The organism is Ruminiclostridium josui JCM 17888 (genome assembly GCF_000526495.1).
In the GTDB taxonomy this organism is placed as follows: Bacteria; Bacillota; Clostridia; order Acetivibrionales; family DSM-1351; genus Ruminiclostridium; species Ruminiclostridium josui.
Genome location: NZ_JAGE01000002.1, coordinates 230,687 through 288,357, shown reverse-complemented (window position 1 = coordinate 288,357; position 57,671 = coordinate 230,687). Strand labels below are relative to the sequence as shown.

Sequence of the window (57,671 nt, the reverse complement as noted above, 5' to 3'; positions counted from 1 at the left end):
ATCAACGCTGTCCATATTAACTCTTTCAATTTTCTGCAATATCTCCTCAGGAGTGTTTATTTTACCAAGCATCAATTCAGATTTTCCTATGCTATTCATCCTGCTGCTGGTACTCTCTAGCCCCAGAATATAATTGCCCTTTAGCTGTTCTTTTGCCTTATTCAGTTCATCCTTTGTTATACCTTTCTTAATAATAAGGTTCAATTCCTCTTTTGTCAGATCAATAACTGTTTGAAGATATTCAGGATTCATCCCAGCGTATATTACAAAAAGACCTGAGCCCTGATAAGTTGATGGGTATGAATAAATGGAATAAACAAGTCCTCTTTTTTCTCTTATATTCTGAAACAAGCGAGAACTCATTCCGCCTCCCAATATGTTATTTAGAGCTAGTAATGAATATAACTTTTCGTTCCCGTGTTCAATACCTTCAAAACCCATACATAAGTGAACCTGTTCCGTATCCTTTTCACGTACAATTTTATTAACCTTGTACTGTGCAGGAGTAAATTTATTACTGAAGGTTTTATCAAATTTCCAATACTGAAAGTACTTATTAATAAGTTCAATAAGCTTTACTTCATCAAAATTACCTGCAACTGATATTACTGTATTGTAAGGTGTATAAAATTCATCCATGTACTTTAATATCATATTTCTGTCAAATTTGTTAATACACATTTCAGTACCGAGAATAGGATATCCTAATGGATTTCCATCCCATACCATTTCAGAAAAAATATCATGTACCAGTTCCTCAGGGGTATCCTCGTACATACCTATTTCTTCAATTACAACACGCTTTTCTACGTTAATATCATCACTGGCAAATGATGAGTTAAAAAACATGTCAGCCAGCACATCCACGGCAATATCAAGATGAGTATCCAGTGTTTTTGTATAATAACATGTACATTCTTTACCGGTAAACGCGTTTATCTGTCCACCGATAGCGTCTATACACTCAGCAACATCCTTTGCGGACCTTTTAGAAGTTCCTTTAAAAAGCATATGCTCAATAAAATGGGATATGCCGTTATTTTCTGACGTTTCATTTCTGGAACCAGTACCAACCCAGATGCCAACTGAAACTGACCTAACATATGGAATTCTTTCATATACAAGTCTTAATCCATTACTTAATTGTACTTTTTTGAACATCTAGTCCTCCGATGTAAATTTTAAATACATAATTGGGCGTAAACCAAAAGTCTACGCCCCCAAAAATCAATTCACAATAAACTAAGGATTTATTTTTCTTTTGTTGTATTTTCCTCAGCCATAGCATCTTTTCTTGACAAATTGATTCTTCCCTGCTTATCAATCTCAGTAACTTTTACAAGAATTTCATCGCCGATATTAACAACATCTTCGACTTTTTCAACTCTCTTTTTATCAAGTTTTGAAATATGAACCAAACCTTCCTTACCAGGTAGTATTTCAACAAAAGCACCGAAAGTTGTTATTCTTACAACTTTACCAAGGTATACCTCACCTGGTTCAATATCCTTTGCTATTCCCTGTATTATCCTAAGAGCCTTTTGTGCAGCTGCACTGTCAGGTGTTAAAATATATACTCTGCCATCTTCCTCAATGTCTATTTTTACACCTGTTTCAGCTATTATCTTGTTTATCATCTTTCCACCAGGTCCAATGACATCGCGGATTTTTTCTGGATCTATATTAGTAGTTATTATTTTGGGCGCATATTCCGAAAGTTCTTTTCTAGGTTCAGGTATAGTCTTCAAAATTACATCGTTAATAATCTGTAAACGACCTTTTCTTGTTAACTCAAATGCCTGACGAATAATTTCATAATTAAGACCGTCAACCTTTATATCCATCTGAATAGCAGTTATACCTTCTGTTGTTCCTGCAACCTTAAAGTCCATATCTCCGAAGAAGTCTTCTATACCCTGAATATCCATAAAGGTTATAAAATTGTCTGGGTTCTCTTCGTCAATAACCAATCCTGCTGATATACCAGCTACAGGTGCTTTTATAGGAACTCCTGCGTCCATAAGTGCCAAAGTACTACCGCATACGCTACCCTGTGAGGTTGAACCATTTGACATCAATACTTCTGATACAAGCCTGAATGCATATGGGAATTCGGTTTCTGATGGAATAACAGGTACAAGTGACCTTTCAGCTAAAGCACCATGTCCGATTTCCCTTCTTCCGGGGCCTCTTGAAGTCTTTGCTTCACCTACACTGTAGCCAGGGAAATTGTAGTGATGCATGTATCTCTTAGTTTCTTCGGTATCAATACCGTCCAGCATTTGAACATCTCCCATTGCACCTAATGTTACAGTAGTAAGTACTTGAGTTTGTCCTCTCTGGAAAAGACCTGAGCCATGCGTTCTTGGCAATATGCCAACTTCTGCGGAAAGTGGTCTTATCTCGTCTAAACGTCTGCCGTCAACACGCTTTCCTTCCTTTAATATATATTCACGAACTACTTTCTTTTCAAGCTTATATATAGCATCATTTATCTTGCTTTCCATTTCAGGGAATTGTTCAGCCAAAGCTGCCTGAGTTTCTTCTGTTAATTCTGAAACCTTGGTATCTCTGTCCTGCTTATCTGTTGCCAGAACTGCAATACGCATTTTATCATATGCAAATTCTTTTACTGCAGCAAATATTTCTGCAGGAACATCTGCTGATTCATAGGTAAATTTAGGTTTACCTACCTCTTTTACTATTCCATCAATAAAGTCACAAATCTTTTTTATCTCTTCGTGACCCTTTTTAATGGCATCCAACATAACATCCTCAGGAACTATGTCAGCTCCTGCTTCAATCATTGTTATCTTTTCCTTTGTTCCGGCAAGTGTAACATACATCTTGCTTTTTGCACGCTGTTCTTCATTTGGGTTAATGATTACTTCACCGTCTATTAAACCAAGAACAACTCCACCAATAGGTCCGTTAAAGGGTATATCTGAAATACTTATTGCAACGGAAGCTCCTATCATTGCAGCTATTTCAGGAGAATTATCCTGTTCAACTGACATTACTGTATTTACAACAGCTACATCATTTCTCAAATCCTTTGGGAAAAGAGGTCTGATTGGTCTGTCTATAACTCTTGAAGTCAATATTGCTTTTTCAGAAGGCTTTCCTTCTCTCTTAATAAATCCACCGGGAATCTTTCCTACTGCATATAGTCTTTCTTCATAATCAACGCTGAGCGGGAAAAAATCAATTCCATCTCTTGGTGCAGCCGAAGCTGTTGCTGAAGACATTACTACGGTATCTCCGTATCTGATTAATGCTGAGCCATTTGCCAATTGGGCAAGCTTCCCTGTTTCAACTGTTAGTGTTCTACCTGCAAGTTCCATGCTAAATGTTTTAAACATATAAGTCCTCCTAAGTTTTTAATAGTTTTACATATGCTATTAAAACTATAGACTGTAGCATGTAGATTCTACGCCAAATTGATTTTTGACGCACAATCTACCTTCTACCGTCTATAGTCATATGTGCTTTATTAGTATTATTTCATATTTAACACAACTTATTTCCATAAATTATACTTAAATATTTCCACAATACGTATGTATTCTGAATGCATATAAAAGCAGGCAGGCGGTTAGCCTGCCTGCTTTTATATGATTATTTTCTTAGACCAAGTTTTTCAATAATTGCACGGTATCTTTCGATATCATTCTTTTTAAGATAATTTAATAAGCTTCTTCTTGCACCAACCATTTTAAGAAGTCCTCTTCCTGAATGGTAGTCCTTTTTATGAATCTTTAAGTGTTCATTAAGGTGGTTGATTCTCTCTGTAAGAATAGCAACCTGAACTTCTGGTGAACCAGTATCACCTTCATGCAACTGATACTTAGCAATTATTTCCTGCTTTAAATCTTTAACCATTTTAAAATACCTCCAAGATTTTGTTGAATCGCCATAAACCGGGTAATTGGATGGAGTAACCCAAAAACCTAGTTAATGGTTATAAATTTCATACTTATGTATTTTAGCACAATTAATAAATATTTACAATGATAAATTTATGTATATCATAAAGTTAAAAACCTTATATTACTATATTTTTAACTTGTATTATTTTTTACTAAGAACATATTAAAATCAAACAACTATTTCCTATATTTCAATTAAATTATTAGAATTTATGGATTAAATTGTCTTAATCTTATATACTTAATATAGTATATTTTATCGCAAGGAGATGGTTTATATTAATAATAATTCTGCTCTTTTAAAAAGAATTGCCGATAATGTTGAAAATGTAATTGTCGGAAAAAGAAATGCTATTGAATTAGCAATAATTGCCCTTATCAGTAATGGACACGTTCTTTTGGAGGATGTTCCCGGCGTAGGTAAAACGAGCCTTGTTTCAGCTTTGGCCAAATCCATTTCTGCATCCTTTAAAAGAATTCAGTTTACCCCAGATGTTCTTCCCTCTGATATAACCGGTTTTTCAATATTCAATCAAAAAACGGGAGAGTTCGAATTCAGGCCGGGAACAGCTATGTGTCAAATTCTTCTTGCCGATGAAATTAATAGAACCTCTCCTAAAACCCAGTCCAGTTTGCTGGAAATAATGGAAGAAAACCAAGTCACAGTTGACGGTACTACATATAAGCTTCCAAAACCATTCATGGTTCTGGCAACCCAAAATCCAATTGAATATATTGGTACATATCCTCTTCCTGAGGCACAGATGGACAGGTTCTTCATAAAAATATCTCTTGGATACCCTCAACAAGGTGAAGAAGTTTATATCTTATCAAGATTTCTGGAAGATAATCCATTAGAAACTCTTGAAGCAGTTGCAACTAGTGACGATATTCTTCAAATTCAAAAAGATGTAAAACAGATTTACATAGATAAGACCTTAAAAAACTATGTTATTGATATTGTAAGTATGACAAGAAAGAACCAGTATATTGCCCTTGGGGCAAGTCCGAGAGGTTCAATTGCAGTTTGTCGTGCTGCGCAGGCATGGGCGTATTTCAACGGCAGAGATTATGTAATTCCTGAAGACATAAAAAAGATGCTTCTGCCTACCCTTTCACACAGACTTGTTTTAAAGCAGGAGGCTAAGCTCAAAAAAATGTCCTCCTCTGACATACTAACTTCAATAATTGACAAGGTATACATACCTATGGTAGATAACTATGAGAAAAAGTAGAATTACCTTTATCTTTTTATTTGTATTGTCAATAATATTTATATATAATTTCGGCGGCTTTGTATCCTTCTTCTTTTTTAACACCCTTGTTGCCTTATTTATATTATCTCTTGCATATACCATATTTGTATTTGTAAGAATTAAATTTATACAGGAAATAGACAAAAGGACTATTGTAAAAGGAGAGAATGTAAGGCTTGTTGTAAAGATTTCAAACGAGGATATTTTAGTATACCCTTATGTTTTTGCAACCTTTTTTAGTTCCCATTCCTCCTTTAAAGGTAAAAATTCTTCACAAAGCTTAGCCATCAGCCCCAAATCCGGTAAGGAATTTATCTTTGATATGGAATGTAAATTCAGAGGTGAGTATGATGTAGGGCTAAGTGAAATCTATATTGAAGATTTTCTTGGGTTAATAAAGTTAAAGTATAAAATACCTGAACCCAAAAAAATCATTGTTTATCCTAAAATTGAGCATCTTTCAAATTTCAGTATCATGTCTTCGGGAAGTTCCGATTCTCAAGCTACTCAAAACGGTTTACAGGATAATATAAATAACATTAAAGATATCCGTGAATACATGGCCGGAGACAGCTTCAGAAAGATACACTGGAAGCTTACTGCCAGAAATGACAAACTTATGGTTAAAAACTATGAGGGTGTTACAGAAGCAAATATAAATATTCTTCTTGACCTAAGAAAAAATGTCTATAGTGATGAAGAAAACATAATTATAGAAGATAAGCTAATTGAAGCGGTTGTTGCTGTATTGTATTATTATTTATCCAAGGATGTTTCTGTTAATTATGTATATTTTAATGGTAAGCTAGAGGTGTTCAAAGCTTCCAATATGATGGATTTCGAGCAAATCTACAAATCATTATCATGTGTAAACTTCGATGAGCAAGTACCCATGCCTGACATTCTGAGGTTTCATTCAGAATCCTGTACTAATCCATCGGATATGATTATTTTTACCAGTATACTGGATATTGATTTGTATAATGAAATGTACAAAGCACAGATGGCAAACCATACTGTCAATCTAATTTATGTATCACCGGACAGTTCCCAAAATGTAAAATCTGACATCATTGAAGATATAATGGAAAATCTTCCAGAAATAGGTATTAAGGCATATTCCATACATCCAGACGATGATATAAAAATCTTACTTGGAGGTTCGGACTGATGGGACGCGAAAATAAATACAGTGTATTTGTTAATTTAATATTAGTAATGCTTTTATCCTTGTCTGTTTGTCAGACCCTGTATACCTCTCTTTTTATGACATACAGATGGAGCATAAACATTTTTCTTTACGTAGTACCACTAACTTTTATTTTTTATCTGATGCTAAAAAATAAAGTTACCTGTATTGTATCAGGTATTACATTGTTTTTGCTTGCAGGCTGTTCTTTTGTTATAGTATATAATTCAAATAGCTTTAGTTCCTACTCTATTTGGCTGATTGATACAATGCAAGGATACATTGGCGAGCCAAACTTGCGTTACCAAACAATAACAGTGTTTCTTATAACCTTTATTGTTACGCTGATGGTATATATCTTCGCCATTAAACTGTATAATATCTACTTAGTTAGCTTTATAACCTTCAGTTTGTTCTTTGGCCAAGCTTATGCAAACATTTTTGTAAGTAAACCAGCATTTGTTCTTTTTCTTTTTTCATTTCTGCTCTATTACTTTTTTTACATATTAAAAGTAAGAACCGAAGGAAAATCTTACGATCCCGGCAACAGACTTAAGTACCTGCTGTACATAATCCCTGTCTGTATAGCTGTACTAATTCTCAGTTTTAACTTTCCAATAGGTAATAAAAGAATATCTTGGCCCTGGTTGGATAGTAAGTTGGACAAAGCAATTGAAAGCTTTTCACACAAAAATACCTCCTCTTTTGACTTCTTTTCTTTAAACGCAACAGGTTTTGGAGACAATGATATTCTGGGAGGTAATATTAGTCCTGACAAAACCCATGTTATGGATGTAAAATCAGAGTACTATAATCTTTACTTAAAAGCATCTTCAAAGGCATATTATAACGGTCATGGTTGGTATGACGATGATCCTACTTATAACCCTGTCTATGGGAACGCAGTTCAATCACCTTTTAGCAATATAAGTGTGGATGCTAATCAGTTTGAAGCAGGAAGCCTGATTAACAGTTCAAGTAATAAAAATGAACTATATAAAAGTTCAAAAATCGAAGTCAAATTTAAAAATCTGAAGACAAAGTCACTTTTTATACCTGCCAAGACATATCAGATTACACCTAAAAAACTGCTGAAATTATTTATAGATAATTCCGGAATGATTTCTGCCGAAAAAACCCAAGGCAGCAATTTTGAATATATTGTCAATTTCGATTATATGTTTCTTAACAGTGACGAATTCAAAAACAGTATCCGGCAGAGCTACAAAGGGTATTTAATGGATAATCTATACACTTATGAAAAAAATCAATTCAAGCTTTTATTTAATATTGACATAGACAACTTATCTGACGAAGACAGAAATGTCATTGCTAGTGTAAATGTATTTCGTACCCTTCAGGATCAATTACGTGAAATTTATACAAAATATGTTTCATTACCAAGTACAGTAACTCAAAGAGTTCGGGATCTGGCCGAGAATATAACTATAAATCAAAGCAATAACTATGATAAAGCAAAAGCTATAGAAACTTATTTGGCCACAAACTATCCGTACACCCTTAAGCCGGGTAAACCACCTTTGAGTAAAGATTTTGTTGATTATTTCCTTTTTGAGGGCAAAAAAGGATACTGTACGTATTATGCAACTGCTATGACTGTATTATTAAGGTGCATTGGGATACCTGCCCGTTATGTTGAAGGATATATCTTGCCTCCCGACAACAGGAATGGAATTTTTAAAGTTACAAACCAGCAGGCTCATGCATGGGTTGAAGCATATTTCGAGGGATTTGGATGGATTCCCTTTGAGCCTACCTCTCCTTTTGTAGCAGCAATGTACCAGGATAACCATATAAGGCCTGTTATTGCAACTAATATGACCGGTCAATATTATGATGAATATCGTAGAATGATGGAGAAATATCAAAGGGGAAATAACAATCAAACTATAGATCTTTCCGGTAATTTGCCTGCTGATAATGAAGATAGCAATACTATCCGAGTAGCTTTTATTACAGCTATTTCATTGATTTCATTGATTCTGCTGGCTATATTAATCATTGTATCATTCAACAGAATAAAATTTTACTATTTACTAAGCAAAATAAGAAAGCAAAACCCAAATGATGCAGTTTTGACTGCCTACAGTTATATTATAAAGCTATTCAAATTACAAAATGTAACTATCTCAGCTGGAGAAACTCCCTTTCAATTTGGAACAAGGGTTGAAAAAATAATGGACTTTAAAGGATACAGTTTTAACAAATACGATTTTAATATAATAACCGAATATTATGTCAAGGCTAGATACAGCAGGGATACCCTTCCTGACAAAGCAAAACAAGATATGATTGATTTTATTGAAACTGTTTTAAAACTTACTTCCGAAAAAGTAAACAGAGTCAAATTCAACTTTTATAAATATTTTCTTGGTAAAGTATAAAAATTTATTAACAGGCTGAAATCACTGATTTTCAGCCTGTTTTTGACTTCTTAATAAAAGACAGCTTTGTTTCAGAAATTATAACTGCAATAAATATAAGTAAAAAGCCCCAGGCAAGTCTGACTGTCAACTTCTCACCATAAAAAATAATAGAAAACATAACACCGAATACTGATTCAAGGCTCAATATGATTGCAGCAGCAGAAGGATGTGTGTACTTTTGTCCTATATTCTGGAATAGCAGGGCTACTGCCGTGGCAAAAACAGCCAAATACAGAATTCCTGCAACATTTTGAATACTCACTTCTTTAGGGATATACTCTACAGTAAGACCAATTATCCAAGAAAAAACAGCAGCAAACCCGAATTGGACTATAGTAAGTATTATTGGGTCCTTTCCTTTCCCCAATTTTGCAACAGCCACAAGGTGAGCAGCATATATAAAACCGCCCAGTAAAGTAAAAGCGTCGCCAATTCCTACGGTAAAGCTTCCAGTAAGAGAAACCAAGCCTATCCCCGTAATACAAATAACTGCTGCTGAGTAGTTGTATATGTCCGGTTTTGACTTATCAACAAGCCAGAATAAGAACGGTACGATTACACAATAAATTGCCGTTAAAAATGCGTTTTTTCCAGGTGTAGTATTTGTTATACCAATAGTTTGAGTACTATATCCCAAAAACAAAAAAAGCCCAATAACTCCGCCTTTCCATAGGTATTCAAAAGTTATATTTTTAAGCCTTTTGTAAAATATCACACCAAGCATAATACAAGCTATGGTAAAACGGAATCCCAAAAGAATATGCGGTGGAAATATGTCAACAGTATCCTTCATTATAAAAAATGAACTACCCCAAATAAAAGCAGCACAAAAAAGTGCTAGCTTTGGCATAAATGATTTCATATGTAAGCTGCTAATTTTAAATCAATCCTTTCAGACAACTGTTATGTAAAGTTTTTAATTTGAATATTAATGTATACAAAAGATACCCTCATATTCTATCATTATAATGTTCAAAATAGAAGGGATTTTATATTTTAGGAATGGTAAATGTAAATTTCGTACCTTTACCATAAGTACTCTGTACATAAATACTTCCTCCGTGAGCAGCAACAATGGATTGGCAAATAGTAAGACCTATTCCGGAACCGCCTGTCAGCTTATTTCGTGACTTATCAGCCCTATAGAACCTCTCAAAAATATAAGGCAAATCTTCATGAGGTATACCCGGTCCATTATCCGTCACAGTTATTTCCGTATTTGCTACATTATCCTGTATATTTATTACCACCTCTCCACCTTCAGGAGTGTATTTTAAAGCATTTGAGAGTAAATTCACAAATACCTGACTTATTTTATCTTTATCAGCATACACAATACAATCTGTACCTGTAAGTTTTAATTCAAGACCTTTACTTAAAAATTCCCTTTCAAAATTGTGAATTTGTCTTTTTGCCAGCTCAGTAATATCAAATGTATCCATATTCAATACAAGATTTTCACTTTCATATCTTGCTAGCTTTTCAAGGTCACCTACCATTTTGCTAATCCTTACAATCTCTTCATGACAGCTTTTTAGTCTTTCCGAATCAGCTGGCCATATTCCGTCTATCATAGCTTCCAAATGACTCTGAAGAGTTGCCAGGGGAGTTCTGAGTTCATGTGCTACATCTCCCGTAAGCCTTTTTCTTAATATTTCCTGCTTTTGCATGTTTTCTGCGAGCTCATTTATGGTAACAGTAAGCTGATTGATTTCTCGGGTATTTGACTTATCTGTAATTCTGTCTGAATAAAAGCCTCTTGATATGGCTTTTGCTGTATCTATGGCCCTTGCTATGGGTGAAACCAGTCTTTTTGACATAACATTTCCGAATAACAAGGAAAGAATTAAAGAAAAAATCCCTACAGCCCAAAGTAAATTGTATAAATCATTTATAAATGCAATATCGCGTTCATTAAGATAATTATCTCCATAGGTTCCTATCTCTACAGTTCCTACCTTGTTAAGGTTATGGTTTATAGAATATGGAACCTCTGTATAGCCTGACTTACCACCGCCAGGCATCCTGCTTGCATTCTTTGACATATGCTCTATTATTCTTTGACACATACCATTGTTATGAGCTTTTGCATCCCATATAACATTACCATTAATATCTTTGACTATTAGAATAATTCCATTCTCCATAGAACTTATGCCAATTGATTCAATTACTTTTGTATTCCATTTACCGTTTCCCAAGTATTGACCAGAAAGGGTAGTAACGATTTCTCGGTTTTTTTGCTCAGTATTTTGTTTTACATATTCTTCAAAGTGCTTATATATAAAAAGGGTTGTAAAAACACTTATAAGCATGATACAAATAAGAGCAATGGCAACATATGAAATTGAAAGCTTTGTTCTTAAACTGGAATTCATGTCCGCTACCTCAATTTATTCAAATTAATTAAAATTCTCCCGCAAATCTGTAGCCTACTCCGTGAACAGTCACCAGATACTTTGGAGTTTTGGGGTCATCCTCTATTTTTTGTCTAATATTTTTTATGTGAGTATCAACGGTTCTGTCGAAACCCTCAAAATCGTCACCAAGAGCCATACTTATAAGTTCTTCACGAGTAAAGGCTTTTTTAGGGTATCTTGCCATAGTAACCAATATCCTGTATTCATTAGGAGTAAGATTTATTATATTGCCTGCTTTTCTTATTTCATGAACAAAGGTATCTATTGCAAGGTCTCCATTGTCAAAAATAACTTTTCTGTTGTCTTCAACAGGTTCTCTCACAGTTCTTCTGAGCACTGCTGCAACTCTTGCAAGAAGCTGCCTTGGACTAAATGGTTTTAAAACATAGTCATCTGCACCAATATCCAAGCCTGTTATTACTTCATCATCAGCTACTTTAGCCGTTAACATTATTATTGGAACGGAAGAATTTTTTCTAATTCTTTTACATATTTCTTCCCCTGAAATATCAGGCAGCATCAAATCAAGTATTATTAAATCAGGATTAAAATCATTGTAACCCTCCATAGCTTCTTTACCGTTTACTGCTGTAAATACCTTGTAACCAGCATGTTCAAGATATGATTTTACAACATCTGATATTTTTGCTTCATCATCAACAACCAGTATTTTTTTTGCAAAATCCGTCAATCCAAAATCCTCCATCAATATTTATTATATATAAATATACCCCGTTCCACACATATAAACAGTGAAACGAGGCTTACTTTTTACACGAAATTATGATGTTACATGGTAACATCATAACCCTGATCCTCAATTGCTTCTTTAATTTGGTTTCCTTTAACAATCTCAGGGTCAAACTCAACTGTTACCTTCTTAGTAGCCAGGTCAACGTCAACCTTTTCTACTCCTTTTAAGGAGCCTACAGCATTCTTAATACTGTTTACACAGTGATTACAGCTCATTCCTTCAACAACAATATCTGTTATTTCTTTGGCCATAAAAGTCCCTCCCTTTTTACGATTCCACAATGTTATTATTTTTTAGTTTCAAATCTTTATGTATTCAACTTTCGCAAGTATATACCAATCCTTGGTTTTATGCAAGCTGCAAAAGTTGATTTATAACTAATTTTACTTGGTTTTCCAATTAGCAGTAAACAGTCCCTTATTATTTTCAATAAGCTCTTTTGATATGATGATATTTTCAGCATCTTCATTTCTGTTTTCCCTATAAATAGGAATTGGATTACATCCTCCTCTTTGCTGCTCTATCATATCCAAGGAAAATCTGTTTCCACAGTTCTGACACACAATTGTGTCCCCTTCCTGTTTATAATAAGCTCTTGGTGAGCCATTGCACACCTGACATGTATTAAATGCTGTCCTTATAGTACCATCACTTGCTTTCACTGCAAGGACTTCCATATTGGTTTTTCCTACTTTTACAGGATAAAATGTTACTTTATCTGTAATCTGACTCTTAGATATTACAATATCTGCCAACTCTACACTATTTTTCGAATCATTTATTGCAAATTTAAATATAAAAATTCCTGTTAATACTACTATTATTGCTGCAATTATGGTAAAGTTTAACTTACGTGATTTTTTCAATTTGAACCTCCTTGTATTTAATTGTATTAATTTTGAAGCTACAGCTAAATACTATCAATAAGATGTGTAGATTTTATGAAGGTTACAAATTTGAAATAATTGCTTACAAAATTTGCTGAACTAATATATATTTAATTTACCGAACAAAAAAGTTTAGGAGTGTGACAAATGAAATCTGCAAAGTTATCTTTTTTAGCATGCCTTTTCAGTGGAATTATTTTATTTATAATAGGTTCTGCATTATTAGTAAATATTCGTACATCGCCTCCCCCTAAACCAAACAATGATGCAGTCTTACCTTCCGGAGATTCTAAAAAAACTATAGATGTAACTGATACATACAAAAATATCAGTGATCCTCTAAATTTTCTTGTTCTTATTAAAGAAGCATCTGGCCTGCACACAGATACCATTATAATTGGTAATTACGAGCCTGTGACTAATCAAATTAGTCTACTGACAGTACCCAGGGACACAAAGCCATTCGGAAAATCATCTTTAAAAATTAACAACGTCTTTTCAATGGGTTTAAATAAGTATGCAGATTTACCAAAAAGCCAACAAAAAAGTAAAGCTATCGAATATGCAACACAGTCCATAAGCAACCTTACCAATATTCCAATTGATTACTATGTTTACCTTGAAATAGATACAATCAAGGAAATCGTGGACATGCTTGGCGGAGTTTATTTTGATGTACCTGCCGATTTAAGATATGTAGACCCGTCTCAAGGCCTGAATATTAACCTAAAAAAAGGATATCAACTCCTTGATGGTGACAAAGCAGAACAATTGCTGAGATTCAGGAAACCCCCATACAGTCTCAGAAAAGCATCTGAAGACCTTCGGAAATATTACGACGGTTCAGACCTCAAAAGAACGGAAATGCAGATAAAATTCGTTAATGAACTTATTAAACAGAAAGTAACTCTTTTAAATATGCCTAAGCTGGTTCCTGTCATAAATTATGCTTTCAGCAATGTAATTACTAACATTACTCTTTCGGACACACTTAACTTAGCCAGCGGACTTACAAAAGCCAACAAACAGGAAATGAACACTTTTAAACTATGTGGATTAGATAGAACCATAAATGAAATCTACTATTTCATTTACAACCAAAAAGTTGAAGATACCAAAACAAGAGAGCAATATGATACTCAGGAGATAATTGACAAGTACTTTAAAACAAAAACAGGCAAGTTTTTGCCTGACCCTGATAAAAAATACAATTATCGCTCATTACTATTGGATAATCCATCAAACAGTAATACTGAGTCAAAAAGTAACGGTAAAGATAGACCTTAAAGAAAGGGACTGTAGCAAAACAGAAATACTTAACTGTTTTGCTACAGTCCCTTTAAATTTACAGATTTAAAATGGCCGTATAAAATTTCTTACCACGAAATATACAGAAGAAATGGCACCCAATACCCACCAGAAGATACGATTTCTTGGAAATATCTTTTTATGTCGGTGGAATACATAAGTTATCAACTCAATATATGCCAGTATAGCCAGAATAATACCCAGTAATGGTATTGGATTAAACCTTATGGATTCTGTAATATCACCTTTTAGTAAATGCTGAACACTTCTTGTATTTCCGCATCCGGGACAATATATGTTGAGATAAGTATAGCTTGGACATGAAGGAAAAAGTGTTCCTAAATAGATTATCTGATTTTTTAGGAAATAAACTGAAACAATCAGCACAAAAGGAAAAATACAGACTGCGGCCTTTATCCATTTTAGATTATTTTTCAAAATCTGCTCACCTTTCACCTATTCTAATCTATAATCTTATTAACCGGAATTTGACTGCGTACACTATTTACCATCTTAAGGTCAATATCAGCAATCATTATTCCCTCTTTTTCATCCGCCCTTGAAATAATACTCCCCCAAGGATCACATACCATGGAATTTCCATAAGACACATAATCAGCCTTTGAATTCCTTGCAGAAGAAACCGCTGCATGAAAAACCTGATTATCGAGTGCTCTTGCCCTCACAAGCAAATCCCAGTGTGCAGGGCCTGTTGTCATATTGAATGAAGCCGGTGTAATAATAATTTTTGCTCCTGCTTCAGTCATTTTTGAGTAAAGCTCGGTAAAACGCATATCAAAACAAATCCCAATGCCTACACGTCCAAATTCAGTTTCAGCAACAGTAACCGACTTTCCCGCTGTTAAAACATCCGATTCCCTAAATACAATGCCACCCTTAATATTTATATCAAAAAGATGTACTTTTCTATGTATTGCAATTATGTTACCCTCTCTGTCAAACATAACAGATGTGTTATATATACACCCATCGGAACTCTCAGGAATAGTGCCCGCCACTATGTACATATTATTATACTTAGCCGAATCTGAAATAACTGATAGAGTTTTACTATTTTCTAGATTTTCAGTATATAAAGGAAACATCTTTGTGTCATAGGGACAATTAAACATTTCAGGAAGTATTGCTATATCTGCGCCAAGTTTACAACATTCATCAAGCATGGACGCTGCTTTTTTCAAGTTATCATCCTTATTATCCGAAACAGTCATTTGACATAACCCAAGTTTAATATTAGTTTTCATATGACACCTCCTAGTAATATGATTCATACATATTTTAAGGGTGGTAAAAAACCTGTTTTCCCGGTAATTTGCCACCCTATATAAAATTCAATTTTATTAATTTAGTTTTTCAGGCTGTGCATTGGAGCCGGAATCCTTCCGCCTCTATTAATAAACTCACTACTACTGAAAGGATTTACTTTCATAACAGGACCTGAGCCCAGCAGCCCTCCAAACTCAACCTTATCTCCAACCTTCTTACCCGGAGCAGGAATTATTCTGACAGCAGTGGTTTTTGTATTCACCACACCGATTGCAGCTTCGTCTGCAATTATTGCAGAAATGGTTTCGGCACTAGTATCACCGGGAACAACAATCATGTCAAGTCCTACTGAACATACACAAGTCATTGCTTCAAGCTTTTCCAGAGTTAATGCCCCTGAAAGAGCTGCATTAATCATTCCAGCATCTTCACTTACAGGGATAAAAGCACCGCTAAGACCTCCAACGTAGGAAGAAGCCATTACTCCTCCCTTTTTAACTGCATCATTTAAAAGAGCTAGAGCCGCAGTAGTTCCATGAGTTCCACACTTCTCAAGGCCCATTTCTTCAAGAATATACGCAACACTGTCTCCAATTGCAGGAGTAGGTGCCAAAGATAAATCAACAATACCAAAAGGAACATTTAACCTTCTGGATGCCTCCTGAGCTACCAGCTGTCCCATCCTTGTTATCTTAAAAGCAGTCTTCTTTATAGTTTCAGAAACAGTTCCAAAATCCGCACCCTTAACCTTTTCCAAAGCACATTTTACAACGCCGGGTCCACTTACACCAACATTTATAACACATTCGGGTTCTCCGATACCATGAAAAGCACCGGCCATAAACGGATTGTCTTCTACAGCATTTGCAAAAACAACAAGCTTTGCACATGCAAGTGCTCCGTTATCTGCGGTCAATTCAGCACATTTCTTTATAACCCTGCCCATTTCAGCCACGGCATCCATATTTATACCAGCTTTTGTAGAAGCAACATTTACAGATGAGCAAACGAGTTTTGTTCGGCTTAAGGCTTCAGGAATAGATTGAATAAGTCTCTTATCACCTACTGTATAACCCTTATGAACAAGAGATGAAAATCCTCCTATAAAATTTACACCCACAGTTTGAGCAGCCTTGTCCAGCGCTTCCGCAAACTTCACATACTCGTCACTTTCACAGCTTTCAGCTACAAGAGCAATGGGAGTAACTGATATTCTTTTATTTATTATGGGGATACCATACTCCCTTTCTATATTTTCTCCGGTAACAACAAGCTTTTCAGCATATTTGGTTATCTTATCGTAAATCTTCTTACATGAAATATCTATATCGGAATGACAACAATCCCTTAATGAAATTCCCATGGTAATTGTTCTTATATCAAGATTTTCTTTTTGAATCATTTCTATGGTTTCTAGTACTTCAAAAGGACCTAACATTATTGCTCACCTCATATCCTATGCATTGAATTAAAAATATCTTCGTGCTGAATCTGTATTTTCAGCCCCATTTCAACACCCTTGGATTCTAACTTATCAGAAATGTCATGAAATGGTATACTGCATTTGGATATATCTACAATCATTATCATAGTAAATACATCCTGGAGAATAGTTTGGGATATGTCAAGTATATTAACATTACACTCTGCCAATATGTTGCTAACACCTGCAATTATTCCAACTTTATCCTTACCGATAACTGTTATTACTGCTCTCACGCTAATACCTCCCGTAAATGCTTATAAATATTATTCTAATTTAACTTACTAATGTATCAGAGTTGGTTTATATTATATATCTTTAATATATAAATATCAATCATTATCATTTCGAACATACGTTTGATTTCTATGAGAAAATATGTTATACTATATTAAAACAGATAAATTAGTTTAATTTTGAGTAAATTATTCTTATGAGGAAAACAAATATGGACTTGAATGAAAAATTAGGTATATTAGCAGATGCAGCGAAATATGACGTTTCATGTTCATCCAGCGGTGGGACAAGAAAAAATAAAAACGGTGTAGGAGACAGTCATGCATGTGGAATATGTCATACATGGGCAGATGATGGAAGATGTGTTTCTCTGCTTAAAATTCTGTTGTCAAATGAATGTATCTACGACTGCGTATACTGTATAAACAGGTCTTCAAATGACGTGCCTCGTGCCAGCTTTACGGCTGAGGAAGTTATAGAGCTTACCATGAATTTTTATAGAAGAAACTATATAGAAGGACTTTTCTTAAGCTCCGCTGTTTTAAAAAATCCAAGCCATACCATGGAATTAATGCTTGAAATTGTAAAAAAACTTCGTACCCAACACAAATTTTTTGGTTATATACATATAAAAGCTATTCCCGGAGCTGATGAAAGGCTTATTAACGAAGCCGGAATGTACGTTGACAGAATGAGCGTAAACATAGAACTGCCATCTGACAAAGGCCTTGAAGTACTTGCCCCTCAAAAGCCCAAAAAAGCTTTGCTAAAACCAATGCATCAAATAAGCAACAAAATAATCGAATCCAAAGAAAATAAGAGATTATTTAAGAAGAGCGAATCTTTTGTACCGGCTGGACAAAGTACACAACTTATTGTGGGGGCAACACCAGATAAGGATTTAAGCATTTTAAAACTCTCAGAAGCCTTGTACAGCAATTTTAACCTCAAGAGGGTTTACTACTCGGCTTTTGTACCAACAGTCACAGATCCCAGACTTCCTGCTCTTATTAAGCCTCCCCTTTTACGTGAACATAGATTGTATCAGGCCGACTGGCTTTTGAGGTTTTATGGGTTTGAAGCTGATGAATTACTAAGCAAAACTAATCCAAATTTTAATCCTGAGCTTGATCCTAAAGCTGACTGGGCTTTAAGGAATTTGCATTTATTTCCCATAGAGGTAAATTCTGCAGAATATGAAATGCTTTTGAGAGTACCTGGTATAGGTGTTAAATCTGCACAAAGAATTATTGCTGCCAGAAGAGTCGGTAGATTAACTTTTGATAACTTAAAAAGAATTGGAGTAGTTTTGAAACGTGCAGGACACTTTGTAACCTGTCAGGGTAAAACTTATGAGAGTTACAGTTCAAACGAAGCTATTGTAAAAGACTCCTTGATAAGTGCAAAACTTCAGCCCAAAAGCAAAAAGTCTGTTGCAGGACAAATGTCATTATTTTCATTTGTAAATGATAGTGAAGCCGATGAAAGCTTGTCAGAATTTCTTCTAACAGAATCTCCTTCAAATAGTCGTCAATGGCTCAGCTATTTCAATCAACCACAGGATGGGAGGCTTTTGCTAAGTGATATACATTTATGACGGAACATGGGATTGCTTTTTGACAGCAATTCATCATTATTATTATGACAAGCAGGATGTTTCAAATATTGAATCGAGCCTTTGCTATAAACCAAATCTTATTGACGAATACAGAACCATAACTACTGATATTATAAAGGCTAAGGCCGTAGAAGAAGCAATACTGCACAAGATTTCAGCAGAAAGTCTTGAAAATATTCAAAGATGTTTTTTTTCCGAAATTGAAGGTCGCGAAATTTGGATTTTAAAATACATTCGTATGGGTTTTAAAATAGGCAGCCGTATAGACAGTATGCTTGGTGACAAAACTGTTTTGGATGTGCTGATTCCTGCCAGAAAAGTAGGCCTTGAATGTCATAGAATGCTGGGGTTGATTCGTTTTGAGCTTTTAGAAGGTGGTATTTATTATTCAAAAATCCAGCCTGACCATAATATAATATCTTTCATATCTCCCCACTTTAAAAACCGCTTTTCTGACCAGAACTGGATAATTCATGATACAAAACGTAAAATTGCTTCTTTGTATAACACAAAAAAAATGCTTCTTTCCTATATGGATTTGTCCAATATACCTGAATTACACTCTGATGAACTTAAATTCCAAGCACTTTGGAAAAATTATTATAAGCATATAGCAATAAAGAATAGAATAAATCCTAAACTTCAAAAGAATTTTATGCCAAAACGTTATTGGAAAAATCTTACAGAGAAAAAACCGGACTAATGTCTGAAACGAAAAGAGGCTGTTGCAACAGCCCCTTTAAATCCCAAACTATTTAAGCTTATTAACCAATTCTTTAAATACGTTTCCACGGTGTTCAAAATTTTTAAACATATCAAAGCTTGTGCTTGCAGGTGATAGAATCACGCAGTCACCTGGTTTTGCTTCTTCATATGCTTTTTGAACAACTTCTTCGTAACTATCACAATGAATAATTTTTATCTCATCTTCTATGTCCCTTTGCTGGAGATAATTCTTATATGCTTCCTCGATTCTTGAAGCAGTAGCTCCTATTAGCAACAGACATTTTACCTTCTCGTCGATAATTTCTCCTATGGAATCATATGGTATTCCCTTATCTTTTCCTCCCGCAATAAGAATTACTTTATTTTTGAAGGTTTTTAATGCTGCTATTGTTCTTGAAGGACTGCTATCAATAGAACTATTGTAGAATTTTACCCCATTAAGCTCCCTTACCAATTCTATTCTATGTTCAACTCCATTAAATGTAGCGGCAACCTTTGCTATGGTCTCAGGTCTAACATAATCTATAGTCGCTGCAGTTGCAGCCATGTAATTCTCTATGTTATGAACTCCGGGTATCTTAATTTTGTCACCTTCTACAATTTCTGTACTGCTGTTTTCTTTTTTAACTATTATTTTGCCATCTTGATATACAACGCCTACGTCAAGATTTTTAAGTCGTGAAAAATAAACATGTTCCCCACGTGCCTCATAATTAAAACTCCTTGTGATTTCATTATCATAATTGAGAACAAGCTTATCATTTTCCTTTTGATTAATAAATATGTTCTTTTTAGCATCAATATACTCTTGTAAAGACTTATGAACATCAAGGTGATTTGGAGTTATGTTTGTAATAACTGCAACTGACGGACAGTCTCTAATTGTCATTAATTGGAAACTGCTTAATTCCAATACTACCTTGTCCGTTTCTGCAACATCATCTATTTTACTTAGCAGAGGTGTCCCTATATTACCCCCAAGCCAGCAATTATAACCTTCTTCCGTGAGTATCTTATATATTAAGGTAGTCGTAGTGGTTTTTCCATCACTGCCTGTAACCGCAAAAACCTGTGCAGGACATAACTTTAGAAATACTTCCATTTCTGATGTAAGTTCAGCACCATTCTCTACAGCCTGAACTAGTTCCGGTAAATCGGGTCTCATTCCCGGTGTACGAAATATCAAATCAAATCCATTTAACTCAGAAAGATAATCAGGCCCAACACTATATTTAACAGGCAATCCTTTTAGTTCATTGAAAGCATCTGTAAGCTTTTCTTCTGGTGATTTATCAAATGCAGTTACATCTACACCAAAATTTACAAGATATTTAATTAAGGGAATATTACTTATACCTATTCCCATAACAGCAACCTTTTTATTTATAACGTCTTTCTTGAACTGTTCCAGCTTATTATTCATAATTACCTCCGTTATTCTCCATAATCCACATAAAATAAATATTGCCTATTGAAAAATCAAAAAACATATAGTAAAATACTAGTGCAGTTAAGTCATGCGGATATGGCGGAATTGGCAGACGCGCATGGTTCAGGTCCATGTGAAAGCAATTTCATGCAGGTTCAACTCCTGTTATCCGCACCAAAAGAGTTTGAATTATAATTTCAAACTCTTTTTTGCTTCTATTAATACTCTAAACCGGATAATTAAAATTATCTGAGTCCTTTATATAGAAAAATGTCTTCAGTGACTTAAAATTGTACTTATTCGCCATTATAAGCTGTTCCGTACTTCCTACAAAAAGTATACCTTGAGGATTTAATGACATATTGAATTTTTTGTATATTTCTGTTTTCGCTTCCTCTGTAAAGTAAATCAATACGTTTCTACATACTATTAAATCAATGTTGGTAGGATAAGGGTCTCTTAAAAGATTGTGCTGTTTGAACTCTACGCAATTTTTTATTTCATCCTTTATTTTATAACTCTCACCCAAAATTGTAAAATACTTGTTTTTAAACTCCTGTGGTAAATTCTCGACACTTTTGGCATTATATATACCAGCTTTTGCCTTTTCTATAGCACCCATGTCTATATCTGTTGCTAGTATCTTTATAGAGCTAAGAGGCAAAAGTTTATTGAGTACCATAACAAGGGTATATGGTTCATCTCCTGTAGAACATGCGGCACTCCATATTGTCAGCTTCTTTTTTTTGCTCAGCAAAAGTGGAAAAATCTCTTTCTCTAAAACTGACCATTGGTCGGGATTCCTGTAAAACTCAGAAACATTTATCGTAAGGTAATTTATAAATTCTTTGAACAATTCCTTATTATCTTTTAATGCTTGAACATAATCCTTGTATGTATTATAATTATTCTTTCTTATTAGAGCATCAATTCTTCTTTTCATTTGCTTTTCTTTGTAGAGAGTAAGATTTATCTTAGTCATTTTGAATATTTCTTCTTTAAAGCCTTCGTAATCCATAGGAACCTCCTCATTGGTTTATTATTACGTTTTTTATACAATATTATATTCTGAATGAGGTATGATGATGTTTTTACACTTAAATAAAGGATGTACCAACGTACATCCTTTATTATAACTATTTAATATGAAAAGTATAGTCAAAATTTTATCCTTTAATGCTCTCACCAATTGTAGTAGTCATATCTTCAATATGTTCTTTTGGAAGTTCTTCCTCTTCAGCTGCTGAAAGGCCTTCTTCCTTTTTTGCTCCTACAGGATCAATTGGGTTAACTTCCTTTATGCTAAGGCTAATTTTCTTTGATTCCGCATCAAATTCAATTACCTTTGCTTCAACCTGCTGACCAACTGTCAAAACATCACCAGGTTTGCCTAAGCGAACTGATGAAATCTGAGAGATATGAACTAATCCGTCAATTCCTTCTTCAAGTTCAACAAATGCACCAAATGGTACAAGTCTTACAACCTTACCAGATACTACGTTACCTACCTGATATTTTTCTACAGCTTTAACCCATGGATTGTCTGCTTGTTTCTTGTAGCCCAGTGAAATACGTTTCTTTTCCTTGTCAAAATCCAGTACCGAAACAATTATTTCATCTCCAACATTAACAACCTCTGATGGATGCTTTATCTTGCTCCATGAAAGTTCGCTAAGATGAACAAGTCCGTCTACTCCGCCAATATCTACAAAAGCACCAAAGTCCATAAGACTCTTAACTTGACCTTTGTAAGTTTTTCCGATTTCTATATTATTCCATATTTCATTGGATGCAGCTTCCTTGCTCTTTTCAATTAAAGTTCTTGCTGAACCCACAACTTTTCTTTTCTGCTTATTTAATTCTATAATCTCAACCTGTAAAACTTGTTTTACAAATTCAGAAAGATCCTTAACAAATCTGTCACTGAGCTGTGAAGCAGGAATAAATACTCTAACCCCACTAGCATTACCTATTACACCGCCGTTAACCTTTTCAGTAATTTTAACCTTTATAGGCTGTTTGTTCTCAAATGCACTTTCAATTATATCCCAGCCTTTAACGGCATCAACTCTCTTCTTGCTCAGAAGAACGTTGCCTTCACCATCGTTTACACGTACTACAAAAACGTCAATCTCGTCTCCAACCTTAAGTGATTTTTCAGGATTAAAGTCCGGATCATCAGAAAACTCCTGCATTGGAATTATTCCGTCTGATTTATACCCCATGTCAATAAATACTTCGTTATGGTTATATCCAATAATTTTACCTTTTGTAATCTGACCCGTAGTCAAAGTTACAAGTGAGCTTTCAAAAGCATCAGCAAAGCTCATTTCCAAATCCTGTCTATTTAATTCACTCATTTTATGAATAACCTCCTTGATTACCCAGTCAGGTGTTGACGCCCCTGCAGTAATACCAATTTTTTTAATTTTTTTTATATCAACCGATGGAATATCATCGGCTGTTTGTACTTTTAATGTATTATCACAATTTGCCTTGCAAATTTGATAAAGTTTATTAGTATTAGAACTATTATTTCCGCCAATAACCAACATCATGTCAACTATTTTCGAAATTTTTTCTGCTTCAGTTTGTCTTTTGTCTGTCGCATTACATATTGTATCAAATTTTAAAACATTTTCAAACCTTTTATTTAATCTATTTATAATTTTTTCCCATTTATCACGAATAAATGTAGTTTGTGCAACAATACATATCTTTTTTTTTATATCCGGCAAATCATCAACATTATCCTCGTTTTCAATGATAAAAGCACTGTTATCGCACCATCCGTTTATTCCTATTATTTCAGGATGGGTTTTGTCACCTGCAATAATTATCTGGTAACCTTCTTTGTACTTTTTGTTAACTAAGTCATGTATTTTTTCTACATAAGGACATGAAGCGTCTACTACCTCAAGCCCCCGAGTTTTCAATCTTTCAATTACCTGTGGACCTACACCATGAGCTCTTATAACAACTTTTGCAGGTGCTTCTGCCTCTTCCGGATTGTTTATTGTAGAAACACCATATTCTGTAAGTTTTTGTACTACCTGTTCATTATGAATTATTGGTCCAAGTGTATATATTTTATGTTCTGAATTTGTTGCCAAATCATATACTATATTAACCGCATTATTTACTCCAAAGCAAAAGCCAGCGGTTTTTGCAATAACCAGTTCCATTAAAACAACCTCACAATTTTAGTTACTTGCATAATTTTTATAGAAGTAAAGTATTCTCTCAGCTACTTCATCAATTGTCATGGAAGTAGAATCTATCTCAAGTGCATCCGGCACTTTTTTCAGAGGAGCAAAAGCTCTTGACATATCGTTATTGTCTCTATTGCGAATATCCTCTCTGACATCATCCAAATTAACCTGCTGCCCTTTTAAAACCAGTTCTTCATATCTCCGCTTAGCTCTTTCTTCAATATCTGCAGTTAAAAATATCTTTAGATTTGCCTGTGGCAGTACATATGAACCTATATCCCTGCCGTCCATAACAACATCTTTGTCAGATGCAATCTTCCTTTGAAGTTCAACCATTTTTAGTCTTACTTCTTTTATAGCTGCCACGTTTGCGGCACCGGCAGATACTTCTCCCGTTCTTATATCCTCTGAAACATCACGACCATCCAAGAAAATCTTCTGGATATTGTCATCATGTGTGATTGCTATATTTATATTATCTATTATTTTAATTAAATCTTCCCTTGCCTTGGTGTCAACACCACTTTCTATTGCCTTCAAGGCTACTGCCCTATACATTGCTCCAGTATCAAGATATATAAACCCAAGCTCCGCTGAAACCTTTTTGGCAATTGTACTTTTTCCGGCGCCTGCCGGACCATCTATTGCTATGCTTTTTGGCATTCTTATCATTCCGTTTCTTTTATTGTATTTATCTTATGTCTACTACTACTCAACTAAGTCAGGTCTTAATACCTGAGCCCCTTTGAGATAAACATGATTAATTTCTATATTACTCTTTTCAGTATTAATGTGTATCAGCACCCGTATACATTTCTCCAAACTGCCCGGAACATTGATTTCGCTTGTACACATAAGTGGAATGTCATTCCAACCTATTTGCCTTGCAGCTACTGCCGGAAAAGTTGCATTCAAATCCTGTGTAACAGTAAATATTACACTTATTATATCTTTATTTTCTAAAGAATTTCTTTCTATTATTTCTGCAAGAAGCTCTTTTGTTCCTTCCCAAATTGACTCTTTTGTATTTTCTGTTACGGTTATTGCCCCTCTTATCGCTCTTACAGCCATTGTTCTCTCCTTGTAAATTGGTATTTATAAACTTATACTGCTCTATGTCCTAGTCCTATTGAAACCTCATTTAAATTCAGAAGTCCAATACCGAAAAACACGGCAACACTTACATGGTCCTTATACCTTGCTATTCCGATTTTTCCGCCGACATTCAGACCTATTGCTTTTGGCATAATCTGCGATATGGCCTCTCTTGTTGCACCTGCAACTGCCCCCTGCTCTGCATGACTTTCGCTAATTACTCCTTCACGTTTTGAGGATACAACTGCTCTCTCCACAATCTTCATTACCGATGAAATAAACTCCCCACCGTAGTCAACAGCAGCAGTACTAATTCCTGTTTGCATAAATTCTTGCTGAAGCTTCTTTTCAGTTGCCCTGTCATTGGTTAGTGCAATTCTTATTGCTGCACTTGCTATTTCTTTGCTTCCAAATCCTTCATTAACCATATCAAAACCTCCGCTAGCCATAGTGCGACTAATAATAATTTTATATAATTATTTTTTCATCTCAAAAGATCTATAATTGTAACATTTTTTGCCTTATAAGGAGTTTTAAGTCAATAAAAACCTATACATTAAATTATATAGGTTTTTCTAATATAAAACAATAATTAAGTTAATTTTGTCAAATACACAAACCAATTAATTAAACTGAATTTTTACCAATTTCTTAATATTATGTTCAGTATTTACAATCGCATTTATACATTTATTATTTATGTTGGATGAAGCATTCTTAACCTTTACCATGTGGTTCACTTGGCTTTCACTACCGTCTATCTCAATGACATCTCCATCGTTTACATTAATTGGTATTTCTATCTTGTCAAATCCTGCAACCTGTTCACCATTCACCAGTATTTTAGTTTGCGGATCCGGCTCTTCAGCAATCATTTCCAAAGTCACCATTCCTCTTCCATAGAGGTATTCGTCACTTCCAAGAGGTATCCCTACAGATTTATCCGTAATGTTCAGTCGCATCCGGACTGAAGGCATTGAAAGTATAATCTGAACAGATATAAGTACTATAAAAAATATAATACAAGTACGAAACAGTATTTTTTCTAAAAATGCACTTTTATCTGTTTGAGTGTCTTTGCCGTTGTTTCTTTTTAGATTAATTTTCATATATATCAAGCCTCAATTTGTTTATTTACTGATAATATGTACAAACTTTCGGCCAAATACACATAATTTCCCAAAATTACTTAATGTTTTAGCAATTTAGTCCTGCAATGTAGCCTGTTGAAAAGGCAATTGTCAAATTAAAGCCTCCTGTGTAAGCGTCAACATCTATTACCTCTCCTGCCATGAATAAACCACTTATCTTTTTAGATTCCATTGTTGATGGATTTATTTCACTTGTTTTTACTCCACCGGCTGTAACTATAGCTTCCTTAATTGGTCTTGCCCCGATAATAGTCATTTTTAGGCTTTTAAGCAGTGTGACAAGTCTTCTTCTTTCTTCCTTTGTAATTTGATGTACAGGCTTCTCAGGATTGATTTCAGATAACTTTATAATTACGGGAATAAACTTTTGTGGAAGTAAATCATTCAGTGAATTTTTATATTGCTTTCTTGAATATTTGTCAAAATCCCTCTGAACTCTCTCATCTAGTTTTTCCCAAGCCAATGCAGGTTTTAAATCAAGAAAAAGCTCTATATTTTTAAAATCATAAGAAAGTAAATGTCTGCTTGCACTCAAAATTACCGGCCCTGAAACTCCAAAGTGAGTGAAAATCATTTCACCAAAATCGTTATATATCTCCTTACCGTTACTGTTTTTAAATGAAACTGAAACATTTTTAAGAGAAAGTCCCTGTAAATCCTTAATCCATTCTTCACGTGTAATTAGAGGTACAAGGGATGGTTTCAGGGGAGTTATGGTATGGCCAAGCTTTTTTACCATTTCATAACCGTCTCCAGTTGAGCCTGTTCCCGGATAAGACATTCCGCCTACTGCAAGTATAACCGCCTCAGCCTCAATTGTGCTTCCGTCCGAAAGGCGAACTCCCGTAACTTTATTATCTTGGGCAAGAATTTCAGTAACTGTCGCTTCTGTAGTTATTTTAACACCGTTGGATTTAAGGAAATTCATAAGTGTGTTAAGTACATCTCTGGAAGAATCTGATTCAGGAAATACTCTTCCGCCTCTCTCTACTTTTGTACGAAGTCCCCTTTCATTGAAAAAATCAATTAAATCCTGATTTGAAAACGTATAAAAAGCTGAGTAAAGGAAATTTCCATTCCCCGGCGTATTTTCTATCAAACCTTCAACATCAGTATCATTGGTAATATTACATCTACCTTTACCAGATATTAATAGTTTTTTGCCAAGCCTGCTGTTTTTCTCCAATAAAATAACGTCCCGTCCTCTTCCGGCTGCAATTCCTGCAGCCATTATTCCCGCCGGGCCGCCTCCAATTACTATTACTTTACCCATATGTGTCCTTTCAATATAAATTACAGTTTTTCATCGCGATAATCGTCTTTTTCGTAAACTTCATATTCATCCCATATCTTTTCAAGCTTTTCAAAGGTATTGTAGACATCATTTTTCCTTCTCATACCTATAGCTACTATTAATGCATTTATAAGGCTTAATGGGGCAACAAGTGAGTCTACAAAGGAAGCCATATCACTCCTAGCCAACAAATACTTATTGGCAGCCTGTGCCACCGGAGAATCAGCACTGTCAGTTATGGCAATTGTGTTAACACCCTGATCCTTTGCAAACTGTAATGCTTTTATTGTTCTTTTAGAGTAACGTGGGTAACTAATGCCAATAACAACGTCTCCAGGCTGTGCCTTTATGATTTGCTCAAACATCTCGCTGACACTTGTGGTGTGAACAAGCCTTATATTATCAAATATTAAATTGAAGTAAAATCCAAGAAAACTTGCAAGAGGAGCAGAACTTCTTACTCCTAGAATGAATATCCTTTTTGCTCCTAGTATGGTTTCAACTATTTCATCAAAATTGTTTGTGTCCATTTGTTCAAGTGTTAATTTAATTTTATCCATATCAGATTGCAATACACTTTTTAGTATATTGTCCTCGTTTATCCTATTGGATGATACCTCTATTCGCTGTACTGAAGTAAGTTTGCTTTTTATAAGCTCCTGAAGAACCTTCTGAAGCTTCGGATAGCCGTCAAATCCCAGTTCTATAGCAAATCTTACTACAGTTGATTCACTGACACCTACTATGTCTCCAAGCTTTGCTGCAGTGACAAATGCCGCCTTGTCATAATGGTTTGTTATATAGTTGGCTATGAGCTTTTGGCCCTTACTGAAATCATTATATTTCTGTTGTATTAAACTCAATAAGTCATTATTTTTAAGGCTGTTCATCATAATCTCCTCCAAATGCACTTTTCAAACAATATAAATTATATATTACCTTTTTGCAGGAAAAAAATCAAGCAATTGCATTTTTTTAAATACATGGTAATGAAAAATAAGTTTCTATTAGAATTATATTAATTACGAAACATACTAATAATAATTAATATAATTATTAGGAGGTTAAATGGCTGAATATGATTCAAATCGATGATGCAGGCAGCGGTAGCTTTGTTGGTGGCACATGTATCGGTTTTTACAGACCTGAAACAAACGAATATTACTTTGATATTATTCCAGTAGAACTTTATAATACCGATAACTTTAAAAAAAAATTGTATCTTGACGATGTTGTTGAAATCGCCAAGAAAGCCTTTACGGCTCTTCGCGTACCAAAGTCTGAATCTATTGAAATTTGCAGGGGCTATATGTTCGAGAGACTGAAATCTTGGTTAACAGAAGAAGGCTTTTGTTGGTACGTGACACAGATAACTGGCCGGATACAGGAAATTGTTGAAAGAAACTTTGAACTATATGCAGTTAATCTTGGCCTTCCTAATGATTATATAAAATTCACTAGATTTCCCTTTCATTTCCACAAACTTCTCAGATGGGTGCTGTCTGATTATGATAAAAGGATAAACCTGTGCAAGGTTGGATGGAAAAGCTGGCAAAAAATTAAAGATATTACCCCTACATTGAGTTATACACAAATCCAGCAGTCAAATTTTGTATGTCTGAAATGCGGAAAACATATAAAAAAAGGTTCTGACGTTGCTGTACTTGAGTTTTTCAGTAATAAGCAAAATTTCATTTATCTTCACAGCGGGTGTGTAAATTAATACAAACAAGACCCCCACAGGTTTACTATGGAGGTCACGCTATTGCAAAAAATTGATAATTATATTTTATACTTTAAAATACTTTAAAGCTTTGTTCTGAATCTCTCAAGCATGCCATACAGAGTCCATCTATTCTGATTCTGGTTAATCCTTGAGATATTGCCTATTCTGTACTGTGTACCGTCTCTTTCGGCCATTTCATTAACTACAGCAGATATTGCCGCTACAACTTCGGGTTTTATTCCTTCTGCCGCAGGAGCAGTAGCCTTATTTCTATCCTTAATGCGCTGCTTAAAGAACTTTTCAGCAGCCAGTGGGAACATTGCATATGAAAGTACATCCTCATCCTGCTCTATATAGTCCTTAACAGCTTCTTTAATCTTTTCAAGCTCAGGTTCAATAAGGTCAGCAGGTCGGCATGTAATAGGCTCTTCATCCCCCAGAATCTTAGCTTTTATTTCATCACTAATAGGTGCAGGTGTTTTGCCGTATTCTCCCTTTACAATGCCTTTTGATTCCTTTGGCACCATCTTGTATCTTTCACCATTTAATACATTAAGTACCGCTTGAGTACCAACAATCTGACTTGATGGTGTAACAAGTGGAGGATAGCCAAAATCAGCTCTTACTCTTGGAACTTCCTTGAGAACCTCTTCATATTTATCCATAGCATTAAACTGCTTCAATTGGGAAACAAGGTTCGAAAGCATTCCACCGGGTACCTGATAAATAAGTGAGTTAACGTCAACACCCATAATCTTTATATCAAATAGTCCGCTTTCTATATATTTTTCTTTAAGCGTTTTGAAATAGTCTGCAATTTCGCTGAGTTTTTCCAAATCCAATCCTGTATCGAATTCAGTTCCCCTTAAGGTTGTTACCAACGACTCTGTAGGCGGCTGTGACGTTCCTATTGACATAGGTGAAATTGCACAGTCAACTACATCAACACCTGCTTCTATAGCCTTCAAATATGTCATTGATGCTATACCGCTTATACAGTGAGTGTGTAGTTGTATCGGTATCTTAACACTTTCTTTTAAAGCTTTAACCAATTCATACGCCTGATATGGTACTAAAAGTCCAGCCATGTCCTTAATGCAGATAGAATCTGCTCCTATGCTCTCCAACTGTATTGCATCCCTTACAAAAAGTTCAAGATTATGAACCGGACTTATTGTGTAACAGATACAGCCCTGAGCGTGGCCGCCTTCTTTTTTGCATGCTTTAATTGCCGTCTCAACATTTCTGACATCATTCAATGCGTCAAATATTCTTATTATGTCCATACCATTTGCAATTGCTTTTTGGACAAAATATTCTACTATATCATCTGCATAATGTTTATATCCTAAAAGATTCTGACCTCTCAGAAGCATCTGCAGAGGTGTCTTTTTAGCAGCATCTTTTATTTTTCTAAGTCTCATCCATGGATCTTCATTTAAGAATCTCATACATGAATCAAAAGTAGCTCCACCCCATGCTTCCAAGGAATGATACCCTATATTGTCAAGCTTCTCAACAATCGGAAGCATATCTTCGGTCTTCATTCTGGTTGCTATAAGGGATTGGTGAGCGTCTCTTAATACTGTTTCGGTAATTTTCACGCCTGCCATTATTCCATCTCCTTTGCGGTAAAGTCAGCTCTATTAGCCTATAGATACCATTAATTCTCCAGCAGTAACAGCCTTTCCGGCCTCAACTGTTAAAGCGGTTACTTTACCATCAACCTGGGCAACTATTTCATTCTCCATTTTCATTGCTTCCAGTATTAAAAGCACCTGTCCTTTTTTTACATCATCGCCGAGATTAACTTTCACTTTTAAAACAGTTCCCGGCAGTGGAGCAACAACATCTCCTGCTTTGCCTGCCTGAAGTTGTGAAGATTTTGCAGTTGTTGTCTGTCCGGGCTTGTAAGCTTTTGGCTTTGGAACAGCCGCACCTGGTCTTCCTCCGCCAACTTCTTGAACTTCTACCTCATAAGGAATTCCGTTTACCTTAATTATATATTTATTCATTACACCCATCCTCCAGATAATTTGTCCTATATTACAGCGGAATGTTGCCATGCTTCTTTGAAGGCCTGTTTTCCCTCTTTGTATCCAACATTTCCAGCGCTGATATAATTTTTATTCTTGTTTCAGAAGGCTCAATAACATCATCAACATAGCCTCTTGATGCTGCTACATAAGGATTTGAGAATTTATCTTTATATTCTGAAATCTTTTCCTTTCTGGTTTCTGCTGGATTTTCAGATGCTGTAATATCCTTTTTGAATATGATATTTGCCGCTCCTTCAGGTCCCATAACAGCTATTTCAGCTGATGGCCATGCAAAAACCATATCTGCTCCTATTGTCTTACTGTTCATAGCGATATACGCTCCGCCATATGCCTTTCTAAGAATAACATTTATCTTAGGAACTGTTGCTTCTGAGAATGCATATAAGAGTTTCGCACCATGACGAATTATACCGTTGTGCTCCTGCGCCACACCTGGCAAGAATGCAGGTACATCTGTCAATGAAATTAAAGGTATATTGAAAGCATCACAGAAACGGACAAAACGTGCTGCTTTATCAGCTGCATTCATATCAAGAGAGCCGGCCATAACTTTTGGTTGATTCGCAACTATACCAACACTTTTGCCATTCATTCTAGCAAATCCGATTATAATATTCTGAGCGAAACAACTTTGAATTTCAAAAAAATCACCATCATCTACTACTTCAGTAATTACATCATACATATCGTAAGGCTTGTTTGATTCTTCTGGGATAATAGTATTAAAGCTTTCCACTAATCTGTCAGCAACATCTGATACTCCATAGTACATAGTATCAGATACATTATTATCCGGAATAAAACTTAAAAGTCTCTTTATATCTTCAATACACTCTTCTTCACTTGAAGACTTGAAATGCGCCACACCGCTTACAGCAGTATGAACATCTGCACCTCCAAGATTTTCAACTGATACGTCTTCACCAGTAACAGACTTGATTACCTGAGGTCCTGTAATAAACATCTGACTTGTTTTCTCTACCATAAATATAAAGTCGGTTATGGCAGGTGAATAAACAGCACCGCCTGCACAGGGTCCCATTATTACTGATATCTGAGGTATAACTCCTGATGCAAGAGTATTTCTATAAAAAATATCTCCATAACCTGAAAGTGCATCCAAACCTTCCTCTATACGAGCTCCACCGGAATCATTAATTGCTATAAAAGGTACTCCCATTTTCAGAGCCATATCCATAACCTTTGTTATCTTTTTTGCGTGCATTTCTCCCAATGAGCCGCCTATAACAGTAAAGTCTTGTGATGCAACAAAAACTTTTCTGCCGTTAACCGTTCCGTAACCGGTCACAACCCCGTCACCCGGAAGTTTCTTCTTCTGCATGCCGAAGTCAAAGCATCTGGATTCTATAAATGTATCTACTTCAACAAAACTGTTATCGTCAAATAATAAGTCGATTCTTTCTCTGGCAGACAGCTTTCCATCTGCGTGTCTTTTTGCTATCTTCTCTTCACCGCCGCCCTGAGCTATAGTTATCTTCATGTTTTTTAGATTTTGTATCTTTTCAATTTGTGACATGTAATCACCTCTTTAAAAATATACTAGATAAATTATTATATAAATCACGTGTCAATTCTCAAAGCTGATAATTTATCCGGCAGTCTTATAACTATTATTAGTTATTATTACCTAGTAATAATTATATCATATAAGGAAAAGAATGTCAATATAGGGCTTATATACTCATATCATAATTTTATTTTATAGAACATCGATTTTACATAATACGGTTGGCATTTAATTATGTGAACAAGGACTCAAAACCTATTTCTTCAGAATACGACAAAATACTCCTATTATAATGATAATACCATCTAAAAATAAGCTTACAATGGTATGACTATCAAAGTTTCTCCAAACAAACAAGAATTGGTGGGCAGTTTATTTGATTAACAAACTCTGTTTGCATTACACTGAATTTTTTACAGTCTATTGTTTTAATATAGTTTATAACTTCGTTCTTTTCATCAAAACCGCTGTCTCCCCCGTAGTATACAACAATACTGATTATTCCGTGAGGAACTACCAGTTCCATAGCACTTTTTATAGCCTCGATAGTAGTTCCGCCTTTAGTACCTATGTTATGGTCTCCGCCAGGAAGATATCCCAGGTTAAACATAGCAGCTTTAATAGGTTTATTTACATACTTTTGCATATTTTGATGGCCATCATGTACCAGTTTAACCCTGCTTAGAAGATTTTCAGCTTCCAACCTATTCTTTGTGGTATTTAGTGCTGATTCTTGGATGTCAAAGGCATAAACCTGCCCATCGGCACCCACAAGTCTTGCCATAAATGCTGTATCGTGTCCATTTCCGGCAGTCGCATCAACAACTGTATCACCATTACAGACCACACGTGTAATAATTTCATGGGATTGGTATAATGAATTTTTTAAAATACACATCAAAAACTCTCCTTTTCGCTAACTTTACTTATGGTTGATATATTTTAATCACGTTTTTTATGCTATAATTTAAACACACATACTAAAACTTGTATTAAGGAGATTTAATTATGGAGCAATATAATGAATCAGATATTGTTTTACAGGAAAAGCCTCAATCAACAGCAACTAACACCAATACCTATCAGCGTCCGCAAGTTGACTACCCATATCAGTATCAGCAGACGCCTCAACCGGATTTTTATAATTCCATTATAAACAGTCTATCCGGGTGGATGAAATTCTTAGGAATTTTTACAATTGTAATCGGTGCGATAACTTGTATAGGTATTATATCTGCAGCAATTGGTGTTCCTATGATATTTGCAGGTATTTCCCTTACAAATGCATCTAAGACCGTCAAGGAATATGCAGATTTTAAGAATCCCAACGTACTGTACAATTTGTTTTCCTATCTTAAAAAGTACTTTAAAATCCAAGGTATCTTGGCAATTGTGTCTATTGCACTTGCCTTTGTATATATAGTTATTGTATTGGTTATTCTTGCTCTTGGTGCTTACAGTTATATGTATAATTATTAATATAAGGTTTTTATTTCATTATCAGAAAGATGTCTCCACTTTCCTTCGGGAAGGTTACCCAGAGCTATAGGCCCTATCTGAATTCTTTTTAATGTCAGAACTTTGTGGCCTATGGCTTCGCACATCTTTCTCACCTGTCTGTTTTTTCCTTCATGGATGGTAATCCGGACAAGGGTATTAACTCCCTGTTTATCTAAAACCAGAAATTTTGCTGGAGAAGTTTGATAATCTTCTATTTTCAATCCAGCTTCAAACCTTTTAATTTCATTGTCCTTAGGAAAACCAGAAATGACAGCCTCATAAACCTTATTTATCTCATGTTTTGGATGGGTTAGTCGGTATGTGAAATCACCGTCATTGGTAAGAAGAATAAGACCTGATGTATCATAGTCAAGCCTCCCGACAGGATATATTCTCATTTCCACATCCTTTACCAAATCAATAACCGTTGGTCGTCCAAACTGGTCTTTGCTTGTAGAAACAAAACCCACAGGCTTATTCAGCATTATATACACTTTTTTCTCTTCCGTTATAACGGGAACTCCGTCTACGGTTACAACATCATTGCTTGATACCGTAACCCCCATGTTCTCCACAATGACGTTATTCACAGCAACTCTACCCTGTTTAATCATTTCTTCTGCTTTTCTTCTGGAAGCTATTCCGGCATGTGCTAAAAATTTCTGTAATCTGATTTCTAACATTCATAATATCCCTTATATAAATTTTAGTGGTACCTTTTATTCTATATTTGATTTTTAAATGAGTCAACATTATGAGAGCTTACAGGCGGCATAAAACTACGTTAAGTAAAACAACAACTTACAAAAAAGTCGCATTGTCCTTTGTCAGTTGTTGTTTTGCTTTAACGAAAAACTTATATTATTCTTTGGACTTCTCACTGTCCTCTTTTTTATCTTCTTTTTTGTGTTTTGAATTTTCGCCTTTGGATTTGGACATTTTTTCGTTTATCAAGTCGCTTGCTTTTTGAACTAAATCCGGAACCATATCTAGAATTTTGTCAACAGAAGAATTTACATTTACTGGTAGTAGCTTTATTTGATTCTGTCCGCATACCATAAATGCCACAGGATTTATTGAAACACCTGCTCCACTACCTCCTGCAAATGGAAATTTCCCAGTATCTTGTTCTTCCTGTGAATTATTGGAAGAATTTTCACCATAGTCTCCTCCTCCTGCTGCAAACCCAAAACAAACCTTAGAAATAGGTATAATAACAGTTCCGTCAGGTGCTTGCACTGCATCACCAACTATTGTATTAACATCAACCATTTCCTTGATACTTTGCATTGCTGTAGTCATTAAGCCTTCTATTGGATGATTTGACACCAGCACCACCGCCCTTTCTATTTTTTAAGTACAGTATGATAATTACTTTAGCTACAGTAATAATATTTACAATTTTTAGGCTAAATATGCAGTCAAAGTTTACTTTAATATATTTTCCATTAAAATCGGCCTCAACATTAATTTCCTTATTTTTAACTTTATATTGCGTAAAAATCCGACTTTCTATTATTCCTATCATGCTCCATATAAAGCCATATAAAATAGCCGTATTAAATGCATCTCCGCATCCTTCTTTAACATGAAGTTTGAAGTCTTTTATTATCAAAGATCTTCTGAAAAGTCTTCTCAATACCTGCAATGTTCTTCTTAACTCTTTCAAGTCTCTTTTTCCATTTACCTTTTTTCTCTTATGCTTTTTATTCTTTTTGGGAACAGGATATATCATTATGTTTTTAACAACTTTATTTCTAAATGAATATATAGTAATAAAAACCGAACAGTCCTTGTTTTGCAGTTTTGCTGTAAAACCCAATGTCAGTCTGATATTCAAGATTATAGTTAAAAAAATGCAAATTGTTATTATAGCAATAAAAAAAATAACCAAGGGAATCACCTCTTGGTTATTTTTGACATGTTTTACAATTTTAAATCACTTATCATCCTCTACTTGTACTTCATCAACTAGTTCCTGAAGACTGAGTTCACTTAAATCGTCAATATCCAACAACGGCAAATCTCTAAGAGATTTAAATCCAAAACATCTTAAAAACTCATCGGTGGTTTCATACAATCTAGGTCTTCCCGGAGCATCCAATTTCCCTGCTTCTTTAATGAGGTTTCTTTCCATGAGTCTTGTAACTGCACTATCGGAATTAACACCCCTTATTTGCTCAATCTTGGCCTTTGTTATTGGTTGATTATATGCAATAATCGCAAGGACTTCATATGCTGCCTGTGAAAGAGCCTGTTTCTGCCTGATTTGATAAAGTTTTGATACATAATCAAAATATTCGGGTTTTGAGCACATCTGGTATTTATCATTGATTTCTCTTATAATAATACCCCTGTTAGATGTGTTATACGAATCCATCATATTTTTAATTATGCTTCTTGCAGTTTTTTTATCCAATTCTAGTATTTCGCATATTTTATCCAGTGGTAAAGGATCTCCGTAGGAAAAAATAAGACTTTCAATTACGCACTCTATAGTACTGATTTCCATTTTGACCTCCATTTTACAGCTAGTTCTAGAATTCACTTATGTTTTCATCTATATCATCATATAACTCATATTCTTCTTTTTCATTCTCTGCATTACTGATTACATGAATATCCGAAAATTGCTGATTCTGAACAATCTTGACCTTCTTCATCTTAGCCAGTTCCAAAATCGCCATAAAACCTGTTACAACCTCTGTCTTGGACTTGGTTTTAAAGGAAAAAAGCTCCGAGAACTTAAAGGAAACCCTGTGTATCAACTGTTTTATTACCTCTCTCATTTTACTGCGAAGGGAAACTTTTTCATGTTCTACAAGCTTTGTGATATTTTTTGCACCCAAATTTATTTTTTTCTTATTTCTGTTCAATATTGCAATATACTGCTGCCGCAAAACCTGGGGATCTATTTCCATGATTTCCTCTCTAACGGGTAAATCAATGGCTTCCGGAAGTCTGAAAGTAACTCTATCCCATTTCTTTTCCATCTCTTTAAGTTCTTTTGTAAATTCCTTATACCTCTTATATTCAACCAAACGTCTAACCAGCTCTTCCCTTGGGTCTTGTTCCTCTTGCTTTTCTTCTTTTTTGCTTGGAAGAAGGGTCTTTGACTTTATATGCAAAAGCGTTGCAGCCATTATAAGAAACTCACTTGCCACTTCAAGGTCAAGCTGCTGCATGGTATACAAATAATCAAGATATTGGTCTGTTATAGAACTTATAGGTATATCATAAATATCCACCTGATTTTTTTCAAATAAATGAAACAATAAATCAAATGGACCTTCAAAATTGTCAAGCTTTAAAGTACAGGCCTTTGTAAGGGAGCTTTCCATCAACTACCACCTTAATTATTTATGTAATATATTTTTTCAACCTTTTAATCTTATCATAAATGGGACAATAATTACAATATCATTGCGATGGTAGACATATTATTAAAGTTTTAGTAAAATTTATACAGCGACTTCAAAGAAGATGCTAATAAAGACCGCCTTTCAGGCATGGAGGAAATATGCTTTTTTCACGTGAGTATATAATATATAAGTTGATGATTATACCGGGAATACTTTTGGGGTTTGTACTGCATGAATTTGCACATGCACTTACCGCTGACAAACTTGGTGATCCTACCCCTAGAGCTCAAGGAAGGATTACTCTAGACCCCAGAGCCCATATAGATATTATTGGATTTATTATGATTCTTCTTGTAGGATTTGGTTGGGCAAAGCCTGTTATGACTAACCCACGACATTACAAAAAACCCAGAAGAGATGACATTCTTGTTTCCCTTGCAGGGCCTTTCATGAATTTACTAGTAGCAATCGGTTTTTTGATAATATTAAAGCTGGTAACAGTAACTGGGTTACTTTCAAATAATTTAGCAGTTTACCAAAACATGTCGTATCTGTTAAGTTATTCAGCTCAAATTAATGTTGTGCTTTTTGTGCTGAACCTTCTTCCAATACCATTTTTTGACGGTTATCATGTTATTTCAAATATATTTAATACTTGGAGATACCGTTTTTTTACTTTATTGGAGCAATATAGTATGATTATTTTCATACTTTTAGTATTCAGCAAAGTTTTTGATAAAATAGTTGGAATTCCAGCATCATATATTTTTGTTTCCCTCTATAAGGCTATTATTTTATAAAAAGGAGAGCATTTATGCTCTCCCAAGACTGAACCACCTTATAATGAGTTTAGAAAAAATATTGCCGTAAGTCATTTTATCAATTTTTTCGCTTGCAATAAGATCAAATCTTCCTACTTCTTTTCCGTCTATTTTATAAACTACTTCCCCAACCTTTTGATTTATTTCAACTGGTGCAGAAAGTCCTGGCAGAAGTGCTACTTCCTTTTCTACTTTACCCTTTTGACCTTTTGAAACCATTATACTGGTATCAGTGCCATATACTGCACTAACACTCAGTTTGTTTCCCTTTTTTACGGGTATATTGCCTACAGCGTTCCCTCTTTTATCAAGATTTATTACCTCATAGTTTGCAAAACCGTAATCCATAAGTTTCCTTGACTCAGCAAACCTTGTATTTGAATCGGGTTCCCCAAGCACAACTGAAACCAGTCTTAAATTATTTCTACATGTAGTAGCAGTTAAATTAAATCCTGCTTTGCTTGTAAAACCCGTTTTAAGTCCGTCACAATTTGCGTAGAATTTTACCAGCTTATTTGTATTATACAAGTCAAATGTTCCGTTTCTGAAAGTGTCATGCCATTTACCAGTAAACTGGAGAACTTTCGGGTGTTTTATAATCAATTCTCTTGACATTAAAGCCACATCATATGCAGAACTGTAACCGTCATCGTTCAATCCCGTACAATCCAAAAATTTTGTATCCTTCATTCCCAGCTCTTGAGCCTTGTTATTCATATCACTTACGAATGTTTCCTCGCTGCCGCTGACCTTTTCCGCCAAAGCAACTGCCACATCATTTGAAGAGTGTATTGCTAAAGCATTCATCATTTCAGTAACGGTGAATTCTTCTCCCGGCTCCAAATAAGCTTGAGAACCGCCCATGCCTGCCGAATACTCTGATACGCTTACTTTATCATCAAAAGTTAATCTACCTGAATCTATAGCCTCCATCACCAAAAGCATTGTCATAACCTTGGTTACACTTGCAATTGCAAGCCTCTCATGGCTATTCTTTTCAGTAAGAACTTTTCCAGAAGCTGCGTCCATCAATACCGCAGACTTTGCCTTTAAATCAAGAACATTAGTCTTGGTTTCCAATTTTGTTACTGCTACATCGTCATATTTTACCGATGCCTCAACTGCTGCTTCATTTGTATCTGCCAATACCGCAGCTGGCAACATAGTTGTAACTATAGCTATAATCAAAGAAAAAGCTAAAACAGAGTTTCTTTTCACTTATGTCCCTCCAGTTAACTATTCGTTATTCAAAACACAATTCGTCCTAGTTAATTGTTATGCGGGACAACATTAGGATATTCTAGTAAAAATTTATTTTTTTATGTTTCCTTCACTGTCGATATACGCTAGAATCAGCGGTTTTCTTTCATAAGGCAATTCACTTATTACAACAGCTTCTTTTAAAATGGAAACAGCTTGTAAAAGGGTATCTTCCCTATTGGTATACAGAACTGCAATACAATCCCCAACTTCAACCCTGTCGCCGGTTTTTTTACTAAACATGATACCTGCACTGTAGTCAATTTTACTATCCTTTGTCTCTCTTCCTGCACCAAGAACCAGAGAAGCCATTCCAATTTTATCAGTTTGCATAGACTGTATATAGCCTGGTTTTTCGCATATAAAACTCATCTTATAAGCAGGCTGCTCAAACAACGTATAGTCATTTATAACTTCTTTTTTTCCTCCCTGATTTTCAATCAGTTCAGCGAATTTGGACAACGCCTTTCCGCTTTCAACTGCATCAACAACTTTTTTTCTACATTCTTCAAGCTTGCCTATACCGCTGAGTTCCAGCATTCTGGCAGCAAGTTCAAATGAAACCTCTTTCAAATCTTCCGGCCCTTTGTTTTTTAGTGTATCAATGGCCTCAATTATTTCAAGTGAATTCCCTACTGCATAACCAAGAGGTATATCCATGTCTGTAATAACAGCGACTGTTTTTCTACCTGTATTGTGGCCTATCTTTACCATAGCCTTTGCAAGTTCAACAGAATCCTCAAAGGTTTTCATAAATGCTCCGCTTCCTGTTTTTACATCCAGGACAATCCTGTCAGCACCGGAAGCAAGCTTCTTGCTCATAATACTACTTGCTATAAGGGAAATATTATTTACGGTTGCAGTCACATCTCTCAAAGCATATATTTTTTTATCAGCAGGAGCTAGATTACCTGTTTGCCCTGCAATTGAAATGCCTATGCTTTTAACATTATTTATAAACTGCTCAGTTGAAAGGTTTGTATTAAATCCAGGTATTGACTCAAGCTTGTCTATTGTTCCTCCTGTATGACCAAGGCCTCTGCCTGACATTTTTGCAACGGGTATTCCACAGGCAGCTACAATAGGAGCAAGGATAAGCGTAGTTTTGTCCCCTACACCTCCTGTACTATGTTTATCAACCTTTATACCTGTTATGGAAGATAAATCTATCCTATCCCCTGAATTTGCCATTACATTTGTTAAATCAGCCGTTTCCCTTTCGTTCATCCCTTTTAGAAATATAGCCATTAGAAGTGCAGACGCCTGGTAGTCAGGAATATGATTATTGCAATATTCCGTAATAAAGAAATTTATTTCATCCAGGCTGAGTTCTAAACCATCTCGTTTTTTCTCAATTATTTCGTACATTCTCATAATATAACCTCCATGAGACTTCCTTTGGTTAAAATGAATCTTATATGTAGCATTTTATCATAAAAAAAGGACATCTCACTATAAATGAGTGTCCCTTTATACATCAAAATTATGCTCTGGGATGAGTTTTTTTGTAAACATCTTTAATTTTATTTTTAGCAATCTGTGCATATATCTGAGTCGATGAAATATCTGAATGACCAAGCATTTCCTGTATTGACCTAAGATCTGCACCATTTTCAAGCAAATGTGCTGCAAAGGAATGTCTCAATGTATGTGGAGTTATGTCCTTATTAATTTTTGCTTGATTTTTGTAATGTTTAATAATTTTCCAGAATCCCTGTCTGGTAAGACGTTTACCGTTTACATTTACAAAAAGTGCTTTTTCTTGGCTGTCCTGAATCAAAAAGTTACGGGACTTATCAAGATACTCATGCACTGCAGCCATTGATATAGAGCCGATTGGAATTGTCCTTTCACGTGTCCCTTTATTACACTTTATAAACCCCAGTTCAAAATTAATATCTTCCAAGTTTAGTGATATAAGTTCTGAAACACGAATACCTGTTGCATATAATAATTCCAGCATAGCCTTGTCACGGATTCCTTTAAGATCAAGGCACTTAGGCTGATCAAGCAACAACTCAACCTCTTGGGTTGATAATATCTGAGGAAGCTTTTTTTCGACTTTAGGTGATTCCAACTCGGAGGTAGGGTCATTGTCTATTACTTTATCCTTATAGAGGAATTGATAAAAGGACCTAATTGACGCAAGGTTCCTTGATATGGTAGATGTAGCTCTACCTTTTTTCTGTAAATGTAATAAGTAGGCAATTACTGTTGTCTTATTAGTATTCGCGATGTTGGTTACGTTAATTTCTTTTAAGTATGTAATGTATTGTTCTATGTCCCGTTTATAGGACTGAAGCGTATTAAGCGATAAACGCTTATCTCTCTCTAGAAAATTAATAAACTTTTCAACATTAGCTTCCATCAAACAACGACTCCTTTATTATCTATTTATCCATCTTTATGTTTATGTAAATGGATAATTATACGAAACCATTTTATAATCTGGAATGGTTTTCTAATATTATTCTAATACAAATTATGTAATTTTGAAAGGATTATTTAGGATTTTTATCATTTTTTAACAAACTTTTCTAACGTAATTATACAAATGTCAATAATCTTAAGGTAAATGGAGCTACAAAAGCATCCATTATTGTCATAACCAGTATAAATAAGGAAAAGAATACAGTAACAAAACAGTAAGGCAGAAATTTAAATTTTAATGTATCTTCTTTTTTAACGGGTTTTTTAATCCAATTTTTAAATATCCCTTTTGTTAATCTTATACCATTTACTCCAAGGGCAATAATAAAAGGAATTGTCAAAATTTCTTTTGGGAGAAAACAGAAAACTGATACCAGCATTCCTTTCCCCCCCAAAACTGCCATTACAATCCCTGAACTGAATCCGGTGCTAAAACCTTTCATTCCCAAGGTCAGGTAATAAACAGGTAATCCTATTACTGTAACTCCAAGCAGCCAAAAAAATATTATAATTCTTATACTGTCTAGCATAGACATCTTCAGTAAAGATATTCCATTTACATTATCACTGTTTAGCAGTTTTAAAAAGTCATTGAAAAATGTAGTCATTTCGGTTTTTTGGCGGTAGTCCAACTCATTTACAGATAATGCACCGGCCACTATTCCGATTATATAAAAAATAAACAAACTAAGGTACGTGTATTTATTATCTCTTATGTGTTCTTTTACTACATTGGCTGTTTTGCAAATCACAATTTTATCCCCCGGCGTCAAATTAATTAACCCTTGTTACTTATTAAATATATATGCCGGATAAACATAAGATATTACTATAACTAAATAATTTTTTACATTACTTTTCACGCAATATTTTTTCTGCCATCATAACTCCTATAATAGTTTTTGCGTCTGTTATTTCGTGATTTAGAATCATGTCAACCAGTTTTGAAACATGAATTTTTTCTACATCCAAAAATTCGTCTTCGTCAGTACATGAATCCCCTTGAGTTAGCTCAGTTGCTACATACATATGAATAACCTCATTGCAAAAACCAGGTGTTGTATGTATGCTTATCAAATGCTCTATCTTTCCCGCACGAAGTCCAGTCTCTTCCATTAACTCCCTTTCTGCGCATAGTTTTGGGTCTTCCTGAGCTGAATCAAGTTTACCCGCTGGCAACTCAAGGGTTGTCATATCAAGAGGTTTTCTGAATTGCTTAACCATGTACAATTCACCTTTTTCATTTATTGGAACAACTACTGCAGCTCCTGGGTGTAATACTATATCTCTTGTAGCTTCCTTTCCGTTTGGGAGACTGACAGTTAAATTTTGCACTTTAATTATGTTCCCTTTATAAATATCTTCTGTTTTCAGTGTTTTTTCATTATAATCCATATTTCAATTCCTCCTAGCTGTTTTTCTTTATTTCTTCTGTTGCAAGCTTGTCACATAGATTATTAAATACATTATCTGCATGGCCTTTAACCTTTATCCATTTTATTTCATGAATACTTGCAAGTCTGACAAGTTCCTTCCATAATTCTATGTTTTTTACTTCCTCATTTTTATTTCGTTTCCATCCGTTTTTTATCCATTTATCCAGCCAGCCCTGTGAAAAGGCATTTACAAGATAGGCACTATCACTGTATAAATTTACTTTACACGGTTCTTTTAGTCTTTTCAGAGCTTCATATGCTGCCGTCAGCTCCATTTTATTATTTGTTGTACTCTTTTCAAATCCGGATATTTCAATTTTATGTTCACCATATATGAGCACCGCTCCCCAACCACCTGCACCGGGATTTCCTGAGCAAGCACCATCGGTATATATTTCTACCTGCTTCATTTCGCCTCCTGATAACCAGCAAATTCTTTATCCGTAAATATTACCAAGCTCTCTTGCTTTTTTTGTACACTCGTTCATAGCTTCAATTACAGAGTTTCTAAACCCATATTTCTCCAAAGCCGCAACCGCTTCAATTGTAGTTCCTGCAGGTGAGCAAACCTGATCTTTTAATTCCCCTGGATGCTTACCTGTCTCCGCTACCATCTTTGCACTTCCTGCCACCGCCTGTGAAGCAAGCCTGTAGGCCGTCTGCCTTGGAATACCTGATAAAACAGCCGCATCTGCCATTGCCTCTATCAGCATAAAAATATATGCAGGACTGCTGCCGGTTAGTGCCACAACCTCATTCATGAGTTTTTCTTCCATACATTCTACTTTACCAAGTGAACCAAGAAGACTCATGGCTTCCTTAACTTCACTATCTTGAACACAGGAATCAAAGCTTATCAGAGTCATTCCTTCACCTATTACAGCCGGAGTATTTGGCATAGCTCTGATTATTTTTTTGTTTTCCCCAAGTGTGTTCTTGTAGGTTTTAAGAGGAATACCCGCAGCAATACTTATAAAAATCTTTTCATCTGAAAATACATCCTTTATTTCTTCCAAAACTGTCTTTACGACATTTGGCTTAACTGCTAGAAAAACAAAATCACATTTCTTTACAATTTCACGCGAATTTTCCTCTGCATTTACTCCCAAATCGCTACATAATACTTCAAGCTTTGCCTTATCCAAATCAAAAACATGAATATTTGAAGGGTTGACAATCTGTGCCCCTATTATACCTTTTATCATTGCTGTTCCCATGGTACCGGTACCTATAAAACCTATTTTTTTCATAAAGTTTCCTCCATTCATATAATTTTCCGTTTTTATCAATACTACTATTATATCCTATAAAAAGGATTTGAAAAGTAAATCAACAATTTAGTTAAAATGGCACAGTACTATTAGTACTGTGCCACAATAAATTAAAAGGAATTTATTATTGGTTTCTCATATCAATAACACGCTTTGCTTTTCCTGTTGTTCTTTCAATTGATTTTGGCTCTACAAGCTTAACCTTTGCATCTATTTGAAGAACAACTTTTAATTCATGACGTATCTTTTTCTCAAGCTTCTCTAATTCACTGAACTTTTCCAGCAACTTTCCGTCTATTAACTCAACATGTACTTCAATTGCATCCATATACCCGTTTTTTGTAACAATTATCTGGTAATGAGGTCCGATTCCTTCCATACCTACAAGTACACTTTCGATTTGTGAAGGAAATACATTAACACCTCTAATTATTAGCATATCATCAGTTCTTCCAAGCACCTTATTCATTCTGACGGTAGTTCTTCCGCACTCACATTTTTCAGGATTCAGTATGGTTATATCCTTTGTTCTGTAACGAAGCATCGGAATTCCTTCTTTAGTCAAGGTTGTAAGTACAAGTTCTCCTTTATTACCATAGTCAAGAGCTTCCCCTGTTTCTGAATTAATTATTTCAGGATAAAAATGATCTTCATTGATATGCATACCACACTGGCAATGACACTCACCGGAAACACCAGGCCCCTGAACTTCACTTAGTCCATAATTTTCTGTAGCCTTAATTCCCCATCTTCTTTCTATTTCAGCTCTCATTTCAGGAGTATGTCCTTCTCCTCCGAATAAGCCCAACCTTAGCTTAAGCTTGCTCTTGTCCAGACCTATTTCATCAGCAATCTCTGCTAAATAAAGCGCATACGATGGTGTTCCTACGAGAATAGTAGTCCCAAAGTCCTGCATAAGCATAAGCTGTCTTTCCGAATGGCCACTGGAAGATGGAACAACTGTAATTCCAACCTTTTCAAGGCCTTGATGTAGTCCAAAACCACCTGTAAAAAGACCATATCCGAAAACAACCTGTGCTATGTCCTCTTCTCTTCCACCTGCTGCAAGTACAAGTCTTGCTATGTTTTCAGACCAATTATCCATATCTTTTTTTGTATAGCCAACAACTATTGGCTTACCTGTTGTACCAGATGACGCATGAAGTCTTACTATTTTCTTTAAAGGTACTGCAAAAAGTCCATAAGGATAATTATCTCTTAAGTCATTCTTTGTTGTAAATGGAATCTTCTCTATATCTTTCAACGTTTGGATATGCTCAGGCCTCAGGCCTATTTCGTCAAATTTTTTCTTATACATTGGAACATTTTCATAAGCAACTCTTACGATATTCTTCAAACGTTCCAACTGAAGCTCTTTCATAGAATTTCTTGTCATACACTCAACCTGAGTATTCCAAATCATTTTTACTTCCCCCTAATTATCTTATATTTTTAATCCTATTTTAAGTAACACCATTGCGTACACAGATGTTACAAATGTCAAAATTAATGCGAAAACAAAGGCTATCCTAATTACTTTATTTTCTTCACCAAGCTTATCTATTGATGCTGCTGCATTCTGAAGCTTTGCAGGAGAAATTACGCTTGCGAGGCCACCTCCAAACGCAAGTGCCGCAGTAACAATTATAAGTCCGTCAAGTCCCAAATTCAGTTTATTAGCTGTCTGCATTGTATAGTTTGCAAACATAGCAATGGTTGAGGCTTCACTTCCCGTTACAAAACCTCCGAACAAACCAACAAAACCGGTTATAAAACCATATGCTCCGCTAAAAGCATCTGCTGATGAACTTGCCAAGACTTTTATCATACTTTCGGTTTGGTATGCCATAGCATCAAGACTCCAGCCCGAATAATTCATTACTTCACCTATTGCAAAGAATATTGCAGCCGAAAACACAGGTCTTGGGGCTCTTTTAATCCATACTCTCACAGACTCTTTTAATTCTGATTTTTTAGGTTGTATTACAAGCATTGACACAACTACAGCAACTGCAATCCAAGTATATGCATTCCATAGTGCTCTTGTTGCAATAGGCCTTCCATCAACAGCTATCCCTTTTATAGGCAGCGCTAAATTATAAAGGTAATCATAAATAGGCTTTGGAAGATTCAATACAAGTATGAAACCTATGAGAATAATCCAAGGACTTAATGCCTTCCAAAGAGGGTACTTCTTTTCATACTCTCTTTCTTCATCAGTCAAAATACTTTTATCAATTACTTTTTTACCGGTAAGTTTAAGGTACAGTGCCATTGTTACTATTACCGCAATCCCGCTTAATACTCCGGTCAAAGTTACCAGATTATCAACCTTATTTGTGAAAAATGCTACAATTGCTATGACCCCACCTGTAACTATACAGGGTAGAAAGCCCTTCTTTATTCCATTCCATTTGTCAACGATATACAGCATACAGAAACCAATTAAAGTTGAAACCAAAGGCAAAAACATGAAAAATACTCTTCCTGCCTGTGAAGGTGATATTTCATTCCCCTGTCCCAAAAAGTTGTTTGCAAAATCTAGAAATGCCACAAGTGGGGCACCAAGAAGGGAGTATGTACAAAGTGAATCATATCCTATAGAAGGAAGTGCAATTGAAACATATGTAGAATACCCCATTGCCAATAGTATTGGCGGAAGTATGGATACAGGTGTAGCACCCACAGCTACCATTAATGTACCAAATCCTATGTTAATCATCATAATCTGAACTGCTTTATTATGACTTGCTATTGTCTTTATAAATATAATTATTCTTTTAAGAGCACCGGTTTTCTCCATATAAGCCATCATAAATAACGATGTCAGTACTATCATTGAAACCGGAAATGAACGAATAAATCCAGAAATAGTTGACCGGAAAATAACCGGCAAAGATGTTTTAAAGAATAGAAATGCTACAACAGATACGCAAAGCCAGCCTATAATACCACTGATATCAGCTGACTTCTTAAAAATTACAAGCATACAAACTATTACCAAAATTGGTAATAAAGTCAAAATTAGTGACCCTACCATTCTACCGTCCTCCACAAAACTAAAATAAATTAATTTAAAAACCCATTCTACTAACCTACTTATGCTAATACAATTGCTGCAATAATATTTTATTACAAACTTCTACAAAAATAAAGAATTATTTGGAGAATTCTTCAGAAGAATAATATTTTGAGAATAGCTGGTAGTATGTATATGTCTCCTCTGCATATTTTTCTTTTGTCTTAATAGGTCCGATGTTTTTTGAAATCTTTGACTGATTGTATTCAGCCAATACTTTAATTAGCTGCTCCTTTTTAAGATTATTAAGGTCTACGTTTTGGTTTCCCGTAATTTGGATTGCCCTTGCTTTTAGCTGAACAGCACAAAAATATACTGCCAGTTCCGGGGTCTCCAACATTTCCTTGATATGTTTATCTGAATAATTAACAATCAAAGAACTTTCCCCGTGTACAATCTGTTCATTAAGACGGACATTATCTATACCAATCTGACAAATACCTATGGATTTCCCTCCTAGAAAAGGAATTCCATCAAGAATATCCTCCTGCCCAAGAAACATCATTTCTCTAAATAAAACTGATGACAAAAAGGCCTTAGGCATCTTTTGGGCTTTTGCAGTTTTTTCAATAACAGGCTCAAGTTCTTTTAAAGCCTCAAAAGTATACTCAAAATCATTTATATAATAAAAACCAAGCTTTTTATCTCTGTAAGAATCAGATTCAACCTGACTTTTTAACTGTTGAGTAATACTTTTAACCTCAGGTTTGTACATAAAATCACTAAATTTAAAATCCCTTCCGGAACTTTTTGCATTTTGCTCTTGAAGGTACATGTATCCATTGCTGTTGCTAATTAAACTGTTAAGGTTTTTATCATCATATGTACTATTTAAGTCATATGCAACGCTATCTCCACTTAGGTCATTAAGGCCCCCCGTATATCGGTCTCCCTGTGATGTCAGTTCACCATACATATACTTCATTTCTTTTTCTTTTATTTTTACATATATCTTTCCAAAGTCATCTTTTATATGTATATATCCGTTTGCATAATTAAGCAACGTAAAACATGTCATTATTATAATTAAAGAAAAAGTAATTTTTTTCTTTAATTTAGCTGTTTTCATATGATTTTCCTCCTTGCACCGATTATATCAGGCACAATAACTCAAGTATTCAGCTTTTAGTCAATATCCTTATCTGTTATACATATTTATAAAAGAAATGTCAATTATTCTATTTTACTAAAAACATTAAGTGTTATCCGTTACCGTCATATAAATCTCTTTATTTGCTAAAAGGTATGTTTTCCTAGCTCATTTGCAAAATTGCTCAAAGTCCTCATTCTCTAAGGTTTTAAGGCATAAAAATAGACAAAAAACCAGGTGCATACCCATTCTTTTTTGTCTATTTTTAATAGTATAATATTCAAAATTACAATATAGTAATTTTTATTTTAATGCTTCTATAATGGATTTTTCAACCATTTTTAGTTTGGCAGCAATTTCGTCTATTTCCACATCCGTTTTTTCTTGCTTTAAATCATTTTTAAGTATTTCTGATAATTCTTCAAACTCTTCTTTCAAGGTTTCAAGCATTTCAACCACCGCCAGACGTTTAAATCTCTTTTTGGCATTTGTACTTGGAATATGTTCGTAAATGTTTCCTCCGCTTATGACAAAACTCTCTCCCCTTGAAGGAACTATACACTGTATACCAAGTTCATCTGTTACAGTCTGTGCAAATGAAGCAGCAACTCCCTCTTCTCCATGGACAACAAATATCTTCTTTGGCTTTCTTCCAATGCTTCTTATCCAAGTGAGAAGTCCTGCTTTGTCCGCATGTCCCGAAAAGCCGTCGATACTTTCTATTCGCGCATTTACAGATATTTCTTCACCAAATAGTTTTACCTTCTTAGCCCCATCCAGTATTTTACGACCAAGAGTGCCTTCTGCCTGATAACCCACAAAAAGAATTGTTGATTCTTCGCGCCATAGGTTGTGTTTGAGATGATGTTTTACTCTGCCTGCATCGCACATGCCGCTGGCTGATATAATTATCATGCTTTCTGCTTTTTCATTAAGTTTCCTTGATTCCTCTGGAGATTGTGTAAATTTTAGTGACGGAAAGTCAAGAGGATTGTCTCCGTTAGCAATATATTCCTTTGCCTCTTCGTCAAAGCAATCAAGGTTTTCCCTAAATATTTGTGTTGCTGATGTTGCAAGGGGACTATCAACATATACAGGAACATTCAATATCTCATTTACCTTGTCACCGAAAACATCCATATGCTTGTTTAAATCATATATGAGTTCTTGTGTTCTTCCCACCGCAAAAGATGGAATAACTACATTTCCACCCTTTGAGATTGTTTCTGATATTATATTTATAAATTTTTCAATTTTATCAGTCTCTTTTTTTAGTGTATGTAGCCTGTCTCCGTATGTAGATTCAACTATAAGGTAATCGGTATCACCTATTATGCTGGGATCCCTGAGAATAGGCATTCCCTTGTTCCCAAGATCTCCGCTAAAAACAATCTTTGTATCCTGGTTATTTTCTCTTATCCAAATTTCCACTATTGCCGAACCAAGAATATGTCCTGCATCATTGAATCTAACTCTTACATCTGGCGAAACGTATATTACTTCATCATATGAAACACCTTTAAAAATCTTAAGACAATCAGTAGCATCTTCAAGTGTATATAGCGGTTTAATTGGAGATTTTCCGGCCCTTTGCCTCTTTCGGTTGGTCCATTCATTTTCCATTTCCTGAATGTGTCCGCTGTCGGGAAGCATTATACCACAAAGTTGTACAGTAGGTTTGGTAGCATAAACAGTTCCTTTGAATCCGTCCATATAAAGCTTTGGTATTCTACCACTGTGGTCAATATGAGCATGGGTCAAAAGCATGAAGTCCAATTCTTCAGGATTAAATGGAAAAGGGTCATCATTCAATAAAACTTCATTTGCTTTTCCCTGAAACATTCCACAATCAACCAAAAATTTTGTTTCCTTTGTCTCTACCAAGTAACATGAGCCTGTAACGGTTTTTGCTGCTCCAAGAAATGATATATTCATAGCAGACCTCCATTCGACAAATAAATTAAGTCTTACTCTCTGCAAATACTAATTTCTATCTTTAGTACAAAAATTCCTTGTTGAATTTTTTCATATTTTCAGATTGCAACTTACATTTACTTGTAATGTTTCATAAATAGACCTGCCAGTTTAACACAATTATTTAAATCCTGAATACTCACCATTTCACATGGGGTGTGAACATACCTGCATGGAATTGATATACCTCCGCATGGTATCCCCCTTCCAGATGTCTGCATTGCACCGGGATCACTTCCTCCTCTTTCCAGTAATTCCAATGTATAAGGTATTCCGTTTTCCTGTGCCAAATCCTGTAATGTTCTACGAATCTGTGGATGAGCTATATAAGAAGAATCTTTTACTTTTATTGCAGGACCCTTGCCAAGCTTTACTTCCATATTATTACATTCAGGTGTGTCACCTGTAAGGGTAACATCAATTGCAATGGCACAGTCTGGCATAATTCCGAAAGATGCGGTCTTTGCACCTCTTAGTCCCAATTCTTCCTGAGTAGTAAAAACAAAGTATATTTCATTGTCTGTTTTAGGCATAGTTTTTATAAGCTCAACAAGCACTGCACAGCCGCTTCTGTCGTCCATTGCCTTTGAAACTGCAAAATCTCCCTGTACATGAAAATCTCCAATAAAACTTGCTGTATCTCCAACCTTTACATATTTCTCTGCTTCTTCTTTGCTGGTGCAGCAAATATCAATATACATTTTTCCAAGTCTTAAATCTTTCATACTTTCAAGTTTATCTTCTGCACTTATGCAACCCACTGTTCCGTTTTTAAACCTTACTCTTTGTGCAAGAGAATTGAAAGCAGATACTCCACCTAAATTTGAAAACCTTATAAAGCCATTATCATCAATAAATGTGGCTATAACCCCTATTTCATCCATATGGGCTGCAAATAGAATTTTCTTCTTTTTGCCTTTTTTTACTGCAATTAGATTTCCCATTGCATCAACTTTTATTTCATCAACATATTTTTTTATTTCAGTAGTAATAATCTCTCTGATATCTTCTTCATTACCGGACACACCAAAGGCCTGAGTAACTTTTTTTAATGTTTCCTGCATTTTAAATCCCTCCAATTTTATTATTCATGGGTCTCTATATTGCTGCAATTTTTTTCATGAAATCCTTATCTCTGTTTATTTCATTTAATGCCGCAAGTGTAAGTCTTTCTACACATTCAAAGTCACTTCTGCTCATAACGGATACAGGAGAATGTATATATCTGCATGGAACTGAAATTGAAGCAGTTTTAACGCCGTTGCCCGTTCTTTGTATCTGTCCAGCATCATTTCCACCTGTTGTGGTCTGCTTAAATTGGACTTTTATTCTATTTTTAACTGCCGTATCATATAAGAATTGTACCAGCTTCCTGTCGCTATAACAGGTTCTGTCTACCAATGTAAGGGCCGCTCCATTACCAAGTTCTGTGGAATAATCAAAAGGTTTTACCTCAGGTACATCTGCACAAGTAGTTCCTTCCAGAACAAGGGCTATATCCGGCATAATTTTAAATGCTGCTACCTGTGCCCCTCTAAGTCCAACCTCTTCCTGCACTGTAAAACAAGCATACAAATCAAAATCAAAGTTATACTTAAAAACCTCCATAAGTACTGCACAACCTACTCTATCGTCCAGTGCTTTTGCCTTTATACAGTCTCTTCCAAGTTCTACATAATCACTGTCAAAGGCTATAAACTCTCCCAAAGGAGCCAATTTTTCAGCTTCTTCCTTTGTTTCTGCTCCAATATCTATATATAAGTCCTTTATTTTAGCTATCTTCACACGTTCATCAGCACTTTGCTGATGTAGTGGTTTTGCACCAATTACACCTTTTAGTCTTTTTTTACCGATTACTACTCTTTTGCCGGGTAGGATTCTACTGTCAATGCCTCCAACAGGCTTGAATTTTAAAAATCCCTTTTCCATATACCCCGAAACCATGAATCCTACTTCATCCATATGAGCTGAAAGCATAACTTTAAACTTGCCGCTGCTTCCTTTTTTATGTGCAATAATATTTCCAATTGTGTCAACCTCTATAGAATCACACAATCCATTAATTTTATGTTTAATATATTCCCTAACTTCATTTTCATTTCCAGATACACCATTTAAATCTGTTAGTTCTTTTATCAACGTCATACAATCCTCCACAAACTCTACTGCCGCAAATATTTATTCATGATATGAGTTAATCATATTATCTTCCATTCCAAAACTTTTTCTAACTTCTCACTGCTCAGTCTCAAAAACTCAGTTATTATTCTGGCTGTATACTTTATATCTTCCAAATTAACAGTTTCTACAGCAGTATGCATATATCTGACAGGTATTGAAAGCAATGCAGTAGGTATTCCGCAGCCACTGACCTGAGTTGCCCATGCTTCAGTTCCTGTATCTCCTGATTCAACCATTTTCTGAAAAGGAATGCATATATCTTTACCAATCTCAAAAAGCTTTTCAACCATTCCTTGATGGAGATTGGGACCTATTGATATTTCAGGTCCTTTTCCGACGGTTGAAGAAACATCCTTTGAAAGATCAGGTATGTCACCGTGACATGCATCAATTACTATTGCAGCATCCGGCTTAAGGGCAAAGGCTGCAGTCGTAATACCTGCAAGGCTTGTTTCTTCCTGAGTTGAAGCCATAAATATGATATCATTCTCATGTTTTATATCCTTTAGAGACTGCAATATTTCCATCATACAAGCAATACCTGCACGATTATCAAAAGACTTTCCGCTGGCTTTGTTTTTATTCATTAAGGAAAAGCTAGATTTAAAGGATACAACGTCACCTATTGAAACTATTTTTCTAAGTTCTTCTCCTTTTAATCCAGTATCCACACGTAAATCCTTTATTTTTACTGCCTTTCCGGCCTCTCCCGGCTTCATCAAGTGTGGCGGCATTGCCCCTATTATGCCGGGGATATCCTCTCTTCCGTGTATAATAACTTCCTGTGCCAGTAGTATTTTGCTGTCTATACCTCCAATTGAGCTTATACCGATAAAGCCATTATCATCTATGGAGTTGACCAAAAATCCTATTTCATCGCTGTGTGCGGTAATCAAAATCTTTTTTGCAGACTTATTAAATCCCTTTTTCATAAAAATTACATTAAAAAACTTATCTATTTGGACTTCATCGCAGTAATCCTTATAGGTTTCAGCTATTTTTGCAGCAGTATTTTCTTCAAAGCCTGCTACAGCCACAAGTCCTGACAAGTACTCCAAACTTTTTGCTATTTCCATTCTTCTTTATTCCCCTATTTTATTTAATCTGTTAATAACCTTTTATATAATACTAGCAAAAAATCATAGATTTTCCTAGAGAATTGCAAATCTTAAAGCACTAAATAAATTTTTATTAGCAAATTTATAATATTACTATTGACTTAATATAAATTTTTTATTATACTAAAACTCGTCCTTTTGAGGGCCTTTAGCTCAGTTGGTTAGAGCAACCGGCTCATAACCGGTTGGTCCGGGGTTCGAGTCCCTGAAGGCCCACCAATTTGTTAGTGTTTTCACAAGCACTAACAGCTTGCCCAGATAGCTCAGTCGGTAGAGCAGGGGACTGAAAATCCCCGTGTCGCTGGTTCGATTCCGGCTCTGGGCACCAAAAAAGAATTTTTCGTCATTGATACGAAAAATTCTTTTTTAGTTTCAAAGCCATGTCTTTGTTAAAAACACCACAAGAAACAAATACACTCCTATACTTATTAAAATATAAGGCCAAACAACCTGAAAAACAGCTATAACAATAGCTAGAATGTCTTTTAAGGATTCTTTTTGCATCAGTTTCATATTTTTACTCCCTACACTCTATGGTAACTATCAAACAAAATGACAGGCAGCTTTATGGTTTTGTCCCACATCTTTTAATTCAGGTATTTGTTGTTTGCAAATATCACTGCACTTAGGGCATCTTGTATGAAAACGGCAGCCTGACGGAGGATTTGCAGGGCTGGGTAAATCCCCAGATAAAATTATTCTTTCCCTTTTAAGTCTCGGGTCCGGCAATGGAACTGCCGATAAAAGAGCCTTTGTATACGGATGCAGAGGATTGTCGTAAAGCTCTGTTTTGTCAGCAATCTCAACAAGGCAACCAAGATACATTACAGCCACCCGATGTGATATATGTTTAACCACGCTTAAATCATGTGATATAAACAAGTAGGAAAATCCATATTCTTTTTGAAGATCAGATAATAGGTTTATTATCTGGGATTGAATTGATACATCCAATGCCGAAACAGGCTCATCGCATACAATAAATTCAGGATTTAAAGCTAAAGCCCTTGCAATACCGATTCTCTGCCTCTGCCCTCCTGAAAATTCATGAGGGTATCTGTCAATATGAAAGGTACGCAGTCCGCATTGCTCCATAACTTTTAATACACGCTGTTTTAAATTCTTTTTTTCACAAAATCCATGTTCGAGTAGTGCTTCACCAATAATTTCACCAACCGTAAGTCTAGGATTCAATGAACTGTACGGATCTTGAAAGACAATTTGAATTTTGGGTCTCAGCTTTTGCATTTCCTGTTTATTTAAATTAAAAATTTCTGTCCCCTTAAATAAAACCTCTCCTCCGGTTTTATCATGGAGCCTTAGAATTGTACGGCCTACAGTGCTTTTCCCGCACCCCGATTCTCCTACCAAGCCTAGGGTTTCACCCTTATTTATTTCAAAGGATATATCTTCCACTGCTTTTACGTGTCCCACTGTCCTTTGAAATACTCCTCCTTTTATGGGAAAGTATTTTTTCAGATTTTTCACTTCAAGTAAAGCTTCACTCATTTTGTCACCTCCTCAAACAATGTACATGCAACGAAATGTTCATTTCCCATATCAATCAGCTTTGGAAAACCTTGTTTGCAGACATCCTTGCACATTTTACACCTGTCTGAAAAGTAACAGCTTTCAGGTAAATCAATAAGGTTCGGTACCTGTCCCGGTATTGTATAAAGCCTTTCACTCACAGTAGTTATGCTGGGCTTAGATTTAAGGAGTCCTATTGTATAAGGGTGCATGGGATTAAGATAAATGTCGTTTACATTTCCCTGTTCAATTATTCTTCCTGCATACATTACAATTACGTAATCTGCCATTTCGGCTACGACTCCGAGATCGTGTGTAATCAGCATTATGGAAGTTCCGAATTTTCTCTTTATTTCTTTAAGTAAATCTAGTATTTGTGCTTGTATTGTAACATCTAAAGCAGTGGTGGGCTCATCTGCAATCAAAAGTTCAGGATTACAGGAAAGTGCCATTGCTATCATTATTCTCTGTCTCATACCTCCTGATAATTCATGGGGATACGAATCATATATACCTTCTGCACGAGAAATTCCAACAGTTGAAATCATTTCAACTGCTTTTTCCCTTGCCTGTTTTTTTGTTAAATTTTCATGAAGTATAAGTGACTCTGCTATTTGATTACCAACTGTAAAAACAGGATTCAATGAAGTCATAGGCTCCTGAAATATCATTGAAATCCTATCTCCATTTATTTTCCTCATTTCACTCTGAGATAGTTTTACAAGATCCTGACCATTAAAAATTACCTGTCCCCCAACTATTTTTCCCGGTTCCTGCAGTAATCGCATAATGGAAAGAGACATGACACTCTTTCCGCAGCCGGATTCACCTACTATTCCTATCGTTTGTCCCTTATTTACCTGAAAGGAAACACCGTTTACTGCTTTAACAACACCTGCATCTGTATAAAAAAATGTATGTAAATCTTTAATTTCCAAAAGTTTTTCAGACATAAATGCTTCTTCCTCCTACTTTTTCATTTTAGGGTCAAAGGCATCCCTCAGGCCATCACCTACAAAATTTATTGCAAGAACTATGCTAAAGATACATATTCCAGGTGGTATCCAAAGCCAAGAGCGGAGGATGAAATCGTTGGTATCCCTTACTGCCTGCACCATATTTCCCCAAGAAGGGAACGGCATAGCCACACCAAGCCCAAGAAAAGACAATGCTGATTCCATCAATATGGCATCACCTATTCCAAGAGTGGCTGATACAATTATACTGGGTATAACATTAGGAATAAGATGTCTTACTATTTTTCGCCTGTCCTTTAGTCCAAGTGCTTCTGCTGCAATCATATACTCCTGTTCTCGCAAGGTAAGAATCTGTCCGCGGACCAATCTTGCCATTACAGGCCAACTAAGAACTCCTATTATGAGCATTACGAAGTATATCCTACGCTCTGGCGGTATATTTAAATCAGACATTATTGCTCCTATTATTATTACAACAGGCAAAAACGGAATACTAAGAAATATATCAACAAGCCTCATAAGCATATTATCAATTTTACCGCTGTAATAGCCTGCCAAGCCTCCTATAGCAGTACCCAAAAGTATTTCCAGCAATACGGCAACAAA

At 35.3% G+C, this 57,671-nt stretch carries 57 protein-coding genes and 3 tRNA genes (2 of these 60 running past the window's edge); 12 read left to right on the top strand and 48 right to left on the bottom strand.

The annotated features are described in order from the left end of the window. From K412_RS0117920 to rpsO, 3 genes are all read right to left on the bottom strand, one after another. On the bottom strand, positions 1 to 1,161 hold the 5' portion of the coding sequence (locus K412_RS0117920; RefSeq protein WP_024834357.1) for a M16 family metallopeptidase. 75 nt of this gene lie to the left of the window's left edge; 1,161 of the gene's 1,236 nt are visible here — the first part of the coding sequence; its start codon is at positions 1,159 to 1,161; its stop codon lies off the left edge, out of view. Between the two features lie 89 nt (positions 1,162 to 1,250). After that, a complete protein-coding gene (locus K412_RS0117915; protein ID WP_024834356.1) occupies positions 1,251 to 3,362 on the bottom strand; it encodes a polyribonucleotide nucleotidyltransferase in 2,112 nt (703 codons plus the stop codon). Between the two features lie 256 nt (positions 3,363 to 3,618). Then, entirely contained in the window at positions 3,619 to 3,882 is a 264-nt protein-coding gene (gene rpsO, locus K412_RS0117910) for a 30S ribosomal protein S15 (protein ID WP_024834355.1), read from the bottom strand. 316 nt (positions 3,883 to 4,198) lie between these two features. Between rpsO and K412_RS0117905 the strand changes: the two genes are divergently transcribed. From K412_RS0117905 to K412_RS0117895, 3 genes are read left to right on the top strand one after another with little or no spacing between them, the layout of a single operon-like run. Then, complete coding sequence (locus K412_RS0117905) at positions 4,199 to 5,164, top strand: AAA family ATPase (RefSeq protein WP_034848313.1); 966 nt, start codon at positions 4,199 to 4,201, stop codon at positions 5,162 to 5,164. Beyond that, positions 5,151 to 6,356: a DUF58 domain-containing protein gene (locus K412_RS0117900; protein ID WP_024834353.1), complete on the top strand. Its 1,206-nt coding sequence runs from the start codon at positions 5,151 to 5,153 to the stop codon at positions 6,354 to 6,356. The genes K412_RS0117905 and K412_RS0117900 overlap by 14 nt, the downstream gene beginning before the upstream one ends. Further along, entirely contained in the window at positions 6,356 to 8,779 is a 2,424-nt protein-coding gene (locus K412_RS0117895) for a transglutaminase-like domain-containing protein (protein WP_024834352.1), read from the top strand. The genes K412_RS0117900 and K412_RS0117895 overlap by 1 nt, the downstream gene beginning before the upstream one ends. Positions 8,780 to 8,810: 31 nt before the next feature. Here the strand turns inward: K412_RS0117895 and K412_RS0117890 are convergent, their stop codons facing one another. From K412_RS0117890 to K412_RS0117870, 5 genes are all read right to left on the bottom strand, one after another. After that, the gene (locus K412_RS0117890) at positions 8,811 to 9,683 is read right to left on the bottom strand and encodes a DMT family transporter (protein WP_024834351.1); all 873 of its coding nucleotides are present in this window, start codon (positions 9,681 to 9,683) and stop codon (positions 8,811 to 8,813) included. 127 nt (positions 9,684 to 9,810) lie between these two features. After that, positions 9,811 to 11,199: a sensor histidine kinase gene (locus K412_RS0117885; RefSeq protein ID WP_024834350.1), complete on the bottom strand. Its 1,389-nt coding sequence runs from the start codon at positions 11,197 to 11,199 to the stop codon at positions 9,811 to 9,813. 28 nt (positions 11,200 to 11,227) lie between these two features. Next, entirely contained in the window at positions 11,228 to 11,932 is a 705-nt protein-coding gene (locus K412_RS0117880; protein ID WP_024834349.1) for a response regulator transcription factor, read from the bottom strand. Positions 11,933 to 12,030: 98 nt separating this feature from the next. Next, a complete protein-coding gene (gene copZ / locus K412_RS21105) occupies positions 12,031 to 12,246 on the bottom strand; it encodes a copper chaperone CopZ (RefSeq protein WP_034848312.1) in 216 nt (71 codons plus the stop codon). A gap of 132 nt (positions 12,247 to 12,378) precedes the next feature. After that, positions 12,379 to 12,861 (bottom strand): DUF2318 domain-containing protein, encoded by a 483-nt coding sequence (locus K412_RS0117870; protein ID WP_024834348.1) that lies wholly within the window; start codon positions 12,859 to 12,861, stop codon positions 12,379 to 12,381. Positions 12,862 to 13,029: 168 nt separating this feature from the next. Here K412_RS0117870 and K412_RS0117865 point away from each other — a divergent pair, with 168 nt between their 5' ends. After that, positions 13,030 to 14,169, top strand: coding sequence for an LCP family protein (locus K412_RS0117865; protein ID WP_024834347.1), 1,140 nt, complete (start codon positions 13,030 to 13,032; stop codon positions 14,167 to 14,169). A gap of 66 nt (positions 14,170 to 14,235) precedes the next feature. On the opposite strand, the gene K412_RS0117860 is transcribed toward K412_RS0117865, so the two are convergent. The 4 genes from K412_RS0117860 to K412_RS0117845 form a co-directional block, all read right to left on the bottom strand. After that, positions 14,236 to 14,628, bottom strand: a complete 393-nt coding sequence (locus tag K412_RS0117860) for a DUF2752 domain-containing protein (protein WP_024834346.1) — start codon at positions 14,626 to 14,628, stop codon at positions 14,236 to 14,238. A gap of 23 nt (positions 14,629 to 14,651) precedes the next feature. Then, a complete protein-coding gene (locus tag K412_RS0117855) occupies positions 14,652 to 15,455 on the bottom strand; it encodes a carbon-nitrogen hydrolase family protein (RefSeq protein ID WP_024834345.1) in 804 nt (267 codons plus the stop codon). Between the two features lie 101 nt (positions 15,456 to 15,556). After that, the gene (locus tag K412_RS0117850) at positions 15,557 to 16,915 is read right to left on the bottom strand and encodes a PFL family protein (RefSeq protein ID WP_024834344.1); all 1,359 of its coding nucleotides are present in this window, start codon (positions 16,913 to 16,915) and stop codon (positions 15,557 to 15,559) included. 11 nt (positions 16,916 to 16,926) lie between these two features. Continuing rightward, entirely contained in the window at positions 16,927 to 17,196 is a 270-nt protein-coding gene (locus K412_RS0117845; RefSeq protein ID WP_024834343.1) for an ACT domain-containing protein, read from the bottom strand. A gap of 212 nt (positions 17,197 to 17,408) precedes the next feature. Between K412_RS0117845 and K412_RS0117840 the strand changes: the two genes are divergently transcribed. Further along, entirely contained in the window at positions 17,409 to 18,794 is a 1,386-nt protein-coding gene (locus K412_RS0117840) for a putative DNA modification/repair radical SAM protein (RefSeq protein WP_024834342.1), read from the top strand. After that, positions 18,778 to 19,518, top strand: coding sequence for a TIGR03915 family putative DNA repair protein (locus tag K412_RS0117835; RefSeq protein ID WP_024834341.1), 741 nt, complete (start codon positions 18,778 to 18,780; stop codon positions 19,516 to 19,518). The genes K412_RS0117840 and K412_RS0117835 overlap by 17 nt, the downstream gene beginning before the upstream one ends. A gap of 48 nt (positions 19,519 to 19,566) precedes the next feature. Here K412_RS0117835 and murD read toward each other — a convergent pair whose 3' ends face one another. Beyond that, positions 19,567 to 20,964: a UDP-N-acetylmuramoyl-L-alanine--D-glutamate ligase gene (murD, locus tag K412_RS0117830; RefSeq protein WP_024834340.1), complete on the bottom strand. Its 1,398-nt coding sequence runs from the start codon at positions 20,962 to 20,964 to the stop codon at positions 19,567 to 19,569. A gap of 96 nt (positions 20,965 to 21,060) precedes the next feature. On the opposite strand from murD, the gene K412_RS0117825 reads away from it, so the two are divergent. After that, positions 21,061 to 21,147: transfer RNA gene (locus K412_RS0117825), tRNA-Leu, on the top strand. Positions 21,148 to 21,196: 49 nt separating this feature from the next. Here the strand turns inward: K412_RS0117825 and K412_RS0117820 are convergent. The 8 genes from K412_RS0117820 to K412_RS0117785 all read right to left on the bottom strand — a co-directional run bounded on the left by K412_RS0117820 (position 21,197) and on the right by K412_RS0117785 (position 28,615). Then, positions 21,197 to 21,988 (bottom strand): CheR family methyltransferase, encoded by a 792-nt coding sequence (locus K412_RS0117820; protein WP_024834339.1) that lies wholly within the window; start codon positions 21,986 to 21,988, stop codon positions 21,197 to 21,199. A gap of 148 nt (positions 21,989 to 22,136) precedes the next feature. Beyond that, a complete protein-coding gene (locus tag K412_RS0117815; protein ID WP_024834338.1) occupies positions 22,137 to 24,155 on the bottom strand; it encodes a bifunctional 4-hydroxy-3-methylbut-2-enyl diphosphate reductase/30S ribosomal protein S1 in 2,019 nt (672 codons plus the stop codon). 18 nt (positions 24,156 to 24,173) lie between these two features. Further along, on the bottom strand, positions 24,174 to 24,845 hold the full coding sequence (gene cmk / locus K412_RS0117810; RefSeq protein WP_024834337.1) for a (d)CMP kinase: 672 nt from the start codon (positions 24,843 to 24,845) through the stop codon (positions 24,174 to 24,176). A 45-nt stretch (positions 24,846 to 24,890) separates the two neighbouring features. Beyond that, on the bottom strand, positions 24,891 to 25,253 hold the full coding sequence (gene aroH, locus K412_RS0117805) for a chorismate mutase (protein WP_024834336.1): 363 nt from the start codon (positions 25,251 to 25,253) through the stop codon (positions 24,891 to 24,893). 32 nt (positions 25,254 to 25,285) lie between these two features. Then, on the bottom strand, positions 25,286 to 25,705 hold the full coding sequence (locus K412_RS0117800) for a HutP family protein (RefSeq protein WP_024834335.1): 420 nt from the start codon (positions 25,703 to 25,705) through the stop codon (positions 25,286 to 25,288). A 195-nt stretch (positions 25,706 to 25,900) separates the two neighbouring features. Continuing rightward, positions 25,901 to 26,386, bottom strand: coding sequence for a hypothetical protein (locus K412_RS0117795; protein WP_024834334.1), 486 nt, complete (start codon positions 26,384 to 26,386; stop codon positions 25,901 to 25,903). A gap of 88 nt (positions 26,387 to 26,474) precedes the next feature. Next, positions 26,475 to 27,701, bottom strand: a complete 1,227-nt coding sequence (locus K412_RS0117790; protein ID WP_024834333.1) for a BaiN/RdsA family NAD(P)/FAD-dependent oxidoreductase — start codon at positions 27,699 to 27,701, stop codon at positions 26,475 to 26,477. Between the two features lie 20 nt (positions 27,702 to 27,721). Beyond that, positions 27,722 to 28,615 (bottom strand): MurR/RpiR family transcriptional regulator, encoded by an 894-nt coding sequence (locus tag K412_RS0117785; RefSeq protein ID WP_034848309.1) that lies wholly within the window; start codon positions 28,613 to 28,615, stop codon positions 27,722 to 27,724. A gap of 185 nt (positions 28,616 to 28,800) precedes the next feature. On the opposite strand from K412_RS0117785, the gene K412_RS0117780 reads away from it, so the two are divergent. Next, complete coding sequence (locus K412_RS0117780; protein WP_024834331.1) at positions 28,801 to 29,445, top strand: hypothetical protein; 645 nt, start codon at positions 28,801 to 28,803, stop codon at positions 29,443 to 29,445. An 83-nt stretch (positions 29,446 to 29,528) separates the two neighbouring features. On the opposite strand, the gene K412_RS0117775 is transcribed toward K412_RS0117780, so the two are convergent. The 4 genes from K412_RS0117775 to mnmM all read right to left on the bottom strand — a co-directional run bounded on the left by K412_RS0117775 (position 29,529) and on the right by mnmM (position 33,934). Next, positions 29,529 to 31,061 carry an oxaloacetate decarboxylase subunit alpha gene (locus tag K412_RS0117775; RefSeq protein WP_024834330.1) on the bottom strand — a complete coding sequence of 511 codons (1,533 nt, stop codon included), beginning with the start codon at positions 31,059 to 31,061 and terminating at the stop codon, positions 29,529 to 29,531. Between the two features lie 33 nt (positions 31,062 to 31,094). Next, the gene (locus tag K412_RS0117770) at positions 31,095 to 31,463 is read right to left on the bottom strand and encodes a biotin/lipoyl-containing protein (RefSeq protein WP_024834329.1); all 369 of its coding nucleotides are present in this window, start codon (positions 31,461 to 31,463) and stop codon (positions 31,095 to 31,097) included. 31 nt (positions 31,464 to 31,494) lie between these two features. Continuing rightward, positions 31,495 to 33,045, bottom strand: a complete 1,551-nt coding sequence (locus tag K412_RS0117765; RefSeq protein ID WP_024834328.1) for an acyl-CoA carboxylase subunit beta — start codon at positions 33,043 to 33,045, stop codon at positions 31,495 to 31,497. Between the two features lie 325 nt (positions 33,046 to 33,370). Beyond that, positions 33,371 to 33,934 (bottom strand): tRNA 5-(aminomethyl)-2-thiouridylate-methyltransferase MnmM, encoded by a 564-nt coding sequence (gene mnmM / locus K412_RS0117760; protein WP_024834327.1) that lies wholly within the window; start codon positions 33,932 to 33,934, stop codon positions 33,371 to 33,373. A gap of 110 nt (positions 33,935 to 34,044) precedes the next feature. Here mnmM and K412_RS0117755 point away from each other — a divergent pair, with 110 nt between their 5' ends. Continuing rightward, on the top strand, positions 34,045 to 34,515 hold the full coding sequence (locus tag K412_RS0117755; RefSeq protein ID WP_024834326.1) for a DUF5362 domain-containing protein: 471 nt from the start codon (positions 34,045 to 34,047) through the stop codon (positions 34,513 to 34,515). On the opposite strand, the gene K412_RS0117750 is transcribed toward K412_RS0117755, so the two are convergent. The 5 genes from K412_RS0117750 to K412_RS0117730 all read right to left on the bottom strand — a co-directional run bounded on the left by K412_RS0117750 (position 34,512) and on the right by K412_RS0117730 (position 37,877). Next, complete coding sequence (locus K412_RS0117750) at positions 34,512 to 35,219, bottom strand: pseudouridine synthase (protein ID WP_024834325.1); 708 nt, start codon at positions 35,217 to 35,219, stop codon at positions 34,512 to 34,514. The genes K412_RS0117755 and K412_RS0117750 overlap by 4 nt on opposite strands. Before the next feature lie 178 nt (positions 35,220 to 35,397). Then, positions 35,398 to 35,865, bottom strand: coding sequence for a GerW family sporulation protein (gene ytfJ / locus K412_RS0117745; RefSeq protein WP_024834324.1), 468 nt, complete (start codon positions 35,863 to 35,865; stop codon positions 35,398 to 35,400). After that, positions 35,801 to 36,439, bottom strand: a complete 639-nt coding sequence (locus K412_RS0117740; RefSeq protein WP_242835727.1) for a DUF2953 domain-containing protein — start codon at positions 36,437 to 36,439, stop codon at positions 35,801 to 35,803. The genes ytfJ and K412_RS0117740 overlap by 65 nt, the downstream gene beginning before the upstream one ends. Positions 36,440 to 36,475: 36 nt before the next feature. Beyond that, on the bottom strand, positions 36,476 to 37,048 hold the full coding sequence (gene scpB, locus K412_RS0117735) for an SMC-Scp complex subunit ScpB (protein WP_024834322.1): 573 nt from the start codon (positions 37,046 to 37,048) through the stop codon (positions 36,476 to 36,478). A gap of 25 nt (positions 37,049 to 37,073) precedes the next feature. After that, positions 37,074 to 37,877 (bottom strand): segregation and condensation protein A, encoded by an 804-nt coding sequence (locus K412_RS0117730; protein ID WP_024834321.1) that lies wholly within the window; start codon positions 37,875 to 37,877, stop codon positions 37,074 to 37,076. A gap of 179 nt (positions 37,878 to 38,056) precedes the next feature. On the opposite strand from K412_RS0117730, the gene K412_RS0117725 reads away from it, so the two are divergent. Continuing rightward, positions 38,057 to 38,698, top strand: a complete 642-nt coding sequence (locus K412_RS0117725) for a site-2 protease family protein (RefSeq protein WP_024834320.1) — start codon at positions 38,057 to 38,059, stop codon at positions 38,696 to 38,698. A gap of 12 nt (positions 38,699 to 38,710) precedes the next feature. Here the strand turns inward: K412_RS0117725 and K412_RS0117720 are convergent, their stop codons facing one another. From K412_RS0117720 to K412_RS0117655, 14 genes are all read right to left on the bottom strand, one after another. Continuing rightward, a complete protein-coding gene (locus tag K412_RS0117720; RefSeq protein ID WP_024834319.1) occupies positions 38,711 to 39,937 on the bottom strand; it encodes a D-alanyl-D-alanine carboxypeptidase family protein in 1,227 nt (408 codons plus the stop codon). Positions 39,938 to 40,030: 93 nt separating this feature from the next. After that, positions 40,031 to 41,353, bottom strand: a complete 1,323-nt coding sequence (locus K412_RS0117715) for a pyrimidine-nucleoside phosphorylase (RefSeq protein ID WP_024834318.1) — start codon at positions 41,351 to 41,353, stop codon at positions 40,031 to 40,033. Between the two features lie 109 nt (positions 41,354 to 41,462). Further along, entirely contained in the window at positions 41,463 to 42,347 is an 885-nt protein-coding gene (gene xerD / locus K412_RS0117710) for a site-specific tyrosine recombinase XerD (RefSeq protein WP_024834317.1), read from the bottom strand. A 178-nt stretch (positions 42,348 to 42,525) separates the two neighbouring features. Continuing rightward, positions 42,526 to 43,161 (bottom strand): stage II sporulation protein M, encoded by a 636-nt coding sequence (gene spoIIM / locus K412_RS0117705; RefSeq protein ID WP_024834316.1) that lies wholly within the window; start codon positions 43,159 to 43,161, stop codon positions 42,526 to 42,528. A 100-nt stretch (positions 43,162 to 43,261) separates the two neighbouring features. Further along, positions 43,262 to 43,804, bottom strand: a complete 543-nt coding sequence (locus K412_RS0117700; RefSeq protein ID WP_024834315.1) for an NUDIX domain-containing protein — start codon at positions 43,802 to 43,804, stop codon at positions 43,262 to 43,264. Between the two features lie 13 nt (positions 43,805 to 43,817). Then, positions 43,818 to 44,255 (bottom strand): ribonuclease HI, encoded by a 438-nt coding sequence (rnhA, locus tag K412_RS0117695; RefSeq protein ID WP_024834314.1) that lies wholly within the window; start codon positions 44,253 to 44,255, stop codon positions 43,818 to 43,820. Between the two features lie 27 nt (positions 44,256 to 44,282). Next, the gene (gene proC, locus K412_RS0117690) at positions 44,283 to 45,095 is read right to left on the bottom strand and encodes a pyrroline-5-carboxylate reductase (RefSeq protein WP_024834313.1); all 813 of its coding nucleotides are present in this window, start codon (positions 45,093 to 45,095) and stop codon (positions 44,283 to 44,285) included. A 145-nt stretch (positions 45,096 to 45,240) separates the two neighbouring features. Continuing rightward, complete coding sequence (locus K412_RS0117685; RefSeq protein WP_024834312.1) at positions 45,241 to 46,539, bottom strand: phenylacetate--CoA ligase family protein; 1,299 nt, start codon at positions 46,537 to 46,539, stop codon at positions 45,241 to 45,243. Between the two features lie 21 nt (positions 46,540 to 46,560). Further along, positions 46,561 to 48,156, bottom strand: coding sequence for an L-lactate permease (locus K412_RS0117680; RefSeq protein ID WP_024834311.1), 1,596 nt, complete (start codon positions 48,154 to 48,156; stop codon positions 46,561 to 46,563). A 118-nt stretch (positions 48,157 to 48,274) separates the two neighbouring features. Beyond that, complete coding sequence (locus K412_RS0117675) at positions 48,275 to 49,264, bottom strand: hypothetical protein (RefSeq protein WP_024834310.1); 990 nt, start codon at positions 49,262 to 49,264, stop codon at positions 48,275 to 48,277. A gap of 324 nt (positions 49,265 to 49,588) precedes the next feature. Beyond that, on the bottom strand, positions 49,589 to 51,220 hold the full coding sequence (locus tag K412_RS0117670) for an MBL fold metallo-hydrolase RNA specificity domain-containing protein (RefSeq protein ID WP_024834309.1): 1,632 nt from the start codon (positions 51,218 to 51,220) through the stop codon (positions 49,589 to 49,591). A gap of 116 nt (positions 51,221 to 51,336) precedes the next feature. Next, positions 51,337 to 52,323: a M42 family metallopeptidase gene (locus K412_RS0117665; protein WP_024834308.1), complete on the bottom strand. Its 987-nt coding sequence runs from the start codon at positions 52,321 to 52,323 to the stop codon at positions 51,337 to 51,339. 34 nt (positions 52,324 to 52,357) lie between these two features. Further along, positions 52,358 to 53,404, bottom strand: a complete 1,047-nt coding sequence (locus K412_RS0117660; RefSeq protein ID WP_024834307.1) for a M42 family metallopeptidase — start codon at positions 53,402 to 53,404, stop codon at positions 52,358 to 52,360. Positions 53,405 to 53,457: 53 nt separating this feature from the next. Next, positions 53,458 to 54,516: a zinc-binding metallopeptidase family protein gene (locus tag K412_RS0117655; RefSeq protein WP_024834306.1), complete on the bottom strand. Its 1,059-nt coding sequence runs from the start codon at positions 54,514 to 54,516 to the stop codon at positions 53,458 to 53,460. 184 nt (positions 54,517 to 54,700) lie between these two features. Between K412_RS0117655 and K412_RS0117650 the strand changes: the two genes are divergently transcribed. Both K412_RS0117650 and K412_RS0117645 read left to right on the top strand, forming a co-directional pair. Beyond that, positions 54,701 to 54,777, top strand: a tRNA-Ile gene (locus tag K412_RS0117650). Positions 54,778 to 54,810: 33 nt separating this feature from the next. Further along, a tRNA-Phe gene (locus K412_RS0117645) sits at positions 54,811 to 54,886 on the top strand. 44 nt (positions 54,887 to 54,930) lie between these two features. Here K412_RS0117645 and K412_RS22605 read toward each other — a convergent pair. The 4 genes in view from K412_RS22605 to opp4C are tightly spaced (at most 30 nt apart) and all read right to left on the bottom strand, a layout consistent with a single transcriptional unit that may run on beyond the window. Then, positions 54,931 to 55,071: a hypothetical protein gene (locus K412_RS22605; RefSeq protein WP_173585605.1), complete on the bottom strand. Its 141-nt coding sequence runs from the start codon at positions 55,069 to 55,071 to the stop codon at positions 54,931 to 54,933. Positions 55,072 to 55,101: 30 nt separating this feature from the next. Then, entirely contained in the window at positions 55,102 to 56,067 is a 966-nt protein-coding gene (locus K412_RS0117635; RefSeq protein WP_024834305.1) for an ABC transporter ATP-binding protein, read from the bottom strand. After that, the gene (locus K412_RS0117630; RefSeq protein WP_024834304.1) at positions 56,064 to 57,041 is read right to left on the bottom strand and encodes an ABC transporter ATP-binding protein; all 978 of its coding nucleotides are present in this window, start codon (positions 57,039 to 57,041) and stop codon (positions 56,064 to 56,066) included. Before K412_RS0117630 ends, K412_RS0117635 begins: the two co-directional genes overlap by 4 nt. Positions 57,042 to 57,056: 15 nt before the next feature. Next, positions 57,057 to 57,671 carry the 3' portion of an oligopeptide ABC transporter permease gene (opp4C, locus tag K412_RS22840; RefSeq protein WP_242835735.1) on the bottom strand. 288 nt of this gene lie beyond the right edge of the window, so only the last 615 of its 903 coding nucleotides appear in the window; its start codon lies beyond the right edge, outside the window; the stop codon is at positions 57,057 to 57,059.

Bases quoted from the DNA above. Each gene is read 5' to 3' on its own strand.
- K412_RS0117755 (WP_024834326.1), top strand. From the start codon at position 34,045: ATGGAGCAATATAATGAATCAGATATTGTTTTACAGGAAAAGCCTCAA.
- K412_RS0117815 (WP_024834338.1), bottom strand. From the start codon at position 24,155: ATGGAACTGGTTATTGCAAAAACCGCTGGCTTTTGCTTTGGAGTAAAT.
- rnhA (WP_024834314.1), bottom strand. From the start codon at position 44,255: ATGAAGCAGGTAGAAATATATACCGATGGTGCTTGCTCAGGAAATCCC.
- K412_RS0117725 (WP_024834320.1), top strand. From the start codon at position 38,057: ATGCTTTTTTCACGTGAGTATATAATATATAAGTTGATGATTATACCG.
- K412_RS0117820 (WP_024834339.1), bottom strand. From the start codon at position 21,988: ATGGATTACGAAGGCTTTAAAGAAGAAATATTCAAAATGACTAAGATA.
- rpsO (WP_024834355.1), bottom strand. From the start codon at position 3,882: ATGGTTAAAGATTTAAAGCAGGAAATAATTGCTAAGTATCAGTTGCAT.
- K412_RS0117915 (WP_024834356.1), bottom strand. From the start codon at position 3,362: ATGTTTAAAACATTTAGCATGGAACTTGCAGGTAGAACACTAACAGTT.
- K412_RS0117660 (WP_024834307.1), bottom strand. From the start codon at position 53,404: ATGACGTTGATAAAAGAACTAACAGATTTAAATGGTGTATCTGGAAAT.
- K412_RS0117855 (WP_024834345.1), bottom strand. From the start codon at position 15,455: ATGAAAACTAATATTAAACTTGGGTTATGTCAAATGACTGTTTCGGAT.
- K412_RS0117715 (WP_024834318.1), bottom strand. From the start codon at position 41,353: ATGAGAATGTACGAAATAATTGAGAAAAAACGAGATGGTTTAGAACTC.
- K412_RS0117635 (WP_024834305.1), bottom strand. From the start codon at position 56,067: ATGAGTGAAGCTTTACTTGAAGTGAAAAATCTGAAAAAATACTTTCCC.
- K412_RS0117700 (WP_024834315.1), bottom strand. From the start codon at position 43,804: ATGGATTATAATGAAAAAACACTGAAAACAGAAGATATTTATAAAGGG.
- K412_RS0117840 (WP_024834342.1), top strand. From the start codon at position 17,409: ATGGACTTGAATGAAAAATTAGGTATATTAGCAGATGCAGCGAAATAT.
- aroH (WP_024834336.1), bottom strand. From the start codon at position 25,253: ATGGCTGTAAGAGCGATAAGAGGGGCAATAACCGTAACAGAAAATACA.
- K412_RS0117895 (WP_024834352.1), top strand. From the start codon at position 6,356: ATGGGACGCGAAAATAAATACAGTGTATTTGTTAATTTAATATTAGTA.
- K412_RS0117665 (WP_024834308.1), bottom strand. From the start codon at position 52,323: ATGCAGGAAACATTAAAAAAAGTTACTCAGGCCTTTGGTGTGTCCGGT.
- K412_RS0117770 (WP_024834329.1), bottom strand. From the start codon at position 31,463: ATGAATAAATATATAATTAAGGTAAACGGAATTCCTTATGAGGTAGAA.
- K412_RS0117790 (WP_024834333.1), bottom strand. From the start codon at position 27,701: ATGGGTAAAGTAATAGTAATTGGAGGCGGCCCGGCGGGAATAATGGCT.
- murD (WP_024834340.1), bottom strand. From the start codon at position 20,964: ATGAATAATAAGCTGGAACAGTTCAAGAAAGACGTTATAAATAAAAAG.
- K412_RS0117890 (WP_024834351.1), bottom strand. From the start codon at position 9,683: ATGAAATCATTTATGCCAAAGCTAGCACTTTTTTGTGCTGCTTTTATT.
- K412_RS0117630 (WP_024834304.1), bottom strand. From the start codon at position 57,041: ATGTCTGAAAAACTTTTGGAAATTAAAGATTTACATACATTTTTTTAT.
- cmk (WP_024834337.1), bottom strand. From the start codon at position 24,845: ATGCCAAAAAGCATAGCAATAGATGGTCCGGCAGGCGCCGGAAAAAGT.
- copZ (WP_034848312.1), bottom strand. From the start codon at position 12,246: ATGGCCAAAGAAATAACAGATATTGTTGTTGAAGGAATGAGCTGTAAT.
- K412_RS0117680 (WP_024834311.1), bottom strand. From the start codon at position 48,156: ATGGTAGGGTCACTAATTTTGACTTTATTACCAATTTTGGTAATAGTT.
- K412_RS0117775 (WP_024834330.1), bottom strand. From the start codon at position 31,061: ATGGCAGGCGTGAAAATTACCGAAACAGTATTAAGAGACGCTCACCAA.
- K412_RS0117780 (WP_024834331.1), top strand. From the start codon at position 28,801: ATGATTCAAATCGATGATGCAGGCAGCGGTAGCTTTGTTGGTGGCACA.
- K412_RS0117675 (WP_024834310.1), bottom strand. From the start codon at position 49,264: ATGAAAACAGCTAAATTAAAGAAAAAAATTACTTTTTCTTTAATTATA.
- mnmM (WP_024834327.1), bottom strand. From the start codon at position 33,934: ATGTGTATTTTAAAAAATTCATTATACCAATCCCATGAAATTATTACA.
- K412_RS0117655 (WP_024834306.1), bottom strand. From the start codon at position 54,516: ATGGAAATAGCAAAAAGTTTGGAGTACTTGTCAGGACTTGTGGCTGTA.
- K412_RS0117670 (WP_024834309.1), bottom strand. From the start codon at position 51,220: ATGAATATATCATTTCTTGGAGCAGCAAAAACCGTTACAGGCTCATGT.
- K412_RS0117785 (WP_034848309.1), bottom strand. From the start codon at position 28,615: ATGATGAACAGCCTTAAAAATAATGACTTATTGAGTTTAATACAACAG.
- K412_RS0117905 (WP_034848313.1), top strand. From the start codon at position 4,199: ATGGTTTATATTAATAATAATTCTGCTCTTTTAAAAAGAATTGCCGAT.
- K412_RS22605 (WP_173585605.1), bottom strand. From the start codon at position 55,071: ATGAAACTGATGCAAAAAGAATCCTTAAAAGACATTCTAGCTATTGTT.
- scpB (WP_024834322.1), bottom strand. From the start codon at position 37,048: ATGGAAATCAGTACTATAGAGTGCGTAATTGAAAGTCTTATTTTTTCC.
- K412_RS0117765 (WP_024834328.1), bottom strand. From the start codon at position 33,045: ATGTCACAAATTGAAAAGATACAAAATCTAAAAAACATGAAGATAACT.
- K412_RS0117795 (WP_024834334.1), bottom strand. From the start codon at position 26,386: ATGAAAATTAATCTAAAAAGAAACAACGGCAAAGACACTCAAACAGAT.
- K412_RS0117885 (WP_024834350.1), bottom strand. From the start codon at position 11,199: ATGAATTCCAGTTTAAGAACAAAGCTTTCAATTTCATATGTTGCCATT.
- K412_RS0117850 (WP_024834344.1), bottom strand. From the start codon at position 16,915: ATGTTAGGTCCTTTTGAAGTACTAGAAACCATAGAAATGATTCAAAAA.
- K412_RS0117730 (WP_024834321.1), bottom strand. From the start codon at position 37,877: ATGGAAAGCTCCCTTACAAAGGCCTGTACTTTAAAGCTTGACAATTTT.
- proC (WP_024834313.1), bottom strand. From the start codon at position 45,095: ATGAAAAAAATAGGTTTTATAGGTACCGGTACCATGGGAACAGCAATG.
- K412_RS0117685 (WP_024834312.1), bottom strand. From the start codon at position 46,539: ATGATTTGGAATACTCAGGTTGAGTGTATGACAAGAAATTCTATGAAA.
- K412_RS0117900 (WP_024834353.1), top strand. From the start codon at position 5,151: ATGAGAAAAAGTAGAATTACCTTTATCTTTTTATTTGTATTGTCAATA.
- K412_RS0117750 (WP_024834325.1), bottom strand. From the start codon at position 35,219: ATGTTAGAAATCAGATTACAGAAATTTTTAGCACATGCCGGAATAGCT.
- K412_RS0117800 (WP_024834335.1), bottom strand. From the start codon at position 25,705: ATGGTTAATGAAGGATTTGGAAGCAAAGAAATAGCAAGTGCAGCAATA.
- K412_RS0117865 (WP_024834347.1), top strand. From the start codon at position 13,030: ATGAAATCTGCAAAGTTATCTTTTTTAGCATGCCTTTTCAGTGGAATT.
- xerD (WP_024834317.1), bottom strand. From the start codon at position 42,347: ATGGAAGCTAATGTTGAAAAGTTTATTAATTTTCTAGAGAGAGATAAG.